Here is a 57,671-nt window from a genome sequence, read left to right as displayed (position 1 = left end):
TGCCGAGTAGGCGGAGCCGGTAGTCGATTAGCGTGCCGACCTGCATGACAATGAGGTCCGGCGTGGTGATCTGAAACCGCAGGAACCCCGGCGTGATCGCTTCCAGGTTGTGGGCGTTCGAGAAGAACGCGAACACATCATCGAGCGGGCGCTTGATGAGTTGCAGGCGTTCCAGACGATACGAAGCCGACATGCCGGGCACCTGTTCCACTGCGCCTTGAAAGGACCGCGCTCAGGTCGCCGCGCCTAGAATCTCGCCAAGCGCCCCCTCGAGCGTCGGGAACTGGAATCGATAGCCGGTCTGCTCGGCCACCCGCGGGACCACGCGCTGGGATCCCAGCAGCACCTCGGCAAACTCGCCAATGGCCAGCTTCAGTGCGAACTCGGGGGCCGGCATGATTGCCGGCCGGTGCAACGCGCGGGCCAACGTCTTGGTGAATTCGATATTCGTCACAGGATTTGGCGCCACGCCATTGATTGCGCCGCGCACCTGATCGCTTGTAGCCGCGTGAAGGAAGATGCCGACCAGGTCCGCCAGATGAATCCAGGGCATCCACTGTCGTCCCGAGCCCAGTCGCCCGCCAGCGCCCAGCTTAAACGGCAGCAACATTTTTGACAGCGCGCCTCCGCCGCGCCCCAGCACGATCCCGGTGCGTGGGTTCGCCACGCGCACGCCCAGTTTCTCGCCTGCGGCCGCCGACTGTTCCCACTCGACACAGACGTCGGCCAGGAAATCGTGCCCGGGCGACGAGGTTTCCTCGAGCACTTCGTCGCCGCGCGAGCCGTAGTAGCCCACCGCCGAGGCCGATACCAGCACGCGGGGCCGCGCCGTGGACGCCTCGATGCCGCGGACCAGGTTCGCCGTCCCCAAGGTGCGCGACTCGCGAATCCGCCGCTTCTTTTCCGCCGTCCAACGCCCCTCGGCCACCGAATCGCCGGCCAGGTGAAACACGACTTCGACGTCCCGCAGGGCCGCGGCCGGCAACGGCTCGCGCATCGGATCCCAGGCGAATGTTTCGGCCTGGGGAAACGCTTGCTTGGCGCGGGCCGCGTCGCGCGACACCACGACCACTTCGCCCAGCCGAGCCACGAGCGCCCGACCGATGAACCCCGTAGCGCCAGTTACCAACGCGCGCATCGTACACCTCACCACGTTCGCAACGCGCCGGGCGCGCCACGGCCATCATGTTCACTGGGCGTCGGCGCGCTCGAGCAGCTTGTGTTCACGCAGCCAATCGGTCAGCCGGTCGGACCACGCGGCCAACGCCGGGATGCTTTTGGCCAACCCGACGCCATGCTTGCCCGGCTCGTAAATATGCAGTTCGGCTGGCACCTTCGCCTTGCGCAAAGCCAGGTAGAACAACACGCTATTCTCGGGCACCACCGCGGCGTCGGCGTCGGTGTGGAACAGGAACGTCGGCGGCGTCTCGGGCGTGACGTGCTTGTGACTGGCGTAGAACTCGATCAGCTTCGGATCCTGTTCCGGACCCAGCAGGTTGTTCTGCGAGCCACGATGAACATAGTCGGTTCCGAACGCGATCACCGGGTAGCACAGAATTGCAAAGTCGGGGCGGCAACTGACCGCGTCGACCGGATCGCTGCTGTCGGTCTTGCCTTGATCGAAATGCGTGGCGGCGGTGCTGGCCAGGTGACCCCCGGCCGAGAAGCCCATCACGCCGACTCGCTTGGGATCGAGGTTCCATTGCTGGGCGCCGGCTCGTACCGTGCGCAGCGCGCGCTGCACATCGAGCATCGGCGAAGGCTGACGATAGCGCGGCGCCAATCGATAGCGCAGCACAAAGGCCGCGATCCCCTGCCCGTTCAGGTACTCGGCGATCTGCTTCCCTTCGTGATCGAGTGCCAGCCCGCCATAGCCGCCGCCCGGACAGACGACGACCGCCGTGCCGTTGGCCTTGTCCGCCGGGGGCAGATAGATCCACAACCCCGGCTTGTCGAGGTCTTCGCTGCCGACCGCTCCCGGCGCGCCGTCGGGCCAGAGCAAACGAATCGCCGGCATTTCGACCGGCGGCGCTTTGGGCTTGGCGGGAGCGGCGGGCTTGGCCGGCTCGGCGGCCGCGGCGAACGATGCAATGCACAGGCCGGCAAGGGCCCAGGCCCAGCGGCGAAGTCGATGGCTCATACAGTGGGTGCTCTCAAGCGGAATGTCAGGTTGTCGTGGGGCGACGAGACTTATGCCCTGCACGGCGGGAGCAATAGCCCCCGTCGACGCCGATTCTAGGTTACCGAAAGATTCAAAATCAATGAGTTATGCCGGGTCAACCCTGGCGAAGCCACAACAGGCTTAGGATAATGAGCCGGTATGGCGAAGCATTGGGCAGGTTGTCCCGGCGCTTTGCCGCGCGCCATCGACCCACCCCGCCGTTCGTCCCTCCCACCTTCTCACGCACGAGACCTTCGATGAAGCGATTTGCGCTGGCCCTAATTCTGTGTTGGTTGGCTTCGTTCGCGCTGGCCGGGCCCCCCCGGCTGGTCGTGGCGGTCAGCATCGATCAATTCCCCTACGACTATCTCGAGCGGATGCGGCCGCTGTTCAGTACCCAGGGGATGTTCCTCCGCTTCCTCAACGAAGGGGCGGTCTTTTCCAACTGTCACCACGCCCACGCCTTGACCAAGACAGGACCGGGGCACAGCGTGCTGCTGAGCGGCGCTTTTCCTGGTTCGACCGGCATCATCGACAACGACTGGCTCGATCGCTTTGCCAACGACGGCCGTGGCGCCAAGCTGTATTGCGTCGATGACAAACAGTCCGACTTGGTTGGCACGGTCGGCGCGGGCAAGGGCAAATCGCCGCGCAACATGCTGGTCGGCACGGTCGGCGATGTGCTGAAGCTGAGCGACCGCCGGCATCGTGTGTTTGGCGTGGCGTTGAAAGATCGAGCGTCGATTCTCATGGCTGGCCACGCCGCCGACGCGGCCTATTGGTTTGACTCGGCCAGCGGCAACTGGGTGACCAGCACCTATTACCGAAACGACTTGCCGTCGTATCTGCGCGTTTACAACGAAGGCGGCGCGGCTAAGGCCTATGCCGGCCAGACGTGGAATCTGCTCCACCCGGCGGGGCGTTACGTCCTGCACTACGCCGATGACGCCGTGTTTGAAGGGCAACTCGATGGCTCAGGCCGCGGCTTTCCGCACAAACTTCCCGAAGCCACGGACAAGAAATACCACGAGACCATGAGCACGTCGCCGATGGGCAACGACATGACCCTGGCCGTGGCGCGCTTGTTGATCGAAGCCGAGAAGCTCGGTCGCGGGCCGGGGATCGACTTGTTGTGCATCAACTTATCTTCAAATGACTATGTGGGGCACAAGTTCGGGCCGCACAGCCTGGAAGTCCAGGACATGACCTGTCGCACCGACTTGCAATTGGCCGAGCTGGCCAGTTTCATCGGACAGCAACTCGGCGATCGACCTTGGCTGATGACGCTCAGCTCCGATCATGGCGTGGCGCCGTTGCCCGAGTACGCGATCAACTTGCGGCTGCCGGCGTCGCGGCTGGGGAAGAACTATGTCCAGGTTCTGCAAAGCCGAGTCGAGCAAGCGCTTGAAGCCGAGTTCGGCGCCGCGCCAAAAGATACGCCCTACGTCCAGGACATCGACGACTCGTCGGTCTATTTGCATCTGAAACATCCGCAACTGGCCGGCGCGAAGCGCCAGCGTGCCCATGAAGTGGTCCGGCAGACGTTGCTCGACGACCCTGACGTGGCCGCGGCCTTCACGCGCTCGGAGTTGGCGTCGGCCGATTCGCTGTCGCCGTTGGCCGAGAAGTTCCGCCGATCGTTCAATTGGGAACGGAGCGGCGATGTGCTGTACGCTTTCCGTCCCTACGTGGTGTTGGGCGCGACGCCGGGCATGCACGGCAGCCCGTGGGCCTATGACACGCACGTCCCCTTGTTGTTCTGGGGACATGGCATCCGGGCCGGCAAGTTCACCGATCGGGTGTCGCCAGCCGCGATGGCCCCCACTTTAGCCAGCTTGCTGCGATTGCCAGCGCCGGCGGGCTGCGAAGTTGAAAGCCTGTCCCAGGCGATCCAGCCAGCGACCGATCAGGCTGCTGACGCGCCCGAGAATATCGGCCCGAAACGCAATAAGTGATTGCGCCGTCATTATTACCGCAGCAAACTGCTGCCGGGTTAACGTGCGCCATGCGCTAAGCTTGCGCTCGCTGGCGTCGACGATTCGCATCGCGTCCGATCCAATTTTGGTTCGTTTCTTACGAATCTTGTGTTATCTGTTCAGGGTTTCGCGTCATAACTATAGTGAACAGGAACTGTTGTTGACGTTCTGGTATCCAAAGGGCAGGTAAAACCAATCGACGGGGGCCGCGCCTGGGCAAGTCGCCTTGCGCGCCCCCTTATTGTCGATTGGCTGGAGATGTGTAAGTGGCCCCGAATTTCGATCCCTATCATGCCTGGCTTGGCATCCCGCAGGGGCAGCGTCCCCTGAATCTGTACCAACTGTTGGGACTGCAACCGTTTGTGTCCGAACCCCCCAAGATTGCCGAAGGGGCGGCCCGGCAATTGGCCAGGTTGCAACCTCACATGGCTGGTCCTCAAGCTGACCAGGCACAGCGTCTGGTGGCTGAGGTCAATCAGGCCAAGGCGACGTTGCTGGCCCCGGCCAGTCGCAAGCAATACGACACCGGACTGCGCGCGCAGTTAGGCATTGCCGAGCCCGCCGCCAAGCCCGGGCCAGCACCGGCCCCGGCGCCTGCTGCTCCAACCGCGCAAGCCGCGCCGGCCATGGCAGCGCCCGCCGTGGCCACCGCGATGGCCATGCCCGGCATGACCGCGCCGATGGCGATGCCCCAGGGTGGCTATCCTGGCGCCTCGGTCGCCATGCCGCTGGGCGCGCAACCGATGGCCCAGGCTGTCATGCCAGGCCAGCCGATGATGCCCGGTCAACCAATGATGGCGCCCATGATGGCGGGCCAGCCGATGATGGCCGCGCCGGCAATGGGCATGCCCATGCAAGCCGCGTCTCCATTTGGTGCCGCCACGCCGTCGGTTGGCCCTTCGTACAACACGATGGCGCGCCGTCGTCAGCAGTCGAGCTCGATGGGCCTGGTGCTCGTTGCGCTCTTTTTGCTGGCTGCTTCGGCCGGCGGCACGTACTACGTCTACAACCACACCGATCTACTGCAATCGCTCGACGGTGAAGCGGCGGGCGGCAACCAGCAAGCCAACGCCGGCGGCCCGGCCGGGCCAGCGCGCGAATACCACGACACCGGGATGGAGCCACCGGCTAAAACATCGCCAGCCACGACGCCGCGCGTGCCGCGCCGCCGTCCCGCGGATGATCCTCAGCGCGAGATGACGACCAAGGCGCCGCCGGCAAATCCCGACGCCATGCGCCGCGCCGAAGCAGCCAAGAATCGCCAGCCGGTCGAGAACGCCATGGCCTCGGCCATGAATGCCGACACGAGCGGAAAACCCAAGGCCATGACCTCGGTGCGCGAAGCGCCGACGCCCGAGGAAACCTCGTCGGTGACTCGCTCGCTGATCGCGGTGCGCACCGCCCTGGCTGAACACGCCATGGACCGCGCCCAAGAGAATCTGGACCTGGCCCTGGTCGAGGCCAGCTCGGCCGAGTCGATGGCCGCCGTCGAGCGGACCAAGCAGTTGGTCGAAGCGGTGACCCAGTTCTGGGTGGCCGCCGATGAAGGTTACAAGGGGCTGAAGGACAATGACGAACTCGCTTCGGCCACCACCAACGTCGTCGGCGTGGTCATCGAGAAGACCGACAAGAAGCTGACCATGCGCGTCGAAGGGAAGAACCGCGAGTTCTTCCGCGACAAGCTGCCGCCGAATCTAGCCCGGGTGTTGGCCGAGCGCTGGCTGGCCAAGGACGATCCCAACTCGCGAATGTTCCTGGCCGCGTTCATGGCCGTCGATCCCAAGAGCGACCTGGAACAGGCCAAGCAGTTGTTGCAATTGGCGGCCGCCGGCGGCGCCGAGGTGCGCGACCTGCCCGCCGAGTTCGACGCCATCAAGCGTTAGAGCAATTCACCCGGCATTCCGTCATTCCCGCGCAGGCGGGAATCTAGGCGTTGTGGCTAGCGAGCAGCATTCCTGCCCGCCGAGCAGGAAAAGAAAATCAACCACGACGGCACGACGAACACGACGTAAATTCAAATCGTCTTACGTCGTGCCGTCGTGGTCGAATTAAGCCCTCGGAGTGAGATCGAGCGCTAGCCGTCGTCGTGTATCAAAACACAACCGGTCCCACGGGCCCGCGCCGGGTGGCACCGATGGCTCGGCCATCGGTGTTGCGCAGCAACAAGAAACTCGAGGGGCACGCGCAACCCAAGTAGAAACTTGCCACTCCTGCGGGACGGCGCTCGAGGTTTCTTGTGGCCTTCGGCCACCCAGGTGCAAGCACCTGGGCCACCCACGGTAGAGCGGTGTCTTTCCGCACCGTTCCCTTCCAACCGAGCAGGAAAAGAAAATCGACCACGACGGCACGACGGTCACGACGTAGGATAACTTGGATTTACGTCGTGTTCGTCGTGTCGTCGTGGTCGAATTCACGCATTCAGAACACGACCGGTCCCACGGGCCCGCGCGGAATCGCCGATGGCGTTACCGGCGCGGTTGCATTCCCCGCAGGTTGCGCGCCCCAGCGGGCCAATAGCAACCCGACCGTTTCATCTCCCGGCGCCAGTTGGGCCGCCTGTTGCAAATGGCGCATCGCCTGCTCGCGCATGCCCAGCGCGCCGGCGTGATAGGCCAGCAGCAATCGCGCCGGCTCGTCATTCGGGTGTTCCTGCACCCATTGCTCCAGCGCCGCCAGGTGTTCGGTGTAGCGCGAGCTGACGTAGTAATCGCGATACCGGTTCAGCACCTCGGTCCATGACTCGGACGGCAACAAGCGCACCATCCGCCTCAGCGCGTCGGCGGCCGCGTCGTAACGCCGCAGGGCAAAGTGGCAGTGCATCGCCCATTGCTGAGCCGCGCCGTTGTTTGGCTCGGCGGCGAGCCACTGGTTCACCTCGGTTAGCGCCGCCTGGTAGTTGCCGGCGCGAAACTCGGCCACCACGCGATCGACCGCCCCGGGCGCTTGCGGCGTGAAGGCCGGCAGGGCGCTCCCCGGCACGCTCGACATCGGCAATGGTCCAATGCCCGAAATACCGTACGCCGCCGCGGTCGGGTTGGCCGATACCGGCACGCCCCCTGCGTAGGTCGGGCGATAGGTGTAGCCGTTCGGCCCCAGCGGCAGGATCTCGTGCCCCGTCGGTTGCGGCGCGGTCAGGGCCGCGCGGGCGTAGCCGCCGATCAGCGTGTAGGGCCCGAACGGATCGGGCGAAACGGGTCGATAGGGCGCAAAGCCAGTCGCCACTTGATTGGAGCCCCACGGCGCCACGCCGCCGACGGGACTGGCCGGCCCCGTGTAGACGGTCGAGCCGGTGGGCAACATCGGCCACGAAGGATAGACGGCCGGCGCTTGGGCGCTGGCGACGTTAACCACAAAAACGGTTGCCGTGAAGATCGCGATCAGTAAGCCAGCCAGTGCCGCGCGACGCATCGGATACCTCGCGTAAGCTTGAGCGACGAGAGAAGCTACCTTGGACAAGCCTCTCTTGGCATCCTACGGCGAGTTGGCGCGCAACGTCAAGCAAGCGTTGCCGAATCGTCAGTTCGATTACGTTCGCGTCACATTCAACAGCGCGGCGCCACCCCCAAGAACAAACAGCGCGCCACGTGAACAAGCTGCCCGGCGCGAGCGACAAACATCCCTCCCTTTCAGGGAGGGACTGAGGGAGGGTCAACGCGCCGCAGGCCAAGCGACCTCGCGCCAAGTGATGCGCGACCGAACAGTTCTGAAGGGCCGCTCTAAAGCGCTTCTCGCCAGGTTCTAGCGTCTGGGTGGCACGCCCGTCCTTCGGGCGTGGGGAAGCATGTACCGCCCCCGATATTTGATGGGCGATTCCCCACGCCCTGCGCTGCGCTTGGGACGTGCCACCCCCGCTACCGTCTCTTGAGAGCTGCTCTAGTACCAGCCCATGCCCCAGCCACCGTAGCCAGCGCCGTAGCCGCCGTAGTAATAGCTCGGGTAATAGCCGTAGCCATAACCACCGTAGCCGCCATAGTACGACGAGTAGCCGTATGCCGGCGTGTAATATGCGCCATAGCTATACGGCGAGTAGTAAGCGCCGTAGCCGTACGCGGGGTAGCCACCGTAATAGCCGCCCCCACCGCCGTAGTACCCGCCCCCTCCATAACTACTCGAGCAACCACCGCCGTAGCAGGCGTACCCGCGACGATGATGAAAGGCGCTAGCCGTCGAGACCATTGCGACCAGCACGACCACCGTCACCAGAGCCAAAGCAACTCGACGCATCGTCAGTCTCCCTTGCCAATGAATGGGCGTCCCGTCTGTCCGGTCCCCGCGCCCACATCGTAGTCTCACGGCAACCCAGGAATCCAGCATTTTCCGGCTGACCCATTGCGAAAAGCCGGCGAAAGGGCGGCGGCGAGGGATCAATGTCGGAGCTCACCCGACAGCCATCGAGCCGCGGCTACTTGCGCGTTCCAACAACGCTTGGGTCGATGTCACCCGCGCGATTGTGCCAGCGGCGTTTCAGTATTCCAAGTTGGCACCAAACTCGGGTATTTTCCCAGCCTCGACTTCTTGGCTCCACTTATCCAATCGCCCACCGTGCAGTTTCCAGAATCTCCTGCATAGCTCGAAATAATCTAGGACCGCCTTTCGTTCTCCCTTCTCAAGTAGATCTTTAGCCAGGCTCATATTTGGGCCAAACGAATTCATTTGGGGCGAGCCCAGGCTATTACCTGATTCAAGCAAATACTTCTTGGCTTCGTCTATGCGTCCATCACGGACTGCGATACGGCCGAGCACTAGATTTGCGTCCTGCACCGCATTGCCATAGTTCCAATTCCGTTTGAACTCTGGCAAGAAGTCGATCAACTCATTCGCGTACTTCTGAGCATTTTCGATATTGCCAACGACAAAACTCTGTTTGGCAGCATCGTTCAGGGCGTAGAATCGTTCTTCTGGAGTCTTTGCCGCTGTCAACTCTTCCAACGATCGCCGAAGACGTTGTTTCGGGGAAATCACGTCTCCACACCCCGTGAGCACGACAAGAAGGCTGGCAAAGATCGTGGCGAAACGGATGGCCACATTATGATTCATAATGTTTTATACCCCTCGGTCGATGTGACGCGATTCAAGAAAATAAATCGGGACGCCGATGCCAGCCCAGTCTACAGGCATCCGCTGCTTGAGTTGAAATTCACTGAAGCAACTAACTCCGCCCGGCGTGACTCACCAACGCAGGTTAGCCTAGCAGTTTTTTTCGCTGACTTCGGTTTGATCTCAACGTAGTTCTGTGATCCGCTGGAAATGGCCGAATGGCCGGTAACATCTCGACCCTCCCCCCTGCCCCTCCCTGAAAGGGAGGGGTGTTTGTCGCGCGTGCCTCTTTGCCTGGCGAAGATGGTTGCGTTTCTCGCACCTGCTGCCTGCGCCAAGGGGTGCGCAGCATCATTTGTGCGTCGTTACGGCGCTTCTTCAGCCAGGACCTGGTCCCGGGCGCGTAGCACGTCATCGACGATCGACACCATTCGCTCTTCGTCGGTGAACGGGGACAGGACGTAGCTTTTGAGCGCCGCTATCGGCGTGCCGAAATCGGACTCGCGGTAGCAGTCGGTCATCGACAGCACCACGCCCCGCCCTTCGATCGCCGCGGCGTTCACCCGCTCGAACACGCGGCGGTTGAGCCGGTTGTATTCCAGCAGCGCCGCCTGCGACTTGCGATCCGATTGCTCGCGATCCTTGATGCTGAACGTGTCGACGTCGTTAGGGTAAACGCGAAACAGCGTCACCGGGCCGACGTTTTCGCCATTGAGCACCGTCAGGTTCGGATGCGCCTCGAGCCGCTCGCGCAGCACCTCGGCCATTTCGACCGCGTGGCCCAGCAACGTCCGCAGTCCTTCCTTGCCGAACATCAGCAAATTGCCCAGCGCCGCCATCGGCCCCGCGCCGCTGCGGCTGGTCTCCAAGGTGAACATGCCCGGATGGTGATGCCCCGATTGGAACAGGTAGGGCATCTCTTCGCGGCGGCGCGAGATGTGTTTCAGGTCGCTGGCCTGGCGAAACAGGATCAGCGACGAAATGTACGGCGCGTAGCCGGTCTTGTGGAAGTCGATGCCGATCGAATCGGCTAGACCCAAATGATGTATCCGCCGATGGGCCGCCGCCAAGGCCCGCACCGTGCGGCCGCGGAAGCCGAGTTCGTTGCGGACAAAGTCGTAATCGTTGAACACGCTCCAAGCCCAGCCGATCACGGCGTCGGCATGGACGTGTGGCCGATAGGCGAGCGAATAGTCGGTGACCAGACGGTCGCGCAGATCGACGATCTGTTTCAGATCATCAATACCAAAGGCGTCGGTCGAGCCCATGGTGGCGACAATCGCGGCCAGGTGCTCGCCGCCGGCCAGCGACTCGCGGGCCAGGGCTTCGAGCGCGTCGAGGTCGACGGCGTTGTCGTGCTTGCTCGGCGCTAGTCGTACATTGTCGTGACCGATGCCCAGCCAACTGGCCACGTTGGTAACCGAGTAGTGACTGCTTTTGGAGGCCAGCACCACCGGCCGGCCGTAGATGCCCCGCTGAATCGTGTCGGGCAGGGCCTTTTCGAGCCCGACCTTCACGGCATAGAGCATGGCCCCCGTGCCGCCAAAGGTGAACGCCCCGCCGACCTGATCGGGATCGAAACCCACCAGGTCGGCCGCGATGGCAATGGCCCGGGCCTCGGCGGCCGAGACGCCGTGGCCGCTTTCGTCGCTGCACAAGTTCGGGTTGTACGTGCTGGCCAGCAACACGCCGATGATCCCGGCCAGCGACGGAGGCGGGATGACGTTGATCTGGCTGAGCGGATGCCCCCAGATGTAGAGCCCTTCAAGATGCTTCACCAACTGGCCGATGCACTCTTCGAGCGGCAGTCCGGCGTCGGTCATCCGCGCGTGCAAGGCCGCGCCAAAGTCGGCCGGCGTGGGCTGCCCCAGCAGGGGCGACTGGGACTTCAGCCGATCGACTTCGTTCAGCGCGCGGAGGATCGAGAAGACCACATACGCGTCGTGAACCGGGTCGGAAACCGGCTGGGGGAACTGCTTGCGCAACCCGGCCAAAAGTTCCTGATAGCGCGGCTGCGCGGCGTGCTGATCGTGCATGGCGTGCCGACCTTTGCTCGATCGTGTGCGGCGCGACGGTTCAGTGCCGCAGGTGCGCGGCGGCGATGCGACCGCCGCGAGTGTTCCGCAGATTTGCAGTTTCCGCAGTAATACAGTCGCTTAGCGATCGCGTCCGCGACCGCCACGGCGCGAATGACCTCGGCCGCCGCGACGACCGCCACCGCCACCGCTGTTCGGGTTCTTGGCCCGCGCTTCCAGATTGGCGTCGACCAGCATGCCGATCGCTTCGTCCCAGGACGGAATGCCGCGATGCTCGACGCGAATGTCGCTGTCGTCGTCCTCATCGTGGCCGTCCTCCTCATCGTGCTCGGCGGCGGGCCGGCTGGCGCGGTAGGGAGTATCGTGCAGATCGTCCTCGTCGTCGGCCAGCGCATCGTCGAGCCGGTCGGGAGTCCGCGCTTCGCCGCGCGGGGCGGCGGCGCCCGAGCCTTCCTCGCGTCCACGACCACCACGGCGACGTCGGCGGGGGCGACGGCCGCGATCGCGCGAGCCTTCCCCGTCGGACGAAGCGGGCTGGGCCGGAGCGCCGGTCAGCTCGTCGAAAATGTCGTCTTCTTCCTCGAACTCGCGACCGCGATCTTCGTCGTGCCCACGTCCGCCATCGTCGTCCAGTCGGGCCATCGACTCGTCGGCATCACCGTGACGATCTTCGCGAGGATAGTCGTCACCGCTGGGAGAATCGCCACGATGCGAACCTTCGCGACGGCCGCCTTCACTACGGCCGCCTTCACTACGACTGCCTTCACTACGACTGCCTTCACTACGACTGCCTTCACTACGACTGCCGCGGCGTCCACGACGACGACGGCGACGACGGCGAGGTTCGTCCTCGCGTGACGGGCGTGATTCGTCGCCCGGGCCGGCTTGGCCTAGCCCGCGTTCGGCTTCCACGTCGACGATTTCGGCTTCGATGATCGTCTGATCGTCGAATAGCTCGTCGTCCTCTCGCGAGTCCGAGACAGGTTGCGACTCGGGACGTGCCGCGCGTTCGTGGTCGTCGCGACCGCGGCCACGGCGGCCTCGACCACGACGACCGCGCCCTTGGCGCTCGCCACGATCATCACTGCCGCGCGATTCACCGCCGCGACCTTCGCCGCCACTGCGAGCTTCACTGCTGCGAGCTTCATTACCGCCTCGACTATCGCCGCCACGGCCGCCATCGCGATTGCCATGTCGGCCGCGTCCCCCGTGGCCGCCACGTTCGCCCTGTTCGGTACGAGAACCCTGCTCGGTACGAGAGCCTTGCTCGCTCCGTTCGCCATACGAGTTGCCGCCGCGTGATTCGCGATCGCCTTGCCCTTCGCGACGGCGCTGCTCGGACGAGCGCTCGCGGCGCGACTGGTCATCGCGCGCTTCGCGGGCGGGTTCAACCTCGTCGGCAAAGCGCTCGCGCACCGGCTCACTGCTTGTCTTTGCCGTCGGCGCGGGGGGAGCGACGGGTGTCGGCGGCGCTGGAGGTGGATCGATCCCCAGGTTCACCGCCACGCCGGTCCAATTGGCCGCGCGCTTGGGCCGCGGCGCGGCATGGTGCTCGCGACGAGGCGCGGGCGTCGGTTCCGGGGTCGGTTGGGCGGACGGAGTGCTAGCGGGTGGCGTCTGCGCGCCGAGTTGGTCGGCCAGCGACTGCCAATGGTTGGGCTGATCGGTCATGAACTGTTCGAGTCCGTGCGAAGGTGTTCTGTCTCGGTGGCGGCGCGGCCTGTCGCAACTCGACGGCCTTGGGCAGCTCACCACCCTGGGGCATTATACGGGGCGCGGCACATGCTGTGAAGTTGGCTGCCGACAGCAGGTTAAGGCACGCCGGAATCGACGCTCGCCGGGTGTCACCGGCCCGATTGAACTTGGCCGGTTTTGCGATTCCGACCTAGAATTGGGGTGTCGCGCGCCAGGGCGATTCAGGCGGTTTTGCCGATCCCAGCCGGCTTCGCCGAAACGAATCGGCCGACGCCACGTCCGGCCGGGCCCGATTGGCGTGCGCGAATCTTTGGCGATCAAGGAGCAACCACGATGGGTTCCCAATCGTCCCAGCAGCGCTCGGGCCACGAGCAACCGATCGAGGACGTCGAGGTCCGCGGCCACATCATCGACAGCCTGATCCTGCCCAAGGTGCTGGACATCATTACCAGCTCGGGGGGCTCGTTCAGGATCAAGCAGATTTCGATCGGCCAGGCGCGCAACGACCCCAGCGTGGCGCTGGTCGAGGTCAAGGCGCCGACCGAAACGCGGTTGCGTGAAATCCTGGCCCAAATCTCCGATCACGGCGCCGTGCCGACCACGTTGCAAGACTGCCGGCTGGTCGAAGCCGACATGGACGGCGCGTTTCCAGAAAGCTTTTACAGCACCACGAACCAGCGCACCCAGGTGCGCCTGGAGGGGCACTGGGTCGACGTGGCCGATCAGGAAATGGACTGCGGCATCGAAGTCGACGCAGCGGCCGGCACGGCCCGCTGCGTGGCAATGACCGACGTGCGGCGCGGCGAGGGAATTGTCGTCGGCCATGCCGGCGTCCGCGTGCTGCCCGAGGAGCGCGACGCGCACCGTCCGATGTTCGAGTTCATGGCCAGCGAAGTCTCGACCGAAAAGCCGAAGGGTTTGGCTATCCGCGAGATCGCGCGCGAATTGTTGCGTGCCCGCGCCGAAGGGGGCAAGACGCTGTTGGTCGGCGGCCCGGCCATCGTCCACACCGGCAGCGTGCCGCACCTTTGCAAGCTGATTCGCGGCGGCTATATCGACAAGCTGTTCGCCGGCAACGCCCTGGCCACCCACGACATCGAGCACGCCCTGTTCGGCACCAGCCTGGGCGTGCGGCTTGATCAAGGGCACTCGGTCGAGATGGGGCACGAGCACCATTTGCGCGCGATTAACCGCCTGCGTCGCATCGGCGGCATTCGCCAGGCCGTCGAGCGCGGTGTGCTGACCTCGGGCATCATGTACGAATGCGTGAAGAACGACGTCGATTTCCTCTTGGCGGGCAGCATTCGGGACGACGGCCCCCTGCCCGACGTGATTACCGACACGCTCGCGGCTCAGCGCGAAATGCGCCGCAGGGTCCAGGGGGTGACGCTCTGCTTGATGATCGCCACCACGTTGCATTCGATTGCCGTCGGCAATTTGCTGCCCGGCTGGGTCAAAGTGGTATGCGTCGACATCAACCCTTCGACGGTCATCAAGCTGCGCGATCGGGGCTCGTTCCAAACCGTGGGGCTGGTGACCGACGTCGAGCCATTCCTACGGGCGCTGGTACAAGACGTCGAATCGCTGGCCGCTGAATAGTAGACACTGAAATCATCTTGGCGAACGAGTTAGCCGTGCCGACAGATTTTACTGTGAAAACCACGCCGACCATCCTGATGTGTCCCCCTGATTTCTTCGGGATTGAATACGAGATCAATCCTTGGATGAGTCGCGCGCGGCAGGCCGATCGAACCGTGGCCTTTGGCCAATGGCTCAGGCTGCGCCAACTGCTTGAGCAAGTCGGCGCCACGGTACACGCGATGGAGCCGGTCGCGGGCTTGCCCGACCTGGTCTTCACGGCCAACGCGGCGATGGTGTTTCGGCGAACCGCGGTCCTATCCCACTTCCGGCATCCACAGCGCCGGGGGGAAGAGCCGTACTTCGACGCCTGGCTGGCGAAGCAAGGCTTCCGCGTGGCGCGAGCGCCGGATGACGTGTTCTTCGAGGGGGCGGGCGACGCGCTGTTCTGCGGCGACACGCTGTTCGCCGGCTATCGCATTCGCAGCGACGCCCGCGGGCACCAGAGCATTGGCCAAATGATCGGCTGCCGCGTCATTCCGCTGGAACTGGTGAGCGACTACTTCTATCACCTCGACACGTGCTTTTGTCCGCTGCGGCCGGGCCTGGCGCTGTACTACCCGGGCGCGTTCGATGCCTATGGCCTACAGGTGCTCGCGTCGCTGATCCCGGAGTTGATCCCCGTCGACTTGGAAGAGGCCCGGCGATTCGCCTGCAATGCGGTCGTGGTGGGGCAATCGGTGATCACCAACTCGGGTTGTCCCAAGCTGCACGGACAATTACGCGCCGCTGGGTTCGAGCCTTACGAAACGCCACTCGACGAGTTTGTCAAAGCCGGCGGCAGCGCCAAGTGCCTGACGCTGCGGCTCGACGGCGAAGAAGCGGCCAGTTGGAAGTACTCGCCAGCCGACGCGGCTTGATGAAGCCTCTAGAGCGCGTCTCGCGACATTCTCGCGTCTGGGGTGGCACCGATGGCTTGGCCATCGGTGTTGCGCAGCAACAAGAAACTCGATGGGTACGCTCAACCCAAATGGAAACTCGCCACCCACGCGGGACGGCGCCCGAGGTTTCTTGTGGCCTTCGGCCACCCAGGTGCAAGCACCTGGGCCACCCACGCCACAGTGCTCCGAGAACTGCTCTCAACGAAACGACCCAGGGACGGCTGTCCCTGGGTCGTTTCGTTTGTTTCGTCTGCTCCAGCAACAGCGAAGTCGTCGCTTACTGCGGCTGGTTGTCGAGGATGAAGTTGTAGTTGTTGGCCACGTCGAACAACGGGCGGTAAGGTCCGTTGTGGACGCCATCGCGGCAGCGGCCCGGGTAGAACACCAAGCTGGCCGACAAGCCGAAGCTCTCTGCCATCTGATTCGACGTGCCACCTTGCGACGGGATGATGTAGTTGAAGCCACCGACCAAGTCCCACTGGTTGCTCAGCGGCACGCGATAGTCCGAGCCGATGACACCCGCCGTGCGAGTCGTGTTGGTATTGCCGTACATGCCGCCGGTAAAGCCGCCCCACAGCCGGGCCTGGCCACCGGAAGCGAAGTTCTTGCGATAGAAGAAGGCGTTGATCGGCAGCGGGCGCACGCGCTGGTTGGCCGTCGCGCCGCCGTTGGTGAACGTCTGGTTCAGGCCTTGCGTGCCGGCGGCCCCCCAGTAGCCGATTTCGTGGCCGTTCGCGCCGATAATGCTCAGCTCGTACCGCATCTGGGTCAGGTTGGAGTTGGTGTAGTAGTTGTCGTTCAGGTAATCGACCACCACGCCACCTTGCCAGCCGCGGCCGTAAAAGGCGCGATGGAACACGCCGAGGGTGAAGAACGCTTGCTTGCGCGAGTCGCCGTTGATCATGCCGTTGGCCTGGTTGCCACTGAGGCTGGTGTCGACGAACTGGCCGCCGACCTGATAGCCGATGCCGCGGCGGTGCCAGAGCACGTCGCCCAAGTTGGCGCCGGCGTGAAAACCAAAGTTACCGTTGCGCCCCAGGTCGACCGGGTTCTTGAAGGCTTGCGGGCCGCTGAAGATCGACAATTCATTGAGCCACGACAGCAGGCTGCACGGATGGAACCGTTCGCAGGCCATCACGTCGTACCACTCGCCGCTACGACCGCACATCGGGCAGCGGCCGTCGCCGTAAGGGCCCGCGTTCCATGGCTCGAACCCTTCGTCGTCGTAGCCCATGTCCGGGCCGTAGGGCATGTCGGACGGGTAGTCCCCTTCGTAGACTTCAGCGCCCGGTTTGCTACCAGGGATCGGCGCCGGCACGACTTCGTCTTCGGCAAAGGGCAACGTGCGCGCGACCGAAGTCAGCGCCGGGCGACGGCGATAGTTCGACGCCATCGGGCGTTGTTGCCACGGGGACACCGATTGTTGGAAGGCCGGTTCGGTGTCGAAGTAGGTGTTCTCGTCGGCGTAGCGCGACGGTTCGGGAGCATAGTGAGCGGTCGGGCGGACCGCTTCGTCATAGCTGTCGATCCGCGGACGTGCCCGCAGCGAGGCGCGCGCCGGGGCCCAGCCATCGGATGAAGACCCCTGCCCCAGCGCCGGCGCCGTGGTGACCGCCAGTGCCGCTAGCACCAGAGCTACCAGTTTGCTGCCACCCGCCAATCGCAGTTGCACGTTCATCGCGTATTCCCTTTCCAAAATGGCCCGGCGCGCAAAACCCAGCGCCGGATTTTCCACCCTGGTTATCGGAAACTACGCGACCGGAACTTTCAGGAAAATCGTTAAACTTTGAACGGTATACCCGAGGCCCGCAGAGTCCCTATTTTCCTGGCTGGGCGTGATAGCAGTGCGGTGTGCGTCGCGGCAGTTAGAACGCCAGCAGATGCCTGGTAGGGTGCCCTATGGGCACCAAATCATCGTCGTCAGCTAGCGGGGGGCGGTGGGGCGACGCGAGAAGTTTGCACGGTCAGTTCAAACGACTCGATTGGCTGTGCCCAAGTGACAACTCAAGATGAATTGCTCGTTGTTAAACCTACCGCAACGGCTTACCGTGTGCGATATGTAGCGAGGGCCACAAGTAATGTGCATGGTTATCCGTATTCTCATCGATTGCGATCTCAAGTGATCACTGATCCGTACGAGTCTGCCCTGCTCTATTACGGCAGCCTGCATCATCTTGACGCTGAGTGCCTCGCGGAAAACGGCATTGTCGACGCGTACAACAATCTTCTCCCCTCACTCCAGCAATTTGTGTCGCAGCCCACAACTATCACGGAGGTTGATGACGAACGAGGATACTCGGTGAAATATCGTGACAAGACATTCCAGGTCTATGACGCGATAAACGAGAGCGTCCACACCTGGGGCGCAGCCACATTTGCATTCTTCGCGATCGTTAACGATCAGTTGACGACGTCCGACCATCGCCTCTACGCGGTTCTTGGTGGCGAGTTCCTATCAGCCGTCTTTCTCACGAGCGCTCAAGCTGAGGCCGCAACAGCAACACTTCGTAACAGAGTCGAATGGCCGTACCTCCCAACACAGGTTCCGCCGTATTTCGGTCAGTATCATTAGACCTGCCCCATAGGTCCGGCTTCAGCCTGACGATATTGTGCGTGCGAGTCAATTGACAGCTCTCTCTCGCAATCGGCGACCACGATGATGTCAGGCCAAGGCCTGACCTACGAACTGCGCGCGGATCAATCCGCGGCATTCGAGTTTCAAGCGTCATTCCCGCGCAGGCGGGAATGACGGAATCGACTAGCAAGGATCAGCGTTGGCGCCCCTGGCGGGCGCGGTTTGAACTACACCCTTCTCCCGGAGGGAGAAGAGTTTGCGCGCGCCCAGTGATGATGGATGGTTTCGTCAGTTGTCAGTTGTCAGTTGTCAGTTGCACTCCACGGCAATGCCTTCCACCACTGACAACGGACCACTGACCACGGACAAAAAAGCACCCGGCCACAAATTCCCTTTCGCGTCGGCGCTGGTTCTGCGACCATCCCCCCTTAGTACGCCGGTCCGAAGGGTGTCGAAACGCTCGAAACGGAGCATGCGCTGGCACGGACGCCCCCAGACTTGTCAGACGAAACCACAGCCCTCTGCCGCCCGGATCGTTCTTGTTCCGCACGCGCGGTACCGGCTGCCTCCTTCACCGGAGGCACGGCCTGACACACCCTTCGCAACGCCGCTGGAAGTGACGTCCCAGCGAATCGTTGAGATGCCGGAAACGACCGCGGCCTGTTCAGGTCTCGACGATGCGGGGGCACCGCGTCGGGCGAGCATAAGCCACCCGAAGTTGGAGGTGGACACGACAGCGCTGACGAGGCGGAATGTGTCCCAGCGAGCAGGCGTCTCCGACAGCACGCAGCCGCAAACACGCGCGGCAGTCGGGGGCGACATGCGAGCGCTCGGGTGCTCGGGCCTTTGGCCCGTGAATCTGAGCGCACCACTAACCAAGCAAGAACAGTCGCCTCCTCCGGGGGACGCCTGCCGCGAAGTCGCTGGCGGCGCAGCCGCAACATCCCAGGCGGCGCTGCGCGCGGATCGGTCAGTGGTCAGTGGTCCGTTGTACCCGGGCATCGGAAACTTGAACCGCAAAGACGCAAAGGGCGCTAAGGAAGGCAAAGAGCATTCGACCACGACGACACGACGGACACGACGTCGGAAAAAAAGTTACGATTCGCCGAAACACGCAGGTGGACTTGCGGCCCTCCAACTAAACATCCTTTGTCTCCTTTGCTCCCCTCTTCCCTGCCGATTTCTTTGCGTCCTTTGCGTCTTTGCGGTTCAAACTGCTGCCGCATTTCCGGCGTCGCGCCCGTCGTGTCGTCGTGGTCGAATGCTCTTCGTCATGCGGATTTCGTCATTTCCTAACTCTGTGTCCTCTGTGCCTCTGTGGTGAAGTCTGCCTTGGCGTCCTTTGCGCCTCTGCGGTTCAATCTGCCGCCGTATTTCCGACGTCGTGTCGTCGTGGTTGGACTTCCATGTCTTAGAGAGAGGCGGCGCGGACCCTCATCCGGCCTTCGGCCACCTTCTCCCGGAGGGAGAAGGGTTGGCGCGCGCCAGGTGATGATGGATGCCCGTTGCCTTTGTAGAGCGGCACTGCAGGCTAATCGCTAATCGCTTCCGCCAGCAACTGACCACGGACAACTGACAACGGACCACCAACTCAAACCGCATCCAGGCCGCGGGTCAGGTCGTCGCGCAGGTCTTCGAACGCTTCCAAGCCGACGCTCAGACGGATCAGCCCGTCGCCGATGCCGGCGGCCGCGCGGGCCGAGGCTTCGTAGCTGGCGTGCGACATCGTGGCCGCGTGTTCGATCAACGATTCAACGGCTCCCAGGCTGACCGCCAACTGGAACAGTTCGACCGTGTCGATCAACCGGCGGGCCGCGTCGAGGCCGCCGGCCAGGTCAAAGCTGAGCATCGCGCCGAAGCCTCCCTGCATTTGCCGGGCGGCAATCGCGTGGCCGTGGTGGTCCTTCAGACCGGGGTAATAGACACGGGCCACCTTGGGATGGGCCGCCAGAAACTCGGCGATCTTCTGCGCCGTGCGACATTGTTCGAGCACGCGCAGTTCCAGCGTCTTGACGCCACGCGAGCACAAAAATGCCTCCAGCGGTGCCATCACCGCGCCGGTCGCATTCTGGACGAAGTACAAGCGCTTGAACAGCTCGGCGTCCTTGACGACCAGCGCGCCGCCGAGCGCGTCGCTATGGCCCCCCAGGTACTTGGTCGCCGAGTGCATGACGATGTCGATGCCCAGCTCCAGCGGCCGGGTCAGCACCGGCGTGGCGAAGGTGTTATCGACGGCGGTCAGAATCCCGCGCTCGCGCGCGAACTGCGCGCAGGCCGCCAGGTCGGTAATGCTGAACAGCGGATTGCCCGGCGTCTCGATCCAAATCAACTTGGTTTCCGGCTTGATCGCCTGCTTCAAGATGCCAGGCACGTTGGTCGGCGCGTGAGTGACCGTCACGCCGGCCCGATTGCAAATCTTGTTCAACAGCCGGAACGTCCCGCCATAGATGTCGGTGCCGGCCACGATGTGATCGCCCGCTTCGAGCAGCATCGTCACACAATGAATGGCGGCCATGCCCGACGCGAAGGCCAGCGCGCCGCAGCCCCCTTCCAGGGACGCCAGCGTGGTCTCGAAGTTCTTCCGCGTGGGATTGCCGCTGCGCGAGTAGTCAAACTCGCCCCATTCGCCTGGCGCTGGTTGCACGAACGTCGTGGCCAAGTGAATCGGCGGCACGACCGCGCCGGTCTGCGGATCGGCCTGTTGGCCAACGTGAATCGCTCGGGTGCGGAACTGCATGGCGGCCTCGTGGAGCAAAGCGGTGGTGAAGCGCGGCGTGGGTTAGCGCCGTTCGAGCGCCTGGGCCAGGTCGGCCAGCAAGTCGTCGGTGTCTTCGATGCCGCACGACATGCGAATCATATTGTCGGGTATACCGTAGCGCTGGCGTTCTTCGACCGGCAGCTCGAAATAGCTCATCACCAGCGGCTGTTCGACGAGCGATTCGACCCCGCCCAGGCTGGGACCGATCCGCGGAATGCGCAGGGCGTCGACCACATCGGCCGTCTGTCGCCAATCGGCGTCCTTGACCGTGAACGTGATCAGGCCGCCATAGCCGCGCATGGTGCGGCGGGCTTCTTCGTAATACTTGTGGGTCGGCAAGCCTGGGTAATAGACCCGCTCGATCCGCGGGTGCTCGGCCAGATACTCGGCCACCGCCAGACCGTTCTGGTTGTGCCGCTGCATGCGCAGCTCGAACGTCTTGAGCCCGCGCTCGAGCAGGTAAATATTGTGCGGCGAGTTGACCGCCCCCAGAATGCCGCGCAGCTTGCGGATCGGTTCGAGCTTTTCGGCCGAACCGATAATGCACCCGGCCAGCAGGTCGTTGTGCCCGCCCAGATACTTGGTCGCCGAGTGGAGCACATAGTCAATGCCGGCGGCCAGCGGGCGAATGTTATAGGGCGTCCCCAGCGTGGCGTCGATCAGAGTTTCGACGTTCCGCCGGCGACCGACGGCGACGAAGCGTTCGAGGTCGACCACGCTCAGGTGCGGATTGGTGGGCGACTCGCTGACCAGCAACTTGGTCTTGGGGGTGATGGCCGCTTCCATGGCGTCGTAATCCCCCATCGGCACTTGCCGGGTGACGACGCCGAACCGCGACAGATGCTTCGAGCAGAACTCGCGGCTGCGGTGGTAACACTCGTCGAAGAAGATCACCTCGTCGCCTGAGTTCAACTTGGCCATCAGCAAGCCGACGATGGCGGACATGCCGCTGGCGAACAACAGCGCGGTTTCGCCCCCTTCGAGGGCGGCCAGCTTGCGCTCGACGACCTTTTCGCTGGGATTGCCATAGCGGCCGTATTCTTCGCGCTCCTGCTTCTGCTCGATGAAGTCGATGACCGATTGCGTGTTCGGAAACGTGTAGGTCGAGGTGCAGAAGATGGCGTCGGTGATGGCGTTGCCCGGCTTTTGGCGGGCCTCGCCGGCGTGGACGGCAAGCGTGGACTGGCCACCCTTGGCGACGGGTTCGCCGGCGGTGGGCTTGGAACGGCTGGTCATCGAGAATCCCCTTGGTCAAACAAGTGTCGGGCGTCGGTCCAACGGGATTGCTCGAACAGCGCGTAAAAAAACCGCGACTTCACTCGGTGTTTGGACGAGCAAAGCGCGGCACGCTTGGTTCAAGTTAATCGTCGTCGAGGCGTAACCAATTCGACGCGCGAACGGGCAATGGCTTCGACAGACAATGGCACTTTAGCAGTCTTGGCTGCAAGCGGCCGCAAATCCCACTAGCGCCTATCCTAGCCGTAGTTCGCCGGCCAATCAAGGAGCCAGGATTCGCGGCGATTCGTTTGCTTGGCAGATAATTCGACCACGACGACACGCCGGGCACGACGCCGGACAGGGGTTTGTCGGGCGCGTACATGAAGAGAAAACGTCTACCTCGCGCGCGGTGAACACCCCTCCCTGTCAGGGAGGGGCTGGGGGAGGGTAAAGGCGCTGCAAGCCGAGAACCATCGCAGTCAGTGGTCGGCGAGTTGCGCCATGATGTTTGGCCTGCGACGTATTTACCCTCACCCGGTTCGCTGCGCTTCCGACCTCTCCCTGAAAGGGCGAGGTGTTGCGGCCTGCGCCGCAAATGGTGCTTGCGCTGTTGGTGGCCGTTTTGTGACGTACTCCTAGCCTTTACGTCGTGCCGTCGTGGTCGAATTCCTGCCTGACCTGCGGCTCGAAGGCTTGCCGTCAACTCTTTGACGTGGGCGGCGCACCTTTGCGCTGCTTCCAGGCGCTCAGACAGCGCCGTTCCGCATCGCCGCCTAAAATGCCGCCGATGACGAACAATGCAATTGCAGAAATAAGTAGAACGACGGCCGGCCAACCAAACGAAAAGTAGGCCAGTGCGATCGAACCGCCCACGGCGACAATACCGGCGAGCAGACTAATCAAGCACCATCGTTGCAGTCGGCGAACCTTTGGATCGTCGCTCGGCCAGTGCAGGGCCGCAATTGCCTGAAGCATGCACACGAAGACCCACCCGATGATCTCAAGCACTGCGTCCATGACGACCCATTCTAACCGACGAGTCGCGACTATCCCAAGATTGCTCCCTGCCTTTACGTCGTGTCCGTCGTGCCGTCGTGGTCGAATTCCTGCTTGCACGGCGGCTGGAGTGAGTGCCAGGGCCAACTCTTTGACGTTGGCAGCGCACCGATCAGGTGCTCGGAGAGCACCCTACAAAAGAAGTGTCGACTTTGCCCTCGTGGTCGAAATTCCCAACCGACGATCGGCCTGAAGCCTGGCGAATCGCCTAGAGCATCGCGGCGGGGACGGGTTCGGCTTCGAAGGCCGCCACGTACTTGCGAACATCGACGCCGTCGATCTCGTCGATCCGGATTTCCGGATACAGCGCCAGGTCGATCTCTTCCAGTTCCGGATACTGGAACGGATTGCCCTGCGAGTCACGCAGGCCTTGCACCTTGGGCCGCACCGGACTGCGCGGGTTGAAGTCGATGACCGCGGCTTCGTTGCCGTTGTTCAGCCGCACGACCTTGCCGATGGGGAACGGCGGGATGATCTCGGCGAACGCCTGCTCGACCACGGGGTCAAAAGCCCCTTGGCACCAGGTCCGCATCTCGTGCAGCACCTGAATGCTCGGCTTGGCGTCCGAGTAGATGCGTTTGCTGGTGGCGGCGTCGTACACGTCGGCCACGGTGGCGATGCGCGAGAAGATGGGAATCTGCTTGCCGCGCAGCGGCGGCAGGGTTTCATTGGTCCGCGCGTCGACGCGAACCGGGTAGCCGCGACCGTCGAAGCGTTGATGATGGTTCAGCACTACCTGGGCCGCCGCCGGCGCCACGCGGCCACGGACCATCTGAAAGCCGATCGTCGTGTGCTGCTGCATCACCGCCATTTCATCCGGCGTGAGCTTGGCGGGCTTGTTGAGGATTTCGGCCGGAATGCGCATCTTGCCCACATCGTGCAGCAAGCAGCCCAGGCCGAGCTGGCGCAAGTCCTTGGCTTCGTGCGGCGAGCGGGTTGAACGCTCGTCGATCAGGTAGCGCTCGAGCTTCATTCCCAACAGCAGCGACAAGTAGCAAACATTGGTCGAATGGCTCATCAGGTAGTTGTCGTAGGCGTCGAGCTTTTGCAGCAGCATGTTGCCACAACTGCTGCCGCGCAAATAGTCGAACAACCCGCCAATCGACGATTCAAAATGCTGGACGTCCACCTCGCAGGCGGCGCCGTGCATGAAGTTCTCGAAGTTCTTGCGGACGGCGACGTAGACCTCGCGCTGCTGATGATCGAGGCTTTCGTCGATCACCGCTTCGAGGAATTCCAGGTCGCGGTGGCGGACCCAGATTTCGGTCACGCCCAACTGCATCAGTCGCGGCACCAGGTCCAGTGGCACTTCGACGTCGCGCTGCAACAGATAGCGGCGCGGCTCGTTGGGCAGCGGGATCGGCCGCGCCAAGATCATTCCCGGGTGGATGTCACGAACCGCAACGCGCAGCATGGGTCAATCGTTCCACACAGTCATCGGTGTACCGACGTCACATTGACTGGATCCCGCACCGGCTGAAGACATTGCCCCAGCCACGAGCGGACTGCCGATCCAATCAAACCGTAGCTCACGAGCTTTGGACACGCGGCCAGACTGACGCGGCGCGCGGCCCCGTGAATGGGCGGCAGAGCGCCGGTTGTAACGATTGTGCGGGGGGATCAGAGTAGGTCTCACTACCCTCTAGCGTCAGGGGTGGCACCGATGGCTCGGCCATCGGTGTTGCGCAGCAACAAGAAACTCGATGGGCACGCGCAACCCAAATGGAAAGTCGCCACCCGAGCGAGACGGCACCCGAGGTTTCTTGTGGCCGAAGGCCACAGTGTTTTGAGAACTGCGTTAGAGTTGCCGATTGGCGAGGCCTGGAAACGAAAAAGCCCAGGAAGAGGAACCCCTGGGCTTGAGCGGAGCGTTTGCCGATGGGACGGCGTTACCGCGCCGCGGCCGAACCCTGCCGGCGAGACCGCTTGTAGCCGTAGTGGATGGCGAACCATTCGGCGTACCGCTCGCGGTCGACCGAGTTGCTGTTGCGCAGGTCGAGCAGGTGTCCCAACTCGTGGATCAGGATGTTATTCAGGTAGAAATCCTTGACCGCCTGCTCGGTCCAGATCAGGTTCCAGCCCGGGCCGTTTTGCACCCAGCGGCCGCCGTACATCCGGGCCTCGTTCACCAGGGCCGGCTTGGGTGGCCGCGGATAGCGCTCGACCAGGTCGACCTCGATCGGGTATAGGTAGACGGCTGCTCCCCACTGCATGCCATAGCAGGGGAATTGCAGCTTCTTCCGCGTCATGCGGCTGAATTGCACCACTTCCAGCGTGCTGGTGAAGTGGTCGGGCAGCTCGGCCAGTCGGTCGCGGACCTCGGACGGGGTCAAAACATGCCGAAAACCGGTTCCTGGCGGCTGGACGATTACCCGATAGCCGCGGCCGTCTTCTCGGGGTTCGTGCCAGTCCTCGGGGGGCACAAACGGCAAACGCTCGTTCTGCTGGCCTCCGCGCACGACCTTGCCACGGGCTCGGCTGCTCAATTTGGCCTGGTTGGCCTGCGACTTGAGCAGCGGCGCCTTCATCAGGCGACGGTTCTGACCGCGTTGGGGGCGTTGGTTGAAGCGCATGGTTGCCAGACCTTCGGGACATAAGCCGGGCGCAGAGCTGATCAATTCACGGGCTGCGGTGGAACCCAAAAGTTGTTCCATTCCGCTTCGGTTCGATCCGTCGAGTGGACCGTCAGAACCGGCCTGAGCTAGCCGGCTTGAGGCGGTGGCTGATACCCGCCTCGCAACTGCCTAATCCATCCTACGATGGGTTCCGAAAAAAAGACAAGCAGATTGCACAAGTGCTTAATTGACAGTGCTTTGCGTGTATCATTCGGGGGGTGCCAGGAACCAAAAAACGGTGCTTGACAACGGCCGTTTTTGAGGGGTCGGAAACGGGGTGGAATCCCGTTTTGAGACGAGGCGATCTGCTTCAGCAGTGCGCGCCTTGTAGCGCGGGCCGACGCGCGCGAGCAATTCTTGGCAGCATGTATCGTCTGCTGACCCAAGCCGGCGGCTCTGCCGCCCCTCTCGGTGGCAAAGCCACCGGCTTGGTAGATACGCACACCGAATTCAGAAGTGCGCTTAGCGCATGAACTTGATGTAGGCCAGCACGGCCAACAACACCAGCAGCCCGACCGAGACGATGGCGATCACCGTCATATTGCTCGACTGCTTACGACCCTTGCCCACCCGGGCGCGAACATTCGCGTCGCCGGTCGTCTGGATCGAGAAGCCCCCTTGGGGCATGGCCGCCGGTACTACGGGGGCAATCATCGGCGAAACAGCCGTCGGCTTGGCGGCCCCAGGCTTTGCCGCCGCAGCGGAACCAGACTGAGGGGGCAACAGCGGCCCCGAGCCGCTGGTCACGTCATCGTCCAAGGCCCGAGCCTTGATGAGCTTTTTGGCCGCGCCCTTCGAGGCGATGCCCGACGAGCCCCCATCGTTCGACTTTTGCAGGGTGACATCGCTCCCCAGCCCCGAGCCCCCCGAGCCCTTGATCGTCGGCTGGGTCAGGTTCGGCTTGGTGTCTTGCATCGAGGGAGAGCGCGTGCCGATGCCGCTGTCGTTGGGGTCGGCCCCACGGCGCGGGGCCAAGGCGTTGCCACCCCCCGGCCGCTGATTCTTCGGCGCACCGGACAGCCAGCGCTTGAGCGTATCGGAAATCTCGCGGGCCGTCTGAAAGCGGGCGTCCGCCTTCTTAGACATCATCCGCGTGCAGATCGCCATCAGGTCTTTTGGCGCGTCGGGCCGTTCGACCGTGATGGACGGCGGTTCGACGGTCTGATGCTTGAGCAGCCGCTGGGCCAGTGTTCCCTCGGGGAACGGCGGATGCCCGGTCAACAGGAAATACATCGTGCAACCCAGGCTGTAAATGTCAGCCCGCGAGTCGACGTTGTGGCTGTTGATCGCTTGTTCCGGAGCCAGGTAATCCGCGGTGCCCAGTACGTTTTCATCGTGCGCCACGGTCAGCGAAGCGTGCTTGTCGTCGGTGAATTTGGCCAGACCCATGTCCAGCACTTTCACGACGCCCTTGATATCGACCAGCAAATTGGCCGGCTTGATGTCGCGATGCACGAGCCCTTGTTCGTGCGCGTGGGCCAGCCCTTCGGCCGCTTGGCGAATGTATTCGGCCGCCAATGGGTATGGCAGCGGGCCGTCTTGCTTGACGGTCTGTTGCAGGTCGCGCCCTTCGACGAATTCCATCACCAGAAAGTGCGTCGTGCCGGCCGAGTCGACGTCGTAAGCGCGCACGATGTTCGGGTGGTCAAGCGCCGCGGCCGCGCGGGCTTCGAGGTAGAACCGCTCGAGGTACGATGAGTCGTCGATACGATTCTTGGGCAGCACCTTGATCGCGCGCAAGCGGTGCATGTGCCGATGCTCGGCCAGATAGACGGCGCTCATGCCGCCGCTGCCCAGATGGCGGAGCAGTTTGTAATTGCCCAGCACGAAACCTTTGTGACGCCCTTCGAGCAACCGGTCGGCTTGCCAGCGCGTAATGGCTTCGCGCTCGATCAGAAAGGTGGCCAACTGAGCGCTGTCCCCTTCGCTCGACTCGGGATGCTGCGCCTGGAACTCGGCAAGCAGCTTGTCGAGCGCTGCGTTTTCGAGCAGTCCACTTGCTCGAATCAACTCGACGAGTTTATTACCCGTGATGCTGGTCATGCGGCGGTCGCTGCGTGTCGGCTGAAAACAATCGGCCAATGGCGACGGAACGCAAGCAAGGCAACGATCAAACGCAACTACGGCGCAGGAAAGAAACGATCAACAGAGCCCCAGACCATTACCCCTTGGTCAATCGATCGAACCGTGCCCCCCTTAGCGCGACCACAGGGTATGACGACAGCCCGCCCGATCAGAAGAGATTTGGCGATATTGAAGGCGTCGATGAATCAGTTCGTCCCGCGCGGCTTTGCCACCGTTGCCGCATCATTCCATCTCTTATTCAGGTTAACACAGTATCGGCTAGAATACCAGCATTCCGGCGTTTGTGCCGCCGTCCCGGGCGGTGTCGGTTGCCAGAATGCCCACCACCCAGTTTCGTGGATTCTGGGAATCCGCTTTTCAGTACCCGGTTAGCCAATCTTTCGAGCCATGTTGACGTATGCATTCTGATCGACCTGTCGAAGCCCTACTCTTTACCCGGGCCGGCTGCCATTTGTGCGACCAGGCCAAAGCGACCCTCGAACAGGCCGGGTTGCGGGTTTCCGAAGTCGACGTCGACCAGGCGCCGGAGTTGGTCCGGCGGTTCGGCAACTGTGTCCCGGTCGTGGTCATCGACGGGCGGCCACGCTTTCGCGGCCACGTCGATCCGGTGCTGCTGCGTCGCATTTTGCGAGCGCGTGCCTAGCCACACGCCCAACGATCCACGCGCCGACACCGCCGGCAGCCCGGCGGCCAAACCGCCGGTTTCATTCGCCCCCCTGCTCGGCATAGAATAGCCCCCATGACCGATTGCTTGATCGTTGGCGCTGGGGTGATGGGGCTTTCGCTGGCCTATGAGTTGGCCGGGCGCGGGCTCTCGGTGCGCGTGCTCGAACGGGGGCAGCCCGGCTCTGAGGCCAGTTGGGCCGGGGCGGGCATCTTGCCCCCGGCGACCGACGGCCCCGGGGCCAGTCCTTACGACCGGCTGACAGCCCTATCGCTGCGGCTACACCGCCAGTGGGCCGACGAGCTGCGCCAGGCGACGGCTGTCGACACCGGCTATCGCCGCTGTGGGGCGCTCTATGTCGCCGGCGACAAGGCCGCGGCCGCCAGCTTGCGCCAACAGTGCGAAACCTGGCGGGCTCAAGACATCCGCTGCCAGCCGCTCGATCGGGCTGAACTGGCCAGCCTTGAGCCATCGCTGGAGGAAGCCACGCTGGCCGTCCGAGTGCCCGATGAGTGCCAGTTGCGCAATCCGCGCCACCTGCGAGCCCTGGCCGTCGCCTGTCACCAGCGCGGCGTGATGATCGACGCGGGCAACGAAGTGACCGGCGTAATCGCCATGGACGGGCGCGTGACCGGGCTACGCACCTCGGCCGGCACGCTGACGGCCGGACACTATTGTTTAACCACGGGGGCCTGGGCACAGCAGTCGTTGCCAATGGTCCGTCCGCGCACGTCGTTGCGGCCGATCCGCGGCCAGATGGTGCTGCTGAACGCGCCCGAGGCGACGCTGCGGCACATCGTCAACGACGGGCCGCGTTATCTGGTGCCGCGCGGCGATGGGCGGATTCTGGTCGGCTCGACCGAAGAGGACGTGGGCTTCGACAAGCGCAACACCGCCCGCGCCGTCGCCGAGTTGCTGGCCTTCGCCTCGCGCTGGTCGCCAATGCTGGCCGACGCGACGGTCGAACGATGTTGGGCCGGGCTGCGACCCTTTACCGAAGACGGCTTGCCCATGCTGGGGCGCGTGCCGCGATTGTCGAACTTGTACCTCGCGGCGGGGCACTTCCGCAGCGGCCTGACGCAGTCGCCCGGCACGGCCCTGCTGATCAGCCAGTTGATCCTTGGTGAAGCGCCGGCGCTCGACTTGCACCCCTTCCGCGTCGGCGAGGAGTCGTAGCCGATGGCGATCGACACACCGGCGCGCCTGGCCGTGCTGGGAGCGGGCCCTGTCGGCATCGAGGCGGCGCTCTACGCGCGCTACCTGGGCTACGACGTCGATGTGTACGAGCGCGGCCAAGTGGGCGCTCATCTACGCCTCGCACCGAACCTGCGCCGGTTCGTGCCTTGGGTTCAGTGCATGACGACGCTAGGCTGCGCCGCCTTGAGCGCGCAGGAAGAAAGCTGGTCGCGGCCGGCGCTGACTGAATGTCCCACGAACGGCGAGTTCCTCGAGCGGTATCTCGCGCCGCTGGCCCACTCGGACCTGATTGTCGACGGGCTGCGCGAGCAATGCGAGGTCGTGGCCGTCGGGCGTCAGTCGCTGTTCAAAGGGGAACATCCCGACGAGCCGGTCAGGATCGGCGACTCGTTCCGGTTGCTGGTCCGCGACTCCTCGGGCGTCGAACGACTGGCCGCGGCCGACGCCGTGATCGACTGCACGGGCGTCGATGGAACCCACCGCTGGCTCGGCACGGGAGGCGTTCCGGCCCTGGGCGAGCGGGCCGCCGCTTCGTTTTCGTTCATTCATTACGGAGCGCTCGACCCGAGCGAGGCCCAATCGGCCCGCTCTGCCGGCCGTCGCGTGCTGGTGATCGGCGCCGGGCTTGCCGCCGCCGCGTCGGTGGTTTCGCTCAGTGGCTCGACGCCTCGTCCACAGATCACGTGGCTCACGCGGCGCGAGTTGGCCCCGAATGAAACACCGGTCGCCGAGATTGCCGACGATCCGTTTCCGGCCCGGCAAGCGCTGGCTCGGCGGGCGAATCAACTGGCGGCGGCTGGCGACGGCGTGCGCCATGTGCCGGGTGTGACGGTGTCGGCCATCGAGTTGCTCGGCGCGGCGGGGCCGATGCTGGTCCACCTGATTGGCGCGCGGGAAGAAGCGATCGAAGTTGACCAAATCGTGGCTGGCGTCGGTGGGCGTCCCGATTATTCTTGGATCAGCGAACTGCACGTGACGTGCTCGATGACCAGTGAAGTCCCGGCGGCGATGGACCGGCTGCTGGCCGCGATGGCCGCCGGCGAGTCGACCGAGGGCCTGGCCGGCGCGGAATCGCTGCTGACAACCGAACCGGACTATTACGTGCTGGGGGCCAAGAACTTCGGCCGCCGAACGGGCTTTACCTTGCCCGTGGGGCACGCCCAGGTGCGCGACCTGTTCAAGCTGATTGGCGATCGCCAGGGGCTGGACTTGTACGCCACGATGCCGAAACTGACGGACTGACAAACGTCCTACACCTCTCCCTTTAAGGGAGAGGTCGCTTTGCGCAGCAAAGCGGGTGAGGGTAAAGACGTTGCGGGCCTAGAATCTCCGCGCATCTTGGGCTGTTCACCAAGTAGAATACGGCGAGGAATGTATCGTTCTTACCCTCCCCCCTGCCCCTCCCTGAAAGGGAGGGGTGTTGATCGAACACGCCACAAAGATTTCTCAGCCTCGTGAGGTGACCCCATGCGCAGTGCCGCAATTATCCTGGCCATGCTTCTCGTCAGCGCGACATTTGCCGCCGACAAGTCGGGCTGGCAGAGCCTGTTCGATGGCCGTTCGCTCAACGGCTGGGAAGGTGACGAGAAGTCGTTCCGCATTCAGGACGGTGCAATCGTCGGCGGCTCGCTGGCGGCGCGCGTGCCGCGCAACGAGTTCCTCTGTGCCGACGGAGAGTACGACGACTTTGAACTGCGGCTGAAGTTCAAGCTGGTCGGCGAGGGCTGCAACGCCGGCATTCAAATCCGCAGCCGGCGGATTCCCAATCATCATGAAATGATCGGCTACCAGGCCGACCTGGGGCAGAAGTATTGGGGCTGTTTGTACGACGAATCTCGCCGCAAGAAGATCCTGGCCGAGCCGAACCGCGAGGAGCTGGAAAAGGTGTTGGAACGCGATGACTGGAACGAATACACGATTCGCGCCCAGGGACGCCGGATTCAGTTGTGGATCAACGGCTATCAAACCGTTGACTACACCGAGGCGGACGAGAGCTTGGAACAAGACGGGCTGATCGCCGTGCAAATCCACGGCGGCCCGCCGAGCGAAGCCTGGTACAAGGACATCAAACTCCGCCACCTGACACCGGACGAGAAGTAGTGACGCCCGGGATCGATGACTCTCACGCCAAGCCGGTGGGATTGCCACGGCTCGCGTCAACGGAAGCCGACTCGGGATCAGTCATTGACCGCCAGCCCCGGATTCCGTCATTCCCGCGCAGGCGGGAATCTAGAGGGAAAACGCAACCACTAGATTCCCGCCTGCGCGGGAATGACAGCCTGAACGCTCTCACGAGCCGCGGCTCAATCGGCTTTCTGATCGCGTCCCAGGTCCGACGTGTACGCGCGGTACTGGTCGGCGTACTCGGCCGGTGGGCGCGAACGATGCGTCTGGCGCATGTTCCGCACCTTGTCATTCACGCCGGCGCTGCCGACTTCGGTTCCCGTCCGGCGCAGGCCCAGGTTGCGCAGGGCCTGGTCCAATTCACCCTGGGCTTTCTTGCCTTGCTCACCCGGCTGATTCGCGGCGCGGCGCATCGCCTCCCAGCGATCGACGAACTTCTTGAGGTCGTCCTTGCTCCACTTCAACTTGTCGAGCAGCGCCTGATCGACCTGGTTCTTGTCGACCTGGTCCTTCAATCGATCGAGCGTCAGATCGGTGGCCTGGCGGGCGAACTCCAAGTTCGGGTCGCTGCCGCCCGGGTCTTCGGCCGTTGGTGCCTGGTAATGGGTGTCTTCGCCAATCTTGCCGGCCGGGCCCCCCGAGGAAGGATTCTGGTGTGCTTGCGCGCCCGAGGGAAGCTGTGTGGCGTCGCGACCTGGGCCGGGGGACTGGCCAGGCGCTTCGCCACGGTCGCCGGGCTGCTGTTGCGGCTGCTTGCCATTGGGGTCCGTGTCTTTGCCGCCGGGTTCCTTACCGCCAGCGCGCTGGTTGCTGCCGGCGCCGGGTTCCTGGCTGGCCGAGCCTTTGTCTTGCGGTTGCTTGCCTTGGGCCTGAGCGCCGCCACGGTTGCCGGTTTCGCCAGGGCCCTTCTGTTGCGACAGCCCGCCCCCTTCGTCCGCGGCCGTGTTCTGGCCGGGGCCGCCGGTGCCGGGCTTGTCGGCCTTTTGACCGCCCCCGTCCTTGCCGCCACCCTTTTGTTCGCCGGCGGTCTCGCCCTTGGAGCCCGATTCGTTCTTCTGCGTCGATGGGCTGGTGGCGTCGCTGCCGTCGCGCGATTTGTCAGGTGAGTTGTCCGGCGCGCCGGGCTGCTTGTCGCGCGGACGCGTCACGTCCTGAGCGCCGGGCGTGGCCTTCTTCTCCGAGTTGTTCTCGCCGGCGCCGGCTTTGCCTTGCGAGTTGTCGGCGTTGTCACCTTGCGAGCCGGGCTTCTTGTCTTGCTGATTGGGCTTGTCGCCGCCGGGCTGCTCGCGGGCCTCGGAACTCTTGGCGCCGTCACCTTGCTTGGTGTCGCCACGTTCGGTCGGCGTGTCGGCGCGGGGCTGGCTGCGCGGCTGCTGGCCGTTGAGACCTTTCTCTTGCCCGTCGCGGCTATCGCCGCTGGGTTTCGCGCCGCTGGCGCTAGCTTGTTGATTGTCGTCGCCGGTCTTTTGCTGTTGATCGCCGGGCTGTTTGCCTTGCGACTTGCCGCCGGTTTGTTGACCGGGCTGCTGTTGGTCGCCTTGCTGCCCGTCACCCTGCTGCTTCTGTTGGCCTGGCTGTTGGCCGCCCTGTTGATTGCCCGGTTGCTTCATATCACCGGGTTCTTGCTGCTGGCCGTTGGCTTGTTGATTGCCGTTCTTGTCGCCCCCCGAGTTTTGCTGGCCGGGCTGCTTGTCGCTCCCTGGTTGTTTGTCACCCTGCTGCTTATCGCCGGACTGTTGGTTGTTTCCTACTTGTTGTTGATTGCCGGCCTGTTGTTGACCGCCAGATTTTTGCTGATCGCCCGGCTGTTGCTGTCCGCCGGCTTGCTGTTGGCTACCTGATTGCTGCTGGCCGCTTTGCTGGCCACCCGACTGCGAGCCTTGGCTGCCCCCCTGTTGCTGCATACCTGAGTTCGACTGGTTCCCTTGCTCGGAACCGCCGGACTGTTGTTGCTGGTTGCCCTGCTGTTGCTGGCCTGATTGCTGTTGACCTGATTGCTGTTGGTTGTCGTTTTGCTGATTGCCCTGTTGTTGCCCCGATTGCTGATCGCCGGGCTGCTTCTGGTCGCCAGGTTGTTTTTGGCCGCCGGGTTGTTGCTGCTTGTCTTGCGAGTTGCCCGATTGCTGTTGCTGGCCCGGCTGTTGTTTATCTTGCTGCTGTTTGTCTTGCTGTTGCTTGTCTTGCTGTTGCTTGTCTTGCTGTTGCTTGTCTTGCTGTTGCTTGTCTTGCTGTTGCTTCCCTTGCTGCTGACCGTCTTGCGGTTGCTGAGGCGGATTCTTCTCAGCAGGCTGCTTGTCGGCAGGATGCTCGCCAGGGTTCTTGTCCTGTTGCTGCTTGTCTTGATGCTCTTTGATCAACTCGAACGCGCGGCCTGGGTCGGCCTCGGGGTCGACGCGCTCGTCGCGACCGGCTAACTGATCGCCTTGCTGCTTCTCGCCCGGTCGCTGCTGGGGTTGCTGGCCGTCGCGCTTGCTGGGGTCGGGTTGCTGCTTGGCTTCGTTGCCGCCGGCGGGTTGTTGCTCGCCCGGCGCGTTGCGATGCTCGGCGCGGCCGACTTGCTTGTCGTCTTGCGGAGGAGCCTCGCGCGGTCGCTCGCGCACGCGGGCCGTCCCGTCGGTGTTCATCGGCTTGTTGTCATCGACCTTTTCCGGCTGGTCGTTGTTGCGAGCGTTTGGGTCGCCGTCGCGCTTGTTGCTGGGGTCTTGTTGCTGCGGCCCGCTCGCCAACTGGTCGTTGTTCGGCTGCTTCTTTTCGTCCGAGCCACCATCCGATGGGCGGACGCGCACGCGGTAGTGCGCCGTCTGGGCGCGATTGGGCTCGGGCTGCTTGTTGTCGGCCGCCTCGGCCCAAAAGACCAACTCGTCGTTAGTCTTGGCGCCCAGGCGCGCCGGCTCGATCGCGTAACTCGTCCGCAGCGAGTCGCGATGGTTCTTGGGCAACAGCGAAAAGCTCTTGGTCGTTCCGACCCGTTCGAGCTTGTCCCCCTTCAATCGCCGGCACTCGGCGTAGAGCTTGACCTCGCCCAACTGAAAGTCAGGGTCGTTGGCCACGACCGTGATCTCGAAGCGGCCATTCTCAGGCACGCCGGGCAAGTTGTCGGGCGAAGGTTGCCCCTCGTCGATGGCGATCAGCCCAGCCGGCTCAACAATGGCCACCTCCGGCGGCAAGTCGCGCAAGACGTCGATCCGATGTTCAATCGGCCGGACGTTCGGTTGCCCCTCGATGTTGGTGAACAGGAGTTGATAGCGATCGTACAGCGCGTCGTGCGTGCCCGGCTTCAGTCGCAGCATGAACTGTCGCGTCGCGGTCCGGTCCTTGGCCGTCATGGGCAAGCTGGCCTGCCCGCGGTTGAAGTCGACCTTGGCCGCGCCGATGGGCTGCGACGCCAGCGCCTCGATCGTGACGATCGCCCCTTCGAGCGCCTGGATGTCCCCCTGGCGTTCGACGACGACCGGCTCGCGACCGGTATAGGCGGGGTAGCGGTACTCGATCTTGCGCACGGTAATCGATGGCACTTGCTCGACGTGCAGCGTGAAACTGCGCGTCGTGGCATCGCCAGCGACCAGATGGTAGGCGATGTCTTGTTGCAGGCCACCGGCGTCGGGAATCACCACTTCGTAGCGCCGCCCGCTGTCGGGCTGGAGCATCGGCACGCTGCGGTCGACCACCTGCTTGTCAAAGGTCGAATAGACCAGCTGCACGTCCTCGCCCGAGCGCAGGCCGGCGATCTGGGCCGAGATGGTCACCGAGTCGTCAAAGTAGCTGCGTCCGTCGCCGGGTTGGACCTCGGTGATGCGGACCCGGGTCGACACGGGAATATCGGCCCAGGGAGCGAACACGCGCTCGACCGAACTAAGCAGATCCTTGGGGCTGATTACCAGGTAAGCGGCAATCAACAGCACCACACCGACCAGCGCGTAGCCGAACTTGATCAGCCGCGTCCGATCGACGACGGTTTCGATAGCGACCGAGGAAAGGTCTTGTGCCGCGCGCTGCTCGACCGCGTGATAGATCGTGGGGGGCAGTTCTTCGGCGCGCCGCTTGAGCAGCAACAGATTGATCAGGCTGTTCTTCAGCCCGGGCGTACTTTGTTCGATCGTCTGGGCCGCGTAGAGCGCGCTGACGCGACCGAGCATGGTCGGCAACAGGAACCGCAACCCATAGACCAGCACCGCCGCGACCAGCACGCCCAGAAAGACGTATCGCGTTGTCGAACTGTATCCGCCAGGGACAAGCCAATGGTCACCGACCACGGCCGCGGCCAGGATGATGCTAACCGTCAACAGCAGCCCCACCAGGGCCACCGAAACGTCGACCCACTTCACCCGGCTGCGGGTGTCGCGCAACTGGGCTTCGATGAAGCTTTCGAGCCGATCGTCAGGCTGGGGATTGACCGGCGGCGGAGGTTGCACAGTTGCCATAGCTTGAACTGCCGGCCAACGTCGGGCTCACAAGATCGCGACACCAGTGAATTATAACGTGTGGCCGCCGGGGCGCATCCCTGCGGCGGAACTAGCTTGCACGAAATGTGTTCAAGTGTACACTATATCCGGCCGATAAGGTTTCTAGCCCCGGACGCGGCGAGTTTCGCCGGATGGAACAAGCCCGCCGCCCGCGGGGCAGCCGCAGTCTGATACGCCGCGATGCCAGGTTTAGTTCCCTTGCTTTGCGGCCATGCGGCGCTCGCCACGTGGGCGAGCCCGCCGCGTCGTGCAGATATTCAATGATCCCTCAGTGAAACGATTTCCAGGAGGAACTCCCATGTCGGTCAAAGCCATTCCCGCGGGTTACGAAACCATCACCCCCTATTTGGTCGTCGACAATGCCGCTGCGGCAATCGATTTTTACAAGCGCGCGTTCGGCGCGACGGAAAAGCTGCGCCTGAACGGGCCCAACGGCTGTGTTGGGCACGCCGAGTTGAAGATTGGTCAATCGAACGTGATGCTTGCCGACGAATCGCCCCAGATGGGCGCCCGCTCGCCCAAGTCGATCGGCGGCTCGCCGGTCGGGCTGTTGCTGTACGTCGAGGACGTTGACGCGGCCTATAACCAGGCGATCGCCGCCGGCGCCAAGGTGGAACGCCCGGTGCAAGACATGTTCTACGGCGACCGGAGCGGCTGCCTCGTCGACCCATTCGGCCACAAGTGGTCCCTGTCGACCCACATCGAGGATGTAGCGCCCGACGAGTTGAAGCGCCGGATGGACAAGTTGTTTGCCGAAATGTGCAAAGAGCAGAAGAAGTAATACGAACTGCTTTGGCATCCCAGCCGCTTACTCTTCAGCCTTCGGGTGCTACTGGTGGCTAGTCCACCGGTGTGAAGCTCGTGCGGCTCGATGCCAAGCTAAAGCTGTTGCCCTCGGTCGATCGACATCGCCCGAGGGTGGCGGCGTTTGAAGGCAAGTGTGGGTGCGACATGAGCGCGGAACCATCTCGATTCAAGGGACGCGGCTCGCAGCTCAACCCGGCCAATCGGTTCGAGCGGGTCCGCGTCGAAGCCGACTGGGAGCACATCGAGGGGGACGAAGAAACGCTGGCCGAGATCGACCGGCCGCGGCCGGAATACTTGATTGATCAGTCGCAATCGATCGTCACCGAGAACGACAGCCCCGATATTCCCTTCCGCTATGGCGTGAATCCTTACCGAGGTTGCGCCCACGGGTGTGCCTATTGTTATGCCAGGCCATATCACGAATACCTGGGGATGAACGCGGGGCTCGATTTCGAGACCAAGATTCTGATCAAGCCCGACGCGGCGGCGCTGCTGCGCAAGTTCCTCGCCCGGCCGGCCTGGGTGCCGGAGCCGATTACTTTCTCGGGCGTGACCGATTGCTACCAGCCGGCCGAGCGGAAGTTCCGCCTCACGCGCGGCTGTCTGGAAGTCTGTCACGAGGCGCGACAGCCGCTGGGGATCATCACCAAGAATGCCCTAGTGACGCGCGACCTGGACTTGTTGGCGCCGATGGCGGCGCTGCGGCTGGTCCATGTGGCGATCAGCGTCACGACGCTCGACCCTGAGCTAGCCCGGGTGATGGAGCCGCGCACCAGCGCGCCGGCGGCTAGGTTACGCACGGTACGCGAGCTGACCGCGGCGGGCGTGCCGACGATGGTAATGGTCGCGCCGATCATTCCCGGGCTGAATGACAGCGAAGTGCCCGCCATTCTGAAAGCAGTGGCCGAGGCTGGCGCCTTGACCGCGGCCTACACGGTGCTGCGGCTGCCGTTGACCGTGCGGCCGGTGTTCTTGGAATGGCTGGAGCGCACGCGTCCCGACAGCCGGCCAAGGATCGAAGCACTGATCCGCGCCAGCCGTCACGGCAAGCTGAACGAATCGGAGTTCGGGCAACGCCTGCGCGGCAGCGGTCCAATTGGCGAGCAGATTTCACAACTGTTCAAGGCGTTTCGCCAAAAGCACGGGCTGACGAAAAAGCTCCCCGAGTACGACTGCACGCAATTCCTCCGCCCCGAGATCGACGACGGCCAACGGCGATTGTTTTGAGGAGGACAAAGCCGGTCAATTGTCATGGGGGCGACTGCCCGATAGACTTTTTCGCTGACACGCGAATCTCTTGTTGTTCCGCCGGTGATTGCTTGCCATGACCGAAGCTGCTCCTTACACGACCGTGATTGGGCTGGAAGTCCACGTGCAACTGGCCACCCAGACAAAGCTGTTCTGCGGCTGTAGCACCCAGTTCGGCGCGCCGCCGAACACGCAAACTTGCCCGGTCTGCGCCGGCTTTCCCGGCACGCTGCCCGTGATGAATCGCCGGGCGTTCGACCTGTCGCTGCGGACGGCCTTGGCGCTGAACTGTCAGATTGCGCCGTTCACCAAGTGGGACCGCAAGCAGTATTACTACCCCGACCTGCCCAAGGGGTATCAGATCAGCCAGTACGATCTGCCGTTCAGCAGCGAAGGCTGGTTGCGGATCAGCGACCCCAAAGGGAAAGTCGAGCCCAAGCGGATCGGCATCATTCGCGCCCACCTTGAAGAAGACGCCGGCAAGAGCATGCACGACGAGCAGGCCGGCACGGCCGACAGCCGCATCGACCTGAACCGGACGGGCACGCCCTTGTTGGAGATCGTCTCGAAGCCGGACATGCGCTCGCCGGCCGAGGCCAAGGCGTTCCTCACCGAGTTGAAGCTGTTGCTCACCTATCTGGGCGTGTCGGACTGCAATATGCAGGAAGGAAGCCTGCGGGTTGACGCCAACGTCAACCTGCACATTTCCGGCGATGACGGCCAGACGATCGCCACGCCAATCGTTGAAATCAAGAACATGAACAGCTTTCGCGCGGTCGAGCGGGCGCTGACCTACGAAGCCGAGCGCTTGTACGAAGTGTGGCAAGAGAAGCACGAGAAGCTCGGCGACGTGCCGAAGCAGACCCGGGGTTGGGACGATGTGGCCAACGTCACGCGCGGCCAGCGTCACAAGGAAGAATCGAGCGACTACCGCTACTTCCCCGACCCGGACCTGGTGCCGGTGACGGTCAGCGAGGTGCAACTTTCGGCGGTGCGCGACGCGCTGGGCGAGTTGCCCGCGGCGCTGCGCGAACGGCTCGAGACGACGTACGGCATCTCCCCCTATGACAGCGACGTGCTGGTGAACCAAGGGGTGAAGCTGGTCGAGTATTACCTGACGCTGGCCGAGCAGAGTGGCGACGGCAAGATGGCCAGCAACTGGATCCAGCAAGACGTGTTGCGGACGATCAACGAGCAGGGACTGTCGATCGAGACGTTCCCGGTCAAGGCGTTGACGCTGGCCGAATTGCTCGGCAAGATTCGGGCCGGCGAACTCGACACGACGCGCGGGCGCGAAGTGCTGGCCGACATGGTCACCAACGGCCGCTCGGTGACCGACGCCATGCGCGAGCTGGGCATCGTCCAGGTCGACGAATCGGCCTTGATCGCCTTGTGCGAGGAGTTGGTGGCGGCGAGCCCCAAGCTGGTGGCCGACGTTAAAGCCGGCAAGATGCAGGCCGCCGGTGCGTTCGTCGGTGCGGCCAAGAAGAAGAACCCGAACGTCAATCCCGGGCGCATTCGCGAGCTGTGCTTGGAAATCATCGCCAAGCTGCCGTAGCCCTGTGCGGTGGTTCAATCCGTTTCATCGCCCAAGCCGGCGGCTATGCCGCCGAGGATCGGCGACAAAGTCGCCGGCTTGGTGAAACAAGAGTTGGCGTCCCCTGGCACGTCGGCCGCTGATTAGAATGGTCGACATGAGCGCGGCCTCGGTACGACCTGCGGACCTGATTACCCTGACGACTGATTTTGGCGCGGAAAGTCCGTACGTCGCCGCGATGAAGGGCGTCATCCTGTCGCACAACCGGTGGGCGCGGATTGTCGACTTGTCACATGGCATTCCGCCGCAGGACATCCTGGCCGGTGCGCTGGCGCTCGATCAGGCATCGCGCTGGTTTCCGCCGGGGACCATTCACGTAGCCGTCGTCGACCCGGGCGTGGGGACCGCGCGGCGCATCGTCTGCGCCGAGATCGCCGGCCAATGGTACGTCGGGCCGGATAATGGTCTGTTTAGTTGCTTGGCCCAGCGCACCCGTCCGACTACAATCGTCGCGGTTGAGGACCGGCAGTTTTGGCTGCCGCAGGTGTCGCACACGTTTCATGGTCGCGACATCATGGCCCCGGTGGTGGCGCGTCTCAGTCTGGGTCTCGATCCGTTGGCCTTGGGGCCGCGGCTTGAGTCGCTGGTGATGTTGAACAGGCGGGAGGTGGTCGTCGTGCCAGGCAAGATTGTGGGTGCGGTCGCTGCGATCGACTCGTTCGGAAATCTGATCACCGATATCGCGGGCGAAGCGCTGAAGGACGCGCCAACCGACGAGCGGTTGCAGGTCGAATGCGACGAACACCAGACGACGGGCCTCTATCAAACCTACGGCGATCAGCCGGCGATGACGCTGATGGCCCTGATCGGTTCATCGGGTTTCCTGGAACTGGCCATTGTCGAAGACAGCGCGGCCATCATGTTGGGGGTCAAGCGCGGCAGCAAGGTGACCGTCACCTGGTAGTTCCGTCTATCGCTTTCTCAACACCAGCACGGTGTCGGACAATTCATTGTCCAGGCGCATCGGTTCGTCGATCACGTAGTTGAAGTCGAACACGTCGCATAGTTCGAGTTCCGGTACGGCACTCACCGTCTTGCGCAGCTGCGCCGCCGTGTAAAGCCGCAAGTCGAACTCGGTCACCGCGCGAATGGTGCGTTGGCCATGCCGCACGAGCATGTTCACGCGCAGCCGCTCGCGGCGCAGTCGCCGGCTGCTGGCGATCACGCGCAGGGTAAAGACCGCTGTGGTCGCGCCGCGCCGGGCACGCCAGCGCTCGGTGCATTCCTCGAGCGCGTCGGGTGGCAGCAGGTGCAGCCCCAGGATGAACAGCCCGCCCGGCTTCAGGTGGGCCGCCACCTTACGCAAATGGGCCACGGCAGCCTGCTCGGTCAGCAAATGGCGGAAGGTGTTGAACGTGTTGTAGACCAGGTCGACGCGCCGCGGCAGCTGGAAGTGAACCAGATCGGCCTCAAAAACGTGGGCCGATAGCTTCCGTCGCGCTAATCGGCGGCGCAAGAAGTCGAGCGCCCGCCGGTTGTTGTCAAAGGCCGAGACCTGGTAGCCGCGCGACGCCAACTCGGTCACCAGCCGGCCGCTGCCACAACCGGGTTCGAGCATCGTCCGCACCGGCCGGCGCGCGTAGCGGTCGATGGCGGCCTGGATAAAGTCCGCCTCGGCTTGCGTCTCGTCGGCAAAGGCCAGGTCGTAATACTCAGGATAGTCGTACCACGATCGTCGCGACGACGCTGGCGAATGGCTATTCAGATCGGCGGCGATTGGATTAGAATCGCGCTGCCGTTGGCGGACTGTTGGCACCGGACACCTTTGCGGAGAACTTGCACCATGGGACTGATGAAAGAGTTTAAAGAATTTGCCATGCGCGGCAACGTGGTCGACATGGCGGTCGGCGTTGTGATCGGCGGCGCGTTTGGCAAAATTGTCTCGTCACTGGTCGGCGACATCATCATGCCGCTGGTCGGCGCCGTAACCGGCAAGCTGGACTTCTCGAAGCTGGCGTTCGACGTCAAGAATCCGGTCAATGACGAGCTTCTCGCTTCGATCGCCTATGGCAAGACCATCACGTCCGTGATCGATTTCATCATCGTGGCGTTTTGTATTTTCATGGTCATCAAGGCCATGAACGCGGCCAAGCGACAGCCAGCACCGGAGCCTGCCGCGCCTCCGCCACCGACCAAAGACCAGGAGCTGTTGACCGAGATTCGCGACATCTTGAAGTCACGCTAGACGTAAGACGCCGGGCGTTGCAATGTTTCGGGGTGATGCTCAAGTCCGCTGACTTGAGCATCACCCCCTCCTTCACCAATAGGCCTTGTCGGCGTGCTATCGTCCCCCGCTACGACCGTTGAATTCGGCAAGATTCACCTAAACTAACAACGGCCGACCCGACGAATAGCACTAGTAGGGCCAGCGTTCTATCCCGCCTCGACCGATCGATCGGCCGAGCAGCGCGGCCCGCCCAGAACCGCTCGACGGCAGCAGACCAAGGGGCCCGCCCGCGCGCGAATCCGCGTCAGCGCTGCCCGGCTGCCTTCGCGCCCCGGACGACCGAGAGGAACCGAACATGAAGCGTACATGGATGACGGCCGCGCTGTTGGTGATGGTCGGGTTTCAAATGGCGGCCGCCGAAAACCGTCGCACGACGGCGAAGGACGCCACGACCGACCACCCCGTCTCGATGGGCCCGGTGACGCCGACCCCTGAGATGTGGTTCTACGAACAAGCGGCCCGCGACTACAACGACCCCAAGATGGCCGTTCGCCACAAGGCCGAGTACGACGCCGCCCAACGCCGCGAGCGGATTGCCGCGCAAAGCTGGTACGGCATGAGCAAGGCCCGCCCCACGGCCAACCCGGTGCCCCACATGAGCGGCATCTATTCGCCGGCCTTCACGGGCAACACCCGGGCGCACGGCGAATGGCAAGCCCCGGCCAGCGTGGTGGTCCTGCCCCGCGCCGGAGCGACGTACTAAGCCGCACTTCGGCGCGCTTGAAATAGTGTTCGCAGGCCGCTTGAGTTCCAAAAGGGGGCGCTCAAGCGGCCTTTTTTTGCGCGACCGGCCAGCGGGGTGCAGAGCGGCACGCGGTGTGACATAATCGGGGAACCTGCCCCGTCGCGCCCGCCCAGGAACCCGCCCCATGAAATTCCTCGCTCGCCGTTTTGACACCCGGGAACCGGTCGAAGTCGCCCTCAACGGCGCGCGGATTGAACGCTTGCGCCCGGTGGCCGAGTCAGCCACGGCGCTGGCCGCGCCCTATGTCGCGCCAGGATTCGTTGACATTCAAACCAACGGCTGGGGAGGCCAGGAGTTCAGCAGCGCAGAGTTGACCACCGCGGCCGTGGCCAAAGTGGTGCGACAGCATTTCGAGTTTGGCGTCACGGCGCTGTGTCCCACGCTGACGACGCAAAGCTTCGCGGTCCACGCCCACGGGCTCAGCACCATTGCCGCGGCCTGTCGCGAGTTTGGCGATGTGGGGCACGCGGTCTGGGGCATTCACCTGGAAGGCCCGTACTTTTCCATCGAGGATGGCCCGCGCGGCGCGCACCCCAAGGAACATTGTCGCCGGCCCAACTGGGACGAGTTCCGTCGGCTTCAGGACGCGGCCGATGGCCGGATCGTGATCCTGACCATGTCGGTCGAGTTCGACGAAGCGCCGGATTTCATCGCCTTGGCCACCGCGTCGGGCGTGGTGGTTTCGATCGGCCACACCGGCGCGTCGGGGCCACAGATCAAAGCGGCGGTCGACGCCGGAGCGCGCTTGAGCACGCATCTGGGGAACGGCACCCATCGAATGCTGCGTCGCCACCCGAATTACATTTGGGATCAACTGGCCGAAGATCGACTGATGGCCAGTTTGATCGTCGATGGCCACCACTTACCACCCGAGGTGGTTAAGTCGATGGTCCGAGCCAAGCAGCCCGAGCGCTGCATCCTGGTCAGCGACGCATCGGGGCTGGCGGGCTTGCCGCCGGGGCGCTATACGAGCAGCGGCTGCGAGCTGGAGATTCTGGCCGACGGGCGGTTGGTGATTGCCGGGCAAGATCAGTTGCTGGCCGGCGCGTCGCTGCCGATCGGCGTGAACGTGGAATGCGTGATGCGATTTGCGGGTGTCGATCTGGCGACTGCGGTCGACATGGCGACCAAGCACCCCGCGCAACTGTTGAGCCGGCCGGTCAATTCACTGCGCCCTGGCGATACGGCCGACCTGGTGCTGTTCGACTTCGCCGGCCCCGGCTACACGGGGCTGAAGGTCAAAGCCACGATCGGCCAAGGACAGGTTCTCTCCGGCCGCGTCGCCTAAATTTCGCCACGGTGGCACGGAGACACAGAGTTTTGCACGGAGGGGATGAGGGGAGACCATTGTTGATCAATGACCAAGGACCAAATCCCAATGAACAAGAAGAAACAATGCGATTGTGTTCTTACTTGGTCATCGGGCATTGGTGCTTGGACATTTGGATTCCCTTAACTCTACTTCCTCCGTGCAAACCTCCGTGTCTCAGTGACTCCGTGGCTAGTCCCCTCTCGATCTCTTCTAAGAGCGCGCAAAAAAACGTGGCCAGAAGATGCGTTCTGAAGGGGGCGAAAGAGGTGAATCGACGGGCCGCGCTAGTTTTTGCAGACGTAGGCGAGTAGCTACCTCGGCTTAAAAAAGAATGGCTGCCGCTTACTGTGTGCCGACTAGCGAACTTCAACGGCGTCGATCATTTGGACCACGCCGGCCACGCGCTGGCAACACTGCTGCATCAACTGCTTTTCGTAGAACGAACGGACCTTGCCGCGAAGCGTGACCACTCCGTTGTGGGCTTCGACAATCAATTGGCGCAAGCTGGGGACATGGCGCGTGGCCAGGTAAGTCGAAACCCGTTGCTCCAAGTCACGGTCAATGTTCTGCGCGGCCACCATCAGCGTAAACTCCCTTGAGAAAGGTGCTGCCCGATCCGTTGCTGACTCTTTGGTGTGCGATGTCAAGCAACCGCCGTGCCGGGCTAGTTGTTGGCAACGCCGGGCAGTCAAAAACACCTACGCAAAGTCGTTGCGCCCTTAGCGGTTGTAAATCTTCCCGAAAAATTGCTGACAAAACAGTCAGCAACCTGACGCCCGATTTTTGCACGCAAAGTGTGCAGAAGCTGCCGAGGAACAGGGACCGGCGGCGGGAGAGGCGAGAGGCTTGGGGCGAGGGGCTAATGCAATGCAAACAAACGGCAAGGACCGCCGTCGGAAGGCATTCATTGCGCCAAATCGATGGGAGGCGCGTCCGCTAATATCCCAGCCCGGCGCCGTCGAGGACGTAGGTTCCCAGCGTCCCATCCTTAATACGGAACATCGTCGGGAAGCGTTCCCGCCAACCGTTGTTTCCCACCGGGCAATACTGGCGCGAGTTCCCTTCGATGGCTGCCACCGGGCCAATGCGGGCTGACAAGCTGGCCGAGTGGAGGAACGACGCGCCCGGACAGGTCAGATCCTGAACGCACAAGAACATGCCGTATTTCTGGGCCGCGGCTCCCATCAGCAGCGCCTCGGTCTGCCCCTTGCACGCCTTTAACGCCACGCCCGAGTAGCCCTGCTCACGGCAGATTAACAGGCTTTCAAAGTCGACCAAGGCCTCGTCGATGACCACCGGCTTAATGCGCGCCGCGGCGTGCATCTTGTTTTCCGCGTTCTGCTTCAAGTTGCGGCTTGTCGGCTGCTCGATGTATTGAATCCGATCGAGCGCCTGCGGCGAGCGCTCGTCAACCTTGGCCAGAAAGTCGAGCAGGTATTGGACGTTGGCACATTTCTCGTTGAAGTCGGTCGAGTACCACCACTCGGCGCAGCCGCGCTCGGCCTGGGCCTCGACGGCCACGCGTTCGATCTGCGCGACGCGCTCGACATCCCAGTTCAGGTCGTCGCCATTGAGCTTGATCTTCATGTGGGTCAGGCCGTCGGCCTTGATCCATTGCCCCAGCGTCTCGGGCAAACCGTCGCCGACCGGCTTGGCGACATCGGCCATCGTCAGCGGATCGAGCGCGCCGATCAGGTGGTACAGCGGCATCCGCGCCTTGGGCCGGCGCAGGGTGTAACGGTCCAAATACTCGCCACGAAACTCGTCGTTCAGATAGTGGGCGATGTCGTGGTTGCAGAACTCCTGACTGAGCAGGTTGTACGAGTTCCGCCCCAAGGCTTTGCCTTGAGCGTCGTGGATGGCGGCTTCGATCGGGCTGACCGCGACCAGTTGCGCCAGCCGTGGGATTGGCTCGGCCAGCTTCCGCGCTTTGAGCGTCTGTTCGGCGAGAGCCGCGTGGTTTTTGGCTAGGTGGTGCGTGATGTCCAGCGGATGTCCAAAGTCGGTGTACTTGGCGGCATCGGCGACGGCGCGCTCGGCATTGTCGACCATGCCTGCCAGGGTTTCCTCGCCAGACAACTTGGCGCTGGGCCAGGCCCAGGCGTTCGACATGGGCATCGAACCAAAGCCGCGACCGCGTTGACCATTGCGGGTCTCGACCTCGACGGTTACATCGACCAGGGTAGCGTCGGTGACCACGCGGCCGCCAAACTTGATCGGTGTGCGATAGGCGAGTTGCTGCTTGTCGAGACGGACGCTGAGCAGTCGTACGTCGGTAGGCTTGCCGGGCATGGAGCGGATCCTTGGGCGTGGGCAATGACAGGTTTACGGGCGGAGAAACGGTGATGATAACCCGCTCGCCAGCGGCCCGCCACTAGAGCCCCGGCCGCGCCGTGGTACGATGGGGCGATCGGTTTTCACGCCGCCGCTTGGCGGCGCTTTCAACTTGTGTACTCACGCGAGCGACCACTGCCGTGACATGGATTGCCTGGGCCGCCTTGACCATGATTCTGCTCGAAGGGGTCACGCTGGCCGTGTTCCCTCAGCAGGTGAAGCAGTTGCTGCACGACGTCGACCCGTTGGTGATGCAAATTGCCGGGGCGCTCGAAACCCTGATTGCCGTGGGGTTGCTGACGGCGCTGGTCATCTCGTAATCACGGCCGGTCGCTGATTTCCTGGGGATTTTCCCCGTTCCGCCTCTCCGAGATTCATGAGGTAGATTTGTACTGACGTTCGTGGGGTAAACCGGCGCGCCGATGGTCGATGTTTCGGCGTGACGCGATCGCCGCCTGGGGCGGCGCCGAGTTGGAGAAAGCAGCCATGAAGTGCAGTGAACTGGCCACGCAAATCGAACGCTTGCAGCCCGACGCCTTGCCTCGCGATGTGGCTCGGCTGTCGTTGCTGTTGAACAACGCCCACGCCTCGACCGATGCCTTTACCCAAGACGGGTTGCTGCTCGACGCCTGGCGTCAGGCGGGTTTGTGCTTACAGTTTGCCTCGGACCAGCATGCCGCCATGAGCCAGGAGCTAGATGACCTGGCCAATCTCGAGGCCGAAGGCTTTTCACCCGAGGCGCTCGAAACACTGTTGCGGGCGATCCGCGTGCAAAGCCAACTGATTCAGCTCTACCTGGGCCAAGGTGGCCAACCATCGTAGGGCTGTCCTCGATTCGACTGGGTGGCACGTCCCAAGCGCAGCGCAGGGCGTGGTGAACGGCCATCAAGCAGCGGAGTCGGTGCCCACTTCCCCACGCCCTAGGAGGGAGTGCCACCCCGACAGCTCGCCATGACGAGCATCGTACTAGGACCGCCGGGCCATCGAGCATTTGCGCGGCGTGACCAGCGAGCAGAGGGCGCGCGGCTGGGCGGCGAAGTTCAAGTGGACGCGGCTGCCGATCACCTGCTTGTGGGCCAGCAAGTTGCATTCGTCGACCGGGCCGCCGCAGACCTGGGCCACTTCGCCGGTCGGCTCGAAATGGAGATTCGGGTTCTGATACCCGCGCAGCGTCAGCCCGCTTTCACCCAGCCAGGTGTCCTGGGCTAATTGCAGCTCCACGGCTCGCAATGGCTGCTGTGGCTGATCGGCTCGGACGCACACCGGCACCAGGCCCGCCATCGCCAACTGTTGCTCGGCCGTGAACAGAAACTCGGCCAGGAAGGCTAGCCCGCCCCCTTCGGCGTACACGCGGCGACCTTCGCAGATGTGCCGCAGCAGCGCCATTCGCATGCAGACATTGTCGGCTAGTTGTGCTTGGTACAAGTCGGGACGGCCACAGCCCAGGTAGACCAGGTCGGTCCCTTCGGGCAGGCAGTCATCGTGCAGCGGCGAAAAGTCGACGACCGTGGCACCTAGCAGCTCGAGCATGTCGAGCGTGTCGAGGAAGTGGCAATGGAAAATCTTGTCATAGGCCACGGCCACGGTCACCGGCTGCGATTCAAACACGCGGCGGGCGTCTTCCCAGTCGCTGGACGCATCGGACGCCGGCCAACTGCCTGTACCGGCCAGGCGTAGCAACTCGGGCACCTTGGCATAGCGTTCCAGCGCGTCGCACAGAGCCGCGCACAACGGCAGCGGCAGTTCGGCGTCGGCTGGCGTTGAACGAATGGTCTCGCGAATGCGTGGCAGTTCGGGTAATCCCCCCAGCACCGGCAGGCCCCAGGCGTCTTGAATCTGTCGTGCAATGCGGCGCAGCTCGTCGCCGCCGGAGATTCGATCGAGCATCACGGCATCGGCCGTGGGACGTGGCGGCAGGCCATGCGCTTGCATGTCGCCCACGTCAATCAAAGCCAAACGGGGCAAGCCGAGCCATTCGCAAAGCTGGTCCAAACTGCCGCCGGCGTGTCGTTCTTCGACTTGGTGACCGTTGCCGAGTGCCGCGTCGAAGCGGCCCTCGATGACGGCCAGGTCGGAATTGCGCGCGGCGCGCAGGAACAGTTCCTGGGCCAGCGGCGCCGACATGGTCCAACTGTCCAGGTGGCGCGAGCCTTCGCCCGAGGCGACCTGCGCCCCGTTCACGCCAAAGAAGCAGCAGCGCGAATGAAAGTGTTGGGGCTGCAACGACCGGCGCACGAACAAGTGGAGCAACGCCCAGACCAAGAAGCGGCTGTCGGCTTCGGCCTGGATGGTTCCGATCGCCAGTCGAGGAAGCTGTGTCATGCTGGCGGTCTCGGCGAGCAAGTGGTGCGTGGATCGCGCGATGACCGCGCTGGCGGCCTGAACGACGTGTCGGATGTTGCTGGCCGGACGGCAGCTACTAGCGCGCCGAGGCTGACTTGCCGAGTGGATCGTGGCACGAGTCGCGCCCCTGTCACGCGAATCCAGGGAACAGCGGAAGAACGTAGCCCCGCTGCAATTCTAACACGAAGCCGGCGGAGGGAGAGAGCTTTTTCGGTAGCAGACACGGCGAGAAGGAGCGCGCGAGGCACGAGTCATGGCCAATTGGCCATGCAATACCTTGCGAATCCGGAATCGCGACGCCCGAGAATCGCCACGACGACTGGAAATGTCCGTATCAAAAAATAGAAACGCCTGATCCAAGGACCAGGCGTTTCTTTCTCGTTGTGGCTTGGTAGGCGAGTTTCGCCGTTTTGCCTTACCGCCAGACTACCCGCACGGGATAGCGGCTAAATAAGGCCAACGAAACTACTTCTTCTTGGCAGCCTTCTTCTTGGTCGCCTTCTTAGTTGCCTTCTTAGCTGCTTTCTTCTTGGCCACCGTACGTCCTCCTAACAACAGGGATCAACGTGCTGAACAACTCGCCGGGCTGGGACGGCTGAGCGATTCGATCGCACGCACTAACACTCCATGTAAAGAACCAAGCCGACTACACGGCCTGACTCTAGCTGGCTGAACAGGTGATCGCCGTACTGAGAGGTGATGAGCTACCCAACGGACGTCATGTCGCTGGGAGTCCTGCCCAAAGAACGAACCTGTCACAGACAGATGCGTTCAATCAAACCTGTGGCAACTTCCTTGTTGCACTCGGGTCCACAGGAATCCTTGTCCTGAGAAGCCCAGTTTGAAGTTCAAGCGATCACCATCGATCCGGCTTCACACCTGCTGAACAACTGACTGGGCACTCAACCTCGTCAATCGTTCTGCAAGCTTGTTCGATATAGTAGCGAGTTATGGAAATTGTGCAAGCACATTTCTGCTTCGGCGCAACGATTTTAGCGCCGCGACGCGCGACGTAAGCGCGCCGCAAGGCATTGTGCATAGGTTGTCGATAGACGCGCATCGAGCGCGTGATGACCAGCAACACGAGCTCGTGACAAGAGTGTTCCGTGGCTCCATTCGAGCGCTGTTTTTGAATGCAAATGTCGTCTCGCATGAAGCCTGTCGTTGAGTTTGCGCGAGTGACCTGACCGCGCTGGGTAGAGCGTGCTTCGGGCACCGAGTTCATGACTTGATTTTGTCACGTGTCACTAACAGACTAGAGCGCTGAGCAAATGATCCATGCCCACACGTTCGCGCACCTTTGCCGAAGTATGCGAGCGAGCTGATTGCTCGACCGCGCATCGTTCAATACACGCATATATTCCGGCTCTTTTTCAGGATTTCACCTCGCCATGACTCATCGTTGCGTCTGTTGGTTCTGCTCGATTCTGCTGTTGAGCGCGGGTCTATTCGGCGTGGCGCAAGTCGTCGCGGCGCCCCCGGCCGCACCGCCGTTGGCGGCGACGATTTCGGTCGACGATTTGGTCGCGCAGGTGAAGGCCTCGACCGAAGAAATCGAGCGCTGGTTGGATAGCGAAGCGAGCTACAACGAACACAAGGATCACGTCAAGGACGAGGCCAACATTTTGACCATCGTGGCGCTCGTCTTGGCCAAGCACGAGCAGAACCACGAACTGCAAAAGACCGCCCCCGCGCTGATCGCGCCGGCCCAGCAATTGGCCAAGGCAAAAAATTTCTCCGAAGCGCAAAAATCTTTGGTCAATTTGAAGGAAGCGCTGGGGGGACAGGGGGACGTCAAGGCACCCGAGTGGTCGCGCATTGCCGGCTTGGGATCAACAATGCGACGGGTAGCGGCCACCCATACCAAGCTGCGGAACTCGCTCAAGCGTCTCGATCCAAGACGCGCGGCCGATAACGCCCGGGCCGCTACGGTGCTGGCAGCCGTGGGCCAGGCGATCATCTATGACACCCACGAGGTCAAGGATCCTGCCGATTTGCCCAAGTGGTACACCATGAGCGCCGAGATGCGCGACGCCTGTGGCGAACTGAGCAAAGCGATTCGCGCCGGCGACAAAGGGGCCGCCACGGCCGCGGCCGAACGAGTGCAAAAGAACTGCGACGACTGCCACGCAGTCTTCCAGCCGTAGCGCCGCGGGGGCAACAACAACGCCGCGCGGGAAGCAACGTCAGTCAGGCCGCAACGATTGTTACGGTTCGATGAGTGATCACGGCCATGACGATTCTCGATTCAATGTAGCGTTGGCATACCTACCAAGCCGGTGGCTTTGCCACCGATCTCGGCGGCAGAGCCGCCGGCTTGGGTGAGCCAGCGATGCATGCTCCCTAGAATTGCTCTGGGGGGCCGCGACTATTTCACCGAGCGCTCGCGACTGGTCGCATGTGCGGCACTCCCCATCGTTCCGGTAAAACGCAGCGGTTTTCCGGGCTTTTCAAGGCATTTCGTGCCTTGAGCCAGGGCGTTTCTTGCCCTAGAACGTGCTACACTTGCAGAGCTTTTCGGCCGCAGGTTGCCGAAGCATTGTTTCGTAGCCGTTTGCCAGGTTCGGTCGATGCCGCTGCTGCACCCTTCACTACAGTTTACCCATCCTCTTCCGTTTGGCGCGATTCTGCAGGATGGAGGCGTTCAGTTCGTCGTCTTCAGCCGTTCGGCGACGGGCATGCGGGTGTTGCTCTACGACCACGTCGACGATCCCGATCCGGCTGAAGTCGTCCAACTCAACCCGGAACTCGACCGCTGGGGAGACATCTGGAGCGTGTTCGTCCCGGGCATTGGTCCCGGGCAGCTCTACCACTTCCAGGCCGACGGGCCGTTCGCTCCCCAGGTGGGCCATCGGTTCAATGGTCGCGCGCGGCTGATCGACCCCTATGCCCGAGCGCTGGCCGGCAATTACCTTCCCAACGATGACGGCATTACGCGTCCGCCCAAGTGCGTGGTCATTGACGATTCGTTCGACTGGCAAGGCGATCGCCACCTGCGGCGCAATCTGTCGGAATCGGTGATCTACGAAATGCACGTGCGCGGGTTCACACGCTCGGGCAATAGTGAGGTCGACCACCCGGGCACGTACCTGGGGGTGATCGAGAAGATCCCCTACCTGCAATCGCTGGGAGTGACCGCCGTCGAGTTGATGCCGGTGCTCGAGTTTCCGATCAACGCGCCCAACGGCCGCAACGAACATCGTCCAAACTACTGGGGCTACGACCCATTGGCGTTCTTCGCTCCGCATCGTGGCTACGCGGCCAGTTCGGAGCCTGGTGCCCAAGTCGTTGAGTTCAAGCAAATGGTCCGGGCGCTGCACCAGGCGGGCATCGAAGTCATCCTGGACGTGGTGTTCAACCACACGGCCGAAGGGAACGAATTCGGCCCCACAGTCAGCTTCAAGGGACTGGAAAACCGCGTCTACTACATGCTGGCCAACGGCGGCAGCACGTACAAAAACTACTCCGGCTGCGGCAACACGGTCAACGGCAATCACCCGATCGTCCGCGAGATGATATTCTTGTGTTTGCGGCATTGGGTGTTGAACTACCACATCGACGGCTTCCGCTTCGATTTGGCGTCGATTCTCAGTCGTGATCGGAACGGCGATCTGATGCCCAACACGCCGTTGATCGAGCAGATTGCCGAAGACCCCTTGTTGTCCGACACCAAGATCATTGCCGAGGCCTGGGACGCGGCGGGCGCTTACCAGGTGGGCTCGTTCGCCAACTTGCGGTGGGCCGAATGGAACGGCCGCTACCGCGATGACATCCGGCGGTTCTGGCGCGGCGATGAGCACACGCTGGGGGCCTTGGCCACGCGCTTGGCCGGGTCGAGCGACCTGTACCAATCGAGCAACCGCCGGCCGTATCACAGCATCAATTTCATCACGTCGCACGACGGCTTCACGATCAACGACCTGAACACCTATTCGTATAAGCACAACGAAGCCAACGAAGAACAGAACCGCGACGGCGACAACAACAACTACAGTTGCAATTTCGGCTTTGAAGGCCCCACTCGCCGCCGCCGGATCAACGAGTTGCGAAACCAGCAGGTCCGCAACATGCTGGCCACTTTGTTGCTCAGCCAGGGCGTGCCGATGTTGCTTTATGGTGATGAATGCCGGCGCACCCAGCGCGGCAACAACAACGCCTATTGCCAGGACAACGAAATCTCCTGGTTCGACTGGAAGCTGGTCGAACAGCAAGAGGATCTGCTCCGGTTCGTGCGGACGCTGATTCAGTTCCGTCGCAATCAACCGACCGTGCGGCGGCCGACCTTTCTGAACGGCGAGCAGGCGGCGGGGAACCCCTTCCCCGATGTCAGTTGGTACTCGGCCGACGGCGCCGGTGTCGATTGGAACAGCAACGATCACAGTTTGATCTGCCTGCTAGCCGCGAACCGCGGCACGGCCGCCAACGCGGCCCCCGCGCGGCATGTGATGATGATGATCCATGCTGGCACGCTCCCCCGGCAATTCATCGCGCCGTCCATCGCCCACGAGGTCGATTGGCGGCTGTTTGTCGATACGGCGGCCGAGAGTCCAGACGATATCTACCCCGAGTTCGATGGGCCCATGTTGCTGGCCGACGGTCGGGTGACGCTCGTTGATCACGCGTTGAAGTGCTATGTCTCGGCCGAGTGAATGGCAGGTCGCGCCGCCGGCACGGCTGCCCGAGCAACTCGGGCCCGACGAGGTTCACGTCTGGCTAGTCCGGCCCGACGATTTAGAAGTTCGGGACTGCCGCACGCGGGCCTTGGCCATGCTGGCACCCGACGAGCGGGCGCGCTATGACCGGTATCGGCACGTGCCGTCCCGAGATCAATTCCTGGCCGCCCGAATGTTGCTGCGCGGGGTATTGAGTCGCTACACCGACCAGCCAGCCGCCGATTGGACCTTCGCGACCAATCAATATGGCCGGCCCGAGATCGCCACGCCCGAGGTTTCGCCCCGGCTGCGGTTCAACCTTTCGCATACCACTGGTCTAGTGGCCCTGGCCACGGTGCGTGAATGCGATATCGGCGTCGACGTCGAAACGGTGAACCGCCGCAACGGCGGGGTCCATCTGGCCGAGCGGTACTTCTCGCCGTCCGAGGTGCGCGACCTTCTGCAAGTACCCCTGGACCGCCAGCATCGCGAGTTTTTCGACTATTGGACGCTGAAAGAGGCGTACATCAAGGCCCGAGGGCACGGCCTGGCGTTGCCGCTCGACGCCTTCAGTTATCACCTGAACGAGCAGGCCGCGCCGACCATTTCGTTCGACGCCCCGAAGATTGCCGACGAGCCGGCCGAGTGGCAATTCGGCCAGTCGTGGCCCACGGCCGAGCATCGACTGGGCCTTGCGGTGCGCGTGGGGCGTGGCGGCACGCTGCCGGTCGTGATGCTGCCGACCACGCTATCAGAGATTTAATCTTCACGCGGCCACGGGCTCACAGGTCCGCAGACCCTCAGCCCACGCGCAGTTTTTGCCGACTCGCGGTGCGGATTTTTGTTTCGCGAAAAAGATTTCCGCGAACTCACCACGCGGCGTGTGCGTACTCGTGCTGCACAAAACAACGCAATTCGTCGAGCGTTTTGCCACGCGCCCGCGCGCGGCCACGCGGCGACGAGCTAAATGTTTCGTGATTATCCTGGGGCGGCTGATTTTTGCTGGCTGACCGCGGCGCTGATTGACGATGAACCGAACATCCCGGGCATGCCAAATTGTCCTTGCTTGCAGATGGCAGCACTCATGAAACACCCCGCCAATAGCTCCGCGCTCGACCCCACCGCCGACCAAGAGTCGACTGCGGTGAGCGACGGTGGCGGCGGCGCGTCGGGCGTGGTGGAACGCTGCCCGGTGATCTATGCCGACCGGGTCTATCTGGGGACCGCCGGCCCGCGCCGCGTGCGCGTGGTCTGCTTCTCGCTCGACGACCGCCGCGCACTGACGAACAACGCGGCGTAGGGGCCACGCGCTGCTATGTTTTGCAGGGTCAGTTGTCCGTCGTCAGTAGTCAGTTGCAGGAGAAGCAGTTAGCGGCTAGCGATGAGTATGAGCTGGCGCGCAGCTGACCCATCATCACCGAGCCAGCGCTAGCCCTTCTCCCGCCGGGAGAAGGTGGCCGAAGGCCGGATGAGGATCCCCTCTCAACTTCAAATCGCGCCCACCTGGCGGGCGCCAATGCTGATCCTTGCCGGTCGATACCGTCATTCCCGCGCAGGCGGGAATCTAGTGGTGGCGGTTGACGTCTAGATTCCCGCCTGCGCGGGAATGACGCTCGAAACTCGAATGCCGCCTACTGATCGCCGTCCGATGACATCAACCGAAGTAGCTTTGGCGGAAAGCTGATTCACTCGCTATGATGCCGCCATGGCAGAGGAATCAAACCCTTATGAAGCGCCTCGGCAAACCGTCGAAGCTAACTCAGGTCGCTGGCAACGACCTGCTTTGATCGCTTTACTGTTGCTGGCCGGCCCGGTTGTTTTGGGCGCCTATTTCGGCCTGGGAATACTGTCGACGGTCGCCATTGCGATCGCGCTCAATTTCGCGATTCGCCACCTCAAGCGTTCGCAAGCCGAGCGTGGTGCGTCGGTGAACCCGCTGCCGTACTTTGCCCTATCGATGGCGGTGCTGGGCGGCTTCCTGTTGTGGTTGCGCTTTCGCCCCCCATTGATCGCAGGCGAAGTTCGTGGCTCCTGCTCGGCCGGCCGCCCGGGGCTCGCGATGGTGTCTTCATGTGTCCCTGAATGGCAATAAAAAAGCCCAGGGGGTGGAACCCCTGGGCTTATGGTGGTTAGCACGTTGATGCGGATGGCCGGCGCGGCGAACGCCGGCCATTCATCACTCATCATTCCGCAGTCAGCACTCGCTCACAGCGTCCAGCCGCTGCGGTATTCCTTGGTCAACAGCGCGTTCAGGCTCGGGTCGTTCGTCACCTTGCCCGTCGCGCCGTCGTATTCGACCTTGCGGCCGGCCTTGATGGCTACGTTGCCCAGTAAAATCGACTCGGTCAGTGTGCTGGCGTACTGGAAGTTCGACATCGGGGCCGGGCCACCCTTGATGCCGGCGATCCACTCTTCCTTCATGCCCAGGTCACCCTTGCCGTTCCGAGGAATCGTCTCGGGCACCTGCTCGCAGGCCGCCACGATCTCCTTGGCGTGAGGGCCCAGGAACTTGTACTCGGCCCCGTAGTCGTTGGGCGAATAGAGGGTCCCCTTCTCGCCGATGATCAGCGAGCCGCTGTCGCTCGGCTTTTCCCCTTGCAGCAGCGAGTCCGGCGGCAGCTTCTTGCGAGCCCGTTCTTGCCCTTCGTACCAGACGAACTTGATCGGCCCGCGCCCTTCGATGCCGGGGAACTGGAAATGAATCACAGCCCAACTGGGGAACGTCTCGGGATTGACCTCGGCACTCTTGGCGTCGATCGACGACGGCGCGGTCAGCTTGAGCGCGTTGAACGCCATGTTCGCCGTGTGACAGGCCATGTCCCCGAGCGCCCCGGTGCCATAGTCCCACCAGCCGCGCCAGTTGAACGGGTGATAGACGCGCTCTTCGTAGGGACGTTCCGGCGCGGGGCCGAGGAACAAATCCCAATGCACGTGCGACGGGACCGGCGTGGCGGGCAACTCGGCCAGCGCCTTGCCATGCAGCGCCGACAATGCCGCGGCGCGGCCGGCCTTGGTCATCAGAATGGCGTCGGAGCTTTGCGGCCAGACCGGCCGATTGGTCCAAACGTGTACTTCCTTGACGTCGCCCAATACTCCGGCGCGCAGAATCTCGGCCGCGCGGCGCAGGCCGTTGGCCGCCGTTCCCTGATTGCCCATCTGGGTCACGACGTTCATCTTGGCCGCGGTTTCGCGCATCAGCCGGGCTTCATGCACGGTGTGCGTCAGCGGCTTCTGGCAATAGACGTGCTTGCCCAGCTTCATGGCCATCATGCTGGCCGGCGCGTGGGTGTGGTCGGGCGTGCTGACCGTGACGGCGTCGATCGACTTGCCCATTTCATCGAGCATCTGGCGGAAGTCGTAGTACTTCTTGGCGTCGGGGAACTTCTCGGCCTTCTTGTTCAAGTAGTTTTCGTCGATGTCGCACAGCGCCACGATCTCGGCCACCTGGCCGGCCTGATCGGTGTCGCTCGAACCCTTGCCGCCGACGCCAATGCACGCCACCTGCACGCGCTCGTTGGGCGATTTGCTTTGCTGGGCTTGCAGACCCGCGGCGACCCAAAAGCCGACGCCGGCCAGGCCGGATTCTTTCATGAACGAGCGACGAGTACGTTGGCGAGCCATGGCGGGAACCTCACGTGGGTTGAGTGGGCGGGAATGTTTTGGGGCGGCTGGTGTCGTGTTGAGTAGCGTCGGTAATCACTTGGCCGCGATATCACTATCGAACACGCGGACCTTCTTCCAAGTTTCCTTGTTCTCGGCAATGAATTGCAAGTGGAGCGGCGCGGTCTGATAGGCGTCGTGCGCGGCTCGGTCCTTGAAGATCACGTGCAGCGCGACGTCAAAGTCCCGGTCGTTCACCGGCCGGGCCAGATCGGCCAGCGTGCCGGTACAGTAGAACACCGTGCCTGGGTGCTTGGACAGATACTTGTCACAGGCATCGACCAGCTTCTGCCGGTTGGCGTCGGTCGGGTCGTTCAACGAGAAATAGACAATGTGGGCGAGCATCGGGCTGGTTCCTTCGGCGGGTAAGTTGGCAAGAGCGTGCGACCGTAGCCCCCAGGCCACGACGGCCAGGGCCACAAGCGCCACGGAAGTCACGACCCAACGTCGCGACGAGAAGTTTTGCAAGCGAGACATGCGAGCGTTCCTTTCGGGTTGGCAAACTCGTCGAGTGGGAGTGAACGCCACCGACGCGAGCCATTGAGGATACTAGCCCGCCGGCGCGTC

45 protein-coding genes (1 of these 45 only partly in view) are annotated in these 57,671 nt (G+C 63.0%); 23 read left to right on the top strand and 22 right to left on the bottom strand.

Annotated features, from left to right (window positions below; translation table 11 throughout):
- The 3 genes in view from JSS27_00465 to JSS27_00455 are tightly spaced (at most 51 nt apart) and all read right to left on the bottom strand, a layout consistent with a single transcriptional unit that may run on beyond the window.
- Positions 1-193, bottom strand: partial view of an SRPBCC family protein gene (locus JSS27_00465; GenBank protein ID MBS0207400.1) — the 5' portion only. Its footprint begins 269 nt before the window's first position; 193 of the gene's 462 nt are visible here — the first part of the coding sequence; its start codon is at positions 191-193; its stop codon lies beyond the left edge, outside the window.
- 39 nt (positions 194-232) lie between these two features.
- Positions 233-1,138: a TIGR01777 family oxidoreductase gene (locus JSS27_00460; GenBank protein MBS0207399.1), complete on the bottom strand. Its 906-nt coding sequence runs from the start codon at positions 1,136-1,138 to the stop codon at positions 233-235.
- Positions 1,139-1,189: 51 nt separating this feature from the next.
- Entirely contained in the window at positions 1,190-2,017 is an 828-nt protein-coding gene (locus tag JSS27_00455; GenBank protein ID MBS0207398.1) for an alpha/beta hydrolase, read from the bottom strand.
- A gap of 401 nt (positions 2,018-2,418) precedes the next feature.
- On the opposite strand from JSS27_00455, the gene JSS27_00450 reads away from it, so the two are divergent.
- A complete protein-coding gene (locus JSS27_00450) occupies positions 2,419-4,116 on the top strand; it encodes an alkaline phosphatase family protein (protein ID MBS0207397.1) in 1,698 nt (565 codons plus the stop codon).
- A 287-nt stretch (positions 4,117-4,403) separates the two neighbouring features.
- On the top strand, positions 4,404-6,020 hold the full coding sequence (locus tag JSS27_00445; GenBank protein MBS0207396.1) for a hypothetical protein: 1,617 nt from the start codon (positions 4,404-4,406) through the stop codon (positions 6,018-6,020).
- A gap of 535 nt (positions 6,021-6,555) precedes the next feature.
- On the opposite strand, the gene JSS27_00440 is transcribed toward JSS27_00445, so the two are convergent.
- From JSS27_00440 to JSS27_00420, 5 genes are all read right to left on the bottom strand, one after another.
- Entirely contained in the window at positions 6,556-7,545 is a 990-nt protein-coding gene (locus tag JSS27_00440) for a tetratricopeptide repeat protein (protein ID MBS0207395.1), read from the bottom strand.
- Between the two features lie 465 nt (positions 7,546-8,010).
- The gene (locus JSS27_00435; GenBank protein MBS0207394.1) at positions 8,011-8,361 is read right to left on the bottom strand and encodes a hypothetical protein; all 351 of its coding nucleotides are present in this window, start codon (positions 8,359-8,361) and stop codon (positions 8,011-8,013) included.
- A 240-nt stretch (positions 8,362-8,601) separates the two neighbouring features.
- Positions 8,602-9,162 carry a hypothetical protein gene (locus JSS27_00430; protein MBS0207393.1) on the bottom strand — a complete coding sequence of 187 codons (561 nt, stop codon included), beginning with the start codon at positions 9,160-9,162 and terminating at the stop codon, positions 8,602-8,604.
- A 377-nt stretch (positions 9,163-9,539) separates the two neighbouring features.
- Positions 9,540-11,210: an aspartate aminotransferase family protein gene (locus tag JSS27_00425; protein MBS0207392.1), complete on the bottom strand. Its 1,671-nt coding sequence runs from the start codon at positions 11,208-11,210 to the stop codon at positions 9,540-9,542.
- A 120-nt stretch (positions 11,211-11,330) separates the two neighbouring features.
- On the bottom strand, positions 11,331-12,881 hold the full coding sequence (locus JSS27_00420; protein ID MBS0207391.1) for a hypothetical protein: 1,551 nt from the start codon (positions 12,879-12,881) through the stop codon (positions 11,331-11,333).
- 357 nt (positions 12,882-13,238) lie between these two features.
- Between JSS27_00420 and JSS27_00415 the strand changes: the two genes are divergently transcribed.
- Together JSS27_00415 and JSS27_00410 are read left to right on the top strand one after the other, a co-directional pair.
- A complete protein-coding gene (locus tag JSS27_00415) occupies positions 13,239-14,504 on the top strand; it encodes a TIGR00300 family protein (GenBank protein ID MBS0207390.1) in 1,266 nt (421 codons plus the stop codon).
- A 77-nt stretch (positions 14,505-14,581) separates the two neighbouring features.
- Positions 14,582-15,403 carry an amidinotransferase gene (locus JSS27_00410; protein MBS0207389.1) on the top strand — a complete coding sequence of 274 codons (822 nt, stop codon included), beginning with the start codon at positions 14,582-14,584 and terminating at the stop codon, positions 15,401-15,403.
- A 298-nt stretch (positions 15,404-15,701) separates the two neighbouring features.
- Here JSS27_00410 and JSS27_00405 read toward each other — a convergent pair whose 3' ends face one another.
- Positions 15,702-17,102 carry a hypothetical protein gene (locus JSS27_00405; GenBank protein ID MBS0207388.1) on the bottom strand — a complete coding sequence of 467 codons (1,401 nt, stop codon included), beginning with the start codon at positions 17,100-17,102 and terminating at the stop codon, positions 15,702-15,704.
- 441 nt (positions 17,103-17,543) lie between these two features.
- Between JSS27_00405 and JSS27_00400 the strand changes: the two genes are divergently transcribed.
- Positions 17,544-17,996 (top strand): hypothetical protein, encoded by a 453-nt coding sequence (locus tag JSS27_00400; GenBank protein ID MBS0207387.1) that lies wholly within the window; start codon positions 17,544-17,546, stop codon positions 17,994-17,996.
- Between the two features lie 1,594 nt (positions 17,997-19,590).
- Here the strand turns inward: JSS27_00400 and JSS27_00395 are convergent.
- The 6 genes from JSS27_00395 to JSS27_00370 all read right to left on the bottom strand — a co-directional run bounded on the left by JSS27_00395 (position 19,591) and on the right by JSS27_00370 (position 27,689).
- The gene (locus JSS27_00395) at positions 19,591-20,736 is read right to left on the bottom strand and encodes a PLP-dependent transferase (GenBank protein MBS0207386.1); all 1,146 of its coding nucleotides are present in this window, start codon (positions 20,734-20,736) and stop codon (positions 19,591-19,593) included.
- A gap of 42 nt (positions 20,737-20,778) precedes the next feature.
- Positions 20,779-21,993, bottom strand: coding sequence for an aminotransferase class I/II-fold pyridoxal phosphate-dependent enzyme (locus JSS27_00390; GenBank protein ID MBS0207385.1), 1,215 nt, complete (start codon positions 21,991-21,993; stop codon positions 20,779-20,781).
- Between the two features lie 681 nt (positions 21,994-22,674).
- Positions 22,675-22,992 (bottom strand): hypothetical protein, encoded by a 318-nt coding sequence (locus JSS27_00385; GenBank protein ID MBS0207384.1) that lies wholly within the window; start codon positions 22,990-22,992, stop codon positions 22,675-22,677.
- Positions 22,993-23,239: 247 nt separating this feature from the next.
- Positions 23,240-24,445 carry an HD-GYP domain-containing protein gene (locus JSS27_00380; GenBank protein ID MBS0207383.1) on the bottom strand — a complete coding sequence of 402 codons (1,206 nt, stop codon included), beginning with the start codon at positions 24,443-24,445 and terminating at the stop codon, positions 23,240-23,242.
- 475 nt (positions 24,446-24,920) lie between these two features.
- Positions 24,921-25,604, bottom strand: a complete 684-nt coding sequence (locus JSS27_00375) for a hypothetical protein (protein ID MBS0207382.1) — start codon at positions 25,602-25,604, stop codon at positions 24,921-24,923.
- A gap of 504 nt (positions 25,605-26,108) precedes the next feature.
- Positions 26,109-27,689 (bottom strand): serine/threonine protein kinase, encoded by a 1,581-nt coding sequence (locus JSS27_00370; protein ID MBS0207381.1) that lies wholly within the window; start codon positions 27,687-27,689, stop codon positions 26,109-26,111.
- 439 nt (positions 27,690-28,128) lie between these two features.
- Here JSS27_00370 and JSS27_00365 point away from each other — a divergent pair, with 439 nt between their 5' ends.
- The 4 genes from JSS27_00365 (at position 28,129) to JSS27_00350 (ending at position 31,692) form a co-directional block, all read left to right on the top strand.
- Positions 28,129-28,374 (top strand): glutaredoxin family protein, encoded by a 246-nt coding sequence (locus JSS27_00365; GenBank protein ID MBS0207380.1) that lies wholly within the window; start codon positions 28,129-28,131, stop codon positions 28,372-28,374.
- A 96-nt stretch (positions 28,375-28,470) separates the two neighbouring features.
- Complete coding sequence (gene thiO / locus JSS27_00360) at positions 28,471-29,571, top strand: glycine oxidase ThiO (protein ID MBS0207379.1); 1,101 nt, start codon at positions 28,471-28,473, stop codon at positions 29,569-29,571.
- 3 nt (positions 29,572-29,574) lie between these two features.
- A complete protein-coding gene (locus JSS27_00355; GenBank protein MBS0207378.1) occupies positions 29,575-30,834 on the top strand; it encodes an FAD-dependent oxidoreductase in 1,260 nt (419 codons plus the stop codon).
- Positions 30,835-31,059: 225 nt separating this feature from the next.
- Complete coding sequence (locus JSS27_00350; GenBank protein MBS0207377.1) at positions 31,060-31,692, top strand: DUF1080 domain-containing protein; 633 nt, start codon at positions 31,060-31,062, stop codon at positions 31,690-31,692.
- A gap of 203 nt (positions 31,693-31,895) precedes the next feature.
- On the opposite strand, the gene JSS27_00345 is transcribed toward JSS27_00350, so the two are convergent.
- Positions 31,896-36,137 (bottom strand): hypothetical protein, encoded by a 4,242-nt coding sequence (locus JSS27_00345; GenBank protein ID MBS0207376.1) that lies wholly within the window; start codon positions 36,135-36,137, stop codon positions 31,896-31,898.
- Positions 36,138-36,477: 340 nt separating this feature from the next.
- Between JSS27_00345 and JSS27_00340 the strand changes: the two genes are divergently transcribed.
- The 4 genes from JSS27_00340 (at position 36,478) to JSS27_00325 (ending at position 40,735) form a co-directional block, all read left to right on the top strand.
- A complete protein-coding gene (locus JSS27_00340; GenBank protein ID MBS0207375.1) occupies positions 36,478-36,960 on the top strand; it encodes a VOC family protein in 483 nt (160 codons plus the stop codon).
- A gap of 170 nt (positions 36,961-37,130) precedes the next feature.
- On the top strand, positions 37,131-38,213 hold the full coding sequence (locus JSS27_00335; protein ID MBS0207374.1) for a PA0069 family radical SAM protein: 1,083 nt from the start codon (positions 37,131-37,133) through the stop codon (positions 38,211-38,213).
- A gap of 97 nt (positions 38,214-38,310) precedes the next feature.
- The gene (gene gatB / locus JSS27_00330; GenBank protein MBS0207373.1) at positions 38,311-39,792 is read left to right on the top strand and encodes an Asp-tRNA(Asn)/Glu-tRNA(Gln) amidotransferase subunit GatB; all 1,482 of its coding nucleotides are present in this window, start codon (positions 38,311-38,313) and stop codon (positions 39,790-39,792) included.
- A 136-nt stretch (positions 39,793-39,928) separates the two neighbouring features.
- The gene (locus JSS27_00325) at positions 39,929-40,735 is read left to right on the top strand and encodes an SAM-dependent chlorinase/fluorinase (GenBank protein MBS0207372.1); all 807 of its coding nucleotides are present in this window, start codon (positions 39,929-39,931) and stop codon (positions 40,733-40,735) included.
- Between the two features lie 6 nt (positions 40,736-40,741).
- Here JSS27_00325 and JSS27_00320 read toward each other — a convergent pair whose 3' ends face one another.
- A complete protein-coding gene (locus JSS27_00320) occupies positions 40,742-41,587 on the bottom strand; it encodes a class I SAM-dependent methyltransferase (GenBank protein ID MBS0207371.1) in 846 nt (281 codons plus the stop codon).
- 33 nt (positions 41,588-41,620) lie between these two features.
- On the opposite strand from JSS27_00320, the gene mscL reads away from it, so the two are divergent.
- The 3 genes from mscL to JSS27_00305 all read left to right on the top strand — a co-directional run bounded on the left by mscL (position 41,621) and on the right by JSS27_00305 (position 44,091).
- On the top strand, positions 41,621-42,016 hold the full coding sequence (mscL, locus tag JSS27_00315; GenBank protein ID MBS0207370.1) for a large-conductance mechanosensitive channel protein MscL: 396 nt from the start codon (positions 41,621-41,623) through the stop codon (positions 42,014-42,016).
- Positions 42,017-42,353: 337 nt separating this feature from the next.
- Positions 42,354-42,761 (top strand): hypothetical protein, encoded by a 408-nt coding sequence (locus tag JSS27_00310; protein MBS0207369.1) that lies wholly within the window; start codon positions 42,354-42,356, stop codon positions 42,759-42,761.
- Between the two features lie 166 nt (positions 42,762-42,927).
- Complete coding sequence (locus JSS27_00305) at positions 42,928-44,091, top strand: amidohydrolase family protein (GenBank protein MBS0207368.1); 1,164 nt, start codon at positions 42,928-42,930, stop codon at positions 44,089-44,091.
- Between the two features lie 380 nt (positions 44,092-44,471).
- Here the strand turns inward: JSS27_00305 and JSS27_00300 are convergent, their stop codons facing one another.
- Together JSS27_00300 and JSS27_00295 are read right to left on the bottom strand one after the other, a co-directional pair.
- On the bottom strand, positions 44,472-44,696 hold the full coding sequence (locus JSS27_00300) for a BON domain-containing protein (GenBank protein ID MBS0207367.1): 225 nt from the start codon (positions 44,694-44,696) through the stop codon (positions 44,472-44,474).
- A 355-nt stretch (positions 44,697-45,051) separates the two neighbouring features.
- Positions 45,052-46,407, bottom strand: coding sequence for a mandelate racemase/muconate lactonizing enzyme family protein (locus JSS27_00295; GenBank protein ID MBS0207366.1), 1,356 nt, complete (start codon positions 46,405-46,407; stop codon positions 45,052-45,054).
- A gap of 182 nt (positions 46,408-46,589) precedes the next feature.
- On the opposite strand from JSS27_00295, the gene JSS27_00290 reads away from it, so the two are divergent.
- Positions 46,590-46,769 carry a hypothetical protein gene (locus JSS27_00290; protein MBS0207365.1) on the top strand — a complete coding sequence of 60 codons (180 nt, stop codon included), beginning with the start codon at positions 46,590-46,592 and terminating at the stop codon, positions 46,767-46,769.
- Between the two features lie 166 nt (positions 46,770-46,935).
- Positions 46,936-47,271 (top strand): hypothetical protein, encoded by a 336-nt coding sequence (locus JSS27_00285; GenBank protein ID MBS0207364.1) that lies wholly within the window; start codon positions 46,936-46,938, stop codon positions 47,269-47,271.
- 144 nt (positions 47,272-47,415) lie between these two features.
- Here the strand turns inward: JSS27_00285 and JSS27_00280 are convergent, their stop codons facing one another.
- Positions 47,416-48,771 carry a hypothetical protein gene (locus JSS27_00280; GenBank protein ID MBS0207363.1) on the bottom strand — a complete coding sequence of 452 codons (1,356 nt, stop codon included), beginning with the start codon at positions 48,769-48,771 and terminating at the stop codon, positions 47,416-47,418.
- A gap of 1,412 nt (positions 48,772-50,183) precedes the next feature.
- On the opposite strand from JSS27_00280, the gene JSS27_00275 reads away from it, so the two are divergent.
- The 5 genes from JSS27_00275 (at position 50,184) to JSS27_00255 (ending at position 55,536) form a co-directional block, all read left to right on the top strand.
- A complete protein-coding gene (locus JSS27_00275; protein ID MBS0207362.1) occupies positions 50,184-50,939 on the top strand; it encodes a cytochrome c in 756 nt (251 codons plus the stop codon).
- Between the two features lie 423 nt (positions 50,940-51,362).
- Positions 51,363-53,441, top strand: a complete 2,079-nt coding sequence (gene glgX / locus JSS27_00270) for a glycogen debranching protein GlgX (protein MBS0207361.1) — start codon at positions 51,363-51,365, stop codon at positions 53,439-53,441.
- The gene (locus tag JSS27_00265) at positions 53,425-54,207 is read left to right on the top strand and encodes a 4'-phosphopantetheinyl transferase superfamily protein (protein MBS0207360.1); all 783 of its coding nucleotides are present in this window, start codon (positions 53,425-53,427) and stop codon (positions 54,205-54,207) included. Before glgX ends, JSS27_00265 begins: the two co-directional genes overlap by 17 nt.
- A 321-nt stretch (positions 54,208-54,528) precedes the next feature.
- The gene (locus JSS27_00260) at positions 54,529-54,744 is read left to right on the top strand and encodes a hypothetical protein (GenBank protein ID MBS0207359.1); all 216 of its coding nucleotides are present in this window, start codon (positions 54,529-54,531) and stop codon (positions 54,742-54,744) included.
- A 405-nt stretch (positions 54,745-55,149) separates the two neighbouring features.
- Entirely contained in the window at positions 55,150-55,536 is a 387-nt protein-coding gene (locus JSS27_00255; GenBank protein ID MBS0207358.1) for a hypothetical protein, read from the top strand.
- 113 nt (positions 55,537-55,649) lie between these two features.
- Here the strand turns inward: JSS27_00255 and JSS27_00250 are convergent, their stop codons facing one another.
- Both JSS27_00250 and JSS27_00245 read right to left on the bottom strand, forming a co-directional pair.
- The gene (locus JSS27_00250) at positions 55,650-57,065 is read right to left on the bottom strand and encodes a Gfo/Idh/MocA family oxidoreductase (GenBank protein MBS0207357.1); all 1,416 of its coding nucleotides are present in this window, start codon (positions 57,063-57,065) and stop codon (positions 55,650-55,652) included.
- A 75-nt stretch (positions 57,066-57,140) separates the two neighbouring features.
- Positions 57,141-57,449, bottom strand: a complete 309-nt coding sequence (locus JSS27_00245) for a Dabb family protein (protein MBS0207356.1) — start codon at positions 57,447-57,449, stop codon at positions 57,141-57,143.
- Positions 57,450-57,671: the final 222 nt, after the last annotated feature.

It is taken from the genome of Planctomycetota bacterium (genome assembly GCA_018242585.1).
GTDB lineage: Bacteria > Planctomycetota > Planctomycetia > Pirellulales > PNKZ01 > JAFEBQ01.
Note: the sequence above shows the minus strand (reverse complement) of the source record. Positions and strands in the feature narration are given on the sequence as shown.

Bases quoted from the DNA above. Each gene is read 5' to 3' on its own strand.
- JSS27_00275 (MBS0207362.1), top strand. From the start codon at position 50,184: ATGACTCATCGTTGCGTCTGTTGGTTCTGCTCGATTCTGCTGTTGAGC.
- JSS27_00460 (MBS0207399.1), bottom strand. From the start codon at position 1,138: ATGCGCGCGTTGGTAACTGGCGCTACGGGGTTCATCGGTCGGGCGCTC.
- JSS27_00375 (MBS0207382.1), bottom strand. From the start codon at position 25,604: ATGCGCTTCAACCAACGCCCCCAACGCGGTCAGAACCGTCGCCTGATG.
- JSS27_00450 (MBS0207397.1), top strand. From the start codon at position 2,419: ATGAAGCGATTTGCGCTGGCCCTAATTCTGTGTTGGTTGGCTTCGTTC.
- JSS27_00255 (MBS0207358.1), top strand. From the start codon at position 55,150: ATGGCAGAGGAATCAAACCCTTATGAAGCGCCTCGGCAAACCGTCGAA.
- JSS27_00245 (MBS0207356.1), bottom strand. From the start codon at position 57,449: ATGCTCGCCCACATTGTCTATTTCTCGTTGAACGACCCGACCGACGCC.
- JSS27_00390 (MBS0207385.1), bottom strand. From the start codon at position 21,993: ATGACCAGCCGTTCCAAGCCCACCGCCGGCGAACCCGTCGCCAAGGGT.
- JSS27_00350 (MBS0207377.1), top strand. From the start codon at position 31,060: ATGCGCAGTGCCGCAATTATCCTGGCCATGCTTCTCGTCAGCGCGACA.
- JSS27_00345 (MBS0207376.1), bottom strand. From the start codon at position 36,137: ATGGCAACTGTGCAACCTCCGCCGCCGGTCAATCCCCAGCCTGACGAT.
- JSS27_00280 (MBS0207363.1), bottom strand. From the start codon at position 48,771: ATGACACAGCTTCCTCGACTGGCGATCGGAACCATCCAGGCCGAAGCC.
- JSS27_00300 (MBS0207367.1), bottom strand. From the start codon at position 44,696: ATGGTGGCCGCGCAGAACATTGACCGTGACTTGGAGCAACGGGTTTCG.
- JSS27_00310 (MBS0207369.1), top strand. From the start codon at position 42,354: ATGAAGCGTACATGGATGACGGCCGCGCTGTTGGTGATGGTCGGGTTT.
- JSS27_00340 (MBS0207375.1), top strand. From the start codon at position 36,478: ATGTCGGTCAAAGCCATTCCCGCGGGTTACGAAACCATCACCCCCTAT.
- JSS27_00335 (MBS0207374.1), top strand. From the start codon at position 37,131: ATGAGCGCGGAACCATCTCGATTCAAGGGACGCGGCTCGCAGCTCAAC.
- JSS27_00355 (MBS0207378.1), top strand. From the start codon at position 29,575: ATGGCGATCGACACACCGGCGCGCCTGGCCGTGCTGGGAGCGGGCCCT.
- JSS27_00305 (MBS0207368.1), top strand. From the start codon at position 42,928: ATGAAATTCCTCGCTCGCCGTTTTGACACCCGGGAACCGGTCGAAGTC.
- JSS27_00285 (MBS0207364.1), top strand. From the start codon at position 46,936: ATGAAGTGCAGTGAACTGGCCACGCAAATCGAACGCTTGCAGCCCGAC.
- JSS27_00250 (MBS0207357.1), bottom strand. From the start codon at position 57,065: ATGGCTCGCCAACGTACTCGTCGCTCGTTCATGAAAGAATCCGGCCTG.
- JSS27_00325 (MBS0207372.1), top strand. From the start codon at position 39,929: ATGAGCGCGGCCTCGGTACGACCTGCGGACCTGATTACCCTGACGACT.
- JSS27_00415 (MBS0207390.1), top strand. From the start codon at position 13,239: ATGGGTTCCCAATCGTCCCAGCAGCGCTCGGGCCACGAGCAACCGATC.
- JSS27_00395 (MBS0207386.1), bottom strand. From the start codon at position 20,736: ATGCAGTTCCGCACCCGAGCGATTCACGTTGGCCAACAGGCCGATCCG.
- JSS27_00455 (MBS0207398.1), bottom strand. From the start codon at position 2,017: ATGCCGGCGATTCGTTTGCTCTGGCCCGACGGCGCGCCGGGAGCGGTC.
- JSS27_00295 (MBS0207366.1), bottom strand. From the start codon at position 46,407: ATGCCCGGCAAGCCTACCGACGTACGACTGCTCAGCGTCCGTCTCGAC.
- gatB (MBS0207373.1), top strand. From the start codon at position 38,311: ATGACCGAAGCTGCTCCTTACACGACCGTGATTGGGCTGGAAGTCCAC.
- JSS27_00370 (MBS0207381.1), bottom strand. From the start codon at position 27,689: ATGACCAGCATCACGGGTAATAAACTCGTCGAGTTGATTCGAGCAAGT.
- JSS27_00260 (MBS0207359.1), top strand. From the start codon at position 54,529: ATGAAACACCCCGCCAATAGCTCCGCGCTCGACCCCACCGCCGACCAA.
- JSS27_00425 (MBS0207392.1), bottom strand. From the start codon at position 11,210: ATGCACGATCAGCACGCCGCGCAGCCGCGCTATCAGGAACTTTTGGCC.
- JSS27_00405 (MBS0207388.1), bottom strand. From the start codon at position 17,102: ATGAACGTGCAACTGCGATTGGCGGGTGGCAGCAAACTGGTAGCTCTG.
- thiO (MBS0207379.1), top strand. From the start codon at position 28,471: ATGACCGATTGCTTGATCGTTGGCGCTGGGGTGATGGGGCTTTCGCTG.
- JSS27_00410 (MBS0207389.1), top strand. From the start codon at position 14,582: ATGTGTCCCCCTGATTTCTTCGGGATTGAATACGAGATCAATCCTTGG.
- JSS27_00365 (MBS0207380.1), top strand. From the start codon at position 28,129: ATGCATTCTGATCGACCTGTCGAAGCCCTACTCTTTACCCGGGCCGGC.
- JSS27_00385 (MBS0207384.1), bottom strand. From the start codon at position 22,992: ATGGACGCAGTGCTTGAGATCATCGGGTGGGTCTTCGTGTGCATGCTT.
- JSS27_00265 (MBS0207360.1), top strand. From the start codon at position 53,425: ATGTCTCGGCCGAGTGAATGGCAGGTCGCGCCGCCGGCACGGCTGCCC.
- JSS27_00435 (MBS0207394.1), bottom strand. From the start codon at position 8,361: ATGCGTCGAGTTGCTTTGGCTCTGGTGACGGTGGTCGTGCTGGTCGCA.
- JSS27_00420 (MBS0207391.1), bottom strand. From the start codon at position 12,881: ATGACCGATCAGCCCAACCATTGGCAGTCGCTGGCCGACCAACTCGGC.
- JSS27_00380 (MBS0207383.1), bottom strand. From the start codon at position 24,445: ATGCTGCGCGTTGCGGTTCGTGACATCCACCCGGGAATGATCTTGGCG.
- glgX (MBS0207361.1), top strand. From the start codon at position 51,363: ATGCCGCTGCTGCACCCTTCACTACAGTTTACCCATCCTCTTCCGTTT.
- JSS27_00440 (MBS0207395.1), bottom strand. From the start codon at position 7,545: ATGCGTCGCGCGGCACTGGCTGGCTTACTGATCGCGATCTTCACGGCA.